The organism is Rivibacter subsaxonicus (assembly GCF_004217215.1).
GTDB classification, from domain to species: Bacteria; Pseudomonadota; Gammaproteobacteria; order Burkholderiales; family Burkholderiaceae_C; genus Rivibacter; species Rivibacter subsaxonicus.
Genome location: NZ_SHKP01000004.1, coordinates 1,167,993 through 1,223,033, shown reverse-complemented (window position 1 = coordinate 1,223,033; position 55,041 = coordinate 1,167,993). Strand labels below are relative to the sequence as shown.

Genomic DNA, 55,041 nt, shown 5'->3' with positions numbered 1-55,041 from the left:
CCGCCGCCAGCAGCACTAGGGGAAACGGGGTCTCCAGTGCCACCGCCAGCAGCGAGCCGAGTGCAATCGCGCGGTGCAAGCGAGTCTTGAGCGTGCGGCTCCCAAGCCGCCAGCCGGCTTGCGCGACCAGCGCCACCACCGCCGGCTGCACGCCGTACAGCAGGTCCCGCGCCAGCGGGTGGCCGCCGAACACCATGTAGGCCCAACCGAGGCCGATCATCAGCAGCAAGGCGGGCAGGATGAACAGCAGCCCGGCCGCGATGCCGCCGCGCGTGCCGTGCATCAGCCAGCCGGTGTAGGTGGCGAGCTGCTGCGCCTCCGGTCCCGGCAGCAGCATGCAGTAGTTCAACGCATGCAGGAAGCGGCCTTCGGAGAGCCAGCGCCGGCGCTCCACCAGTTCGGCATGCATCAGCGCGATCTGGCCGGCCGGGCCGCCGAAGCTGATGAAGCCCAGCTTCCCCCAGAAGCCCAGCGCCTCGCGCAGCGTGGGCGCCACGGGTGGCGTGGCGGTCGGGGCTACAGGGTCGATGGGCATGCGGGCGGCATCATGCCAGCGCCGCCGGGCGATGCGGCAGCACGGCTGGATGTGCTTCCACGCGCCCATGAAAAGGGCCGCCCGCAGGCGGCCCTCGTGTCGCGCAGCGCGGTGCTCAGGCCCCGGCGCGCACCAGCTTGGCGTCGAGCGCCTGGACGAGCGAATCGGCACTGTCGCGCAGATGGGCGCGCGCCTCGGCCGACAGCCCCGGCCGGCCCGAGGCCGACTGCAGCTTGCCGCGCAGCTGCTGCGCCTCGGCGCGCAGCAGGCTGCGGGCATCGGCGCGGCTCATCGCGGTGGGCCTGAGCAGCATCGCGGAGACGCGGTTGACGTATTCACGCTGCAACTCGCGGCGGGCACCGGGAATGTCGCCACTGGCGCCGAGCTCGCTCCAGACCTCGCGCGTCAGCCGCCCGTAGAGCTCGCTGAGGTGGAACACCTGCGAAGGCTTGTCGACCTTGGCCTCGCTGTCGAGGATGCGCGCGGCCACGCCGTCGCTCATCAGCTGGCCGAGCACGGCGCGCTGGTTCTGCAGCAGCAGCTGGGTCAGCGAGAAGTCGCTGCCGACCGGCCCGCCGGGCTCGCCGAGCGAGTCGCCGCGCTCGTGGAAGTCGGGCGCCATGCGCCGCTGCAGCGATGGCGAGAGCTTGAAGGCGTCGGCCGCCAGCACGCGCGTGGCGAGCAGGTCGAGCGCCTCGCGCTGCTTGGCGGCGTTGGTCGGCTCCAGCGGGTCGCGGCCGCTACCGGGGAAGTCGCGCAGCGTGCGCACGCCGCCGATCTGGCGGGACAGCACGCTCGAGGCGCGGCCGACGTCGCGCAGCGCGTAGCCCACCGAGCGACGCAGCACGGCGAAGTCGGCGTTGGCCTTGAGCTGGCGCGTCTCCTGGCGCGCGAACAGGTCGCGGGCGATGTCGAAGCGCTTGCGAGCAAAGCCGATCGGGTCCTCGCCGAGGTCCATCTGCAGCGACTCGGGGTCGATGCCGAGGTAGTTGTCCTCGTCGGTCGCGTAGGCCAGCAGCGGCTCGGCGCTGCGCGCGGCGATGCGCTGCAGCTCGGCCGCCTCGTCCTTGGCGTCGATCGGCTTGTAGCCGTACTCGATGACCCAGTAGTCGTAGGGGCCGAGCGTGGGCGTGAAAGCGGTCAACGGCCGCTGGCCGGGTCCGGCCAGGTTGACCGGCGAGTACTCCATCACCGAGCCGGTCAGCCCGTTGCTGGCGACGAATGCCGGGTCGTTGATCTGCGCTTGAGTGAACACGCGCGAGGCACGGAAGTTGTGGCGCAGCCCGAGCGTGTGGCCGACCTCGTGCATCGACACGTCCTTCAGGTAGGCCAACACGTGGGCCTCGGCCTCGGGGCTGTCGGGATCGAGATCGCCGCGCGCCTCGAGCACGTCGAGCGCGTAGCCGAGCTGCTCGGTCGCGTGGTCGGCGTAGCTGCAACGCATCATCTCGCCGAGCGATGCATGCGGCCCCGCCTCGAAGTGCGAGTGCTCGCCGGCCGAGGCGGCCAGGATCTGGGTCCGCTCGTTGCGACGCGCACGCGAAGACAGGCTCTCGAAGCCGATGTCGGCGTCGAGGATCTCGCCGCTGCGCGGGTCGACGTGGCTGGGCCCGATCGCACCGAAGGCTGGCGCCGAGTTGGTCATCCAGCGGATCGAGGCACGGTTGACGTCGAGGGTGTCGAAGTCGGCGTCGGCCGGCTGCTGGATGACAACGATCGCGTTCTTGAAGCCGATCTTCTCGAAGGCCTTGTTCCACTCGAGCGCACCGGCGGCGATCGGTGCGCGGTAGTTCTCGGGGATGTTGCGGTCGAGCCAGAAGGTGATCGGCTTGACCGGCTCCGACAGCGCGGCCGCCGGGTCCTTCTTTTCGAGCCGCCAGCGGTTGATCAGGCGCTGCCTGGGGCTGCGCGCGAGATCGTCGCTGAAGTCGCTGACCACGGTCTGGAAGTAGCCCAGGCGCGGGTCGGCCTTGCGCGCCGCCATCGGCTGCTCGGGCAGCACCGACAGCGAGTAGTGCATCGTCATGAACAGGCTGCGCACGTCGGGCAGCGACTTCGGCACGGTCGGCACCGGCGTGCCGGGCGGCGTGTTCGGCTGCGCGACCGCGATGCCGGCGCTGGCGTAGTGGTTGAGCGTTTCCAGCACCAGCAGCTCGGCGCTGTTGCGCACCGTGGTCAGTGCCGAGTTGCCGCGGTCGAGCGCGTAGTTCTGGCGATAGAGCCGCTGCAGCGCGATGCCGATGCCCGGCAGGTCGCTGACGAACAGCGCGCTGGCGTCGACCAGCACCGAGCCGCGCTCCGGATGCGCGGCGCTGGCCACCGGTGCGCTGCCGAGCAGGCTCGGCGAGAACGCGCTCTTGACCGCCAGTGCGGCCGGCGAGCCGTCCTTGGCGACGAAATCGGTGTTGACCGCGATCATCTGCACCTGGTTGCCGACGCGGCGGAACTGCAACGCCTGCGGCGTGCTGACCGGCCCCGCCCAGCTGCCGGCCATCAGGCCGCCGAACAGCATGTTCTCGCCGATGCCGGTCGCGAACTTGGGGCTCAGGAAGTAGGTCTTCTTGAAGTCCTCGGGCCGCAGCTCGAGCCAGGTCTTCTCATCCTTGCGCCAGACCGCGATCAGGCCGGCGCTCTCCTTGGCGTCCTTGGCCACGGTGGCGAAGGGCGGCGGCGCGCCGGCGGCGGGCGCCGCGGCCGGTCGAGCCGCCGTCGGTGCCGAGGCACCGGCGTTCGGTGCCGCAGCAGCGGCAACCGGCGTCGCCGGCGCGGCGGAGGTCGCGGCCGACGCCACGGCGGCGTCGGCCTTGGCCGGTTCGGCGGTCGGCGCGGTGGTCGCGCAGCCGGCCAGCGCCAGCAGGGCCGCCAGCGCCAGCGGCGTGACGCGAATCGAGGAGATCGGGGATAGGCTCATCGGGAAACGGAGTTCATGCAAGAACCCGCATCTTGCGTGAGCCGCGCCCAGCTGCCCATTCGGGCAGACGCCACGTCGCATGCCCGCGACGTGGCGTCGACTCAGGCGTGCAGCGCCTTGAAACGCAGGCGATGCGGGCGGGCGCCCTCCTCGCCAAGGCGCTTCTTCTTGTCGGCCTCGTACTCCTGGTAGTTGCCGTTGAAGAAGACCCACTTGGAATCGTCCTCGCTGGCCAGGATGTGGGTGCAGATGCGGTCGAGGAACCAGCGATCGTGCGAGATCACCATCGCGCTGCCGGCAAATTCGAGCAGCGCGTCTTCGAGCGCGCGCAGCGTTTCGACGTCGAGGTCGTTCGAGGGTTCGTCGAGCATCAGCACGTTGCCGCCCTTGGCCAGGGTCTTGGCCAGATGCAGCCGGCCGCGTTCGCCGCCCGACAGGCTCTTGACCAGCTTCTGCTGGTCGTTGCCCTTGAAGTTGAAGCGGCCGAGGTAGGCACGCGAGGGCATCACGAACTTGCCGACCACGATGTTGTCGAGGCCGCCGGAGACGTCCTGCCAGACGGTCTTTTCACCGTCGAGCGACTCGCGGCTCTGGTCGACGAAGGCCAGCTTCGCGGTCGGGCCGATCTTGACCTCGCCGCTGTCGGGCTTCTCGATGCCCTGGATCATGCGGAACAACGTCGACTTGCCGGCGCCGTTGGGACCGATGATGCCGACGATCGCGCCGGCCGGCACCTTGAAGCTGAGGTCGTCGATCAGCACCCGCTCGCCGAAGCTCTTGGTGACATTGACGAACTCGAGCACTTCGTTGCCGAGCCGGTCCGAGACCGGGATGAAGATCTCGTTGGTCTCGTTGCGCTTCTGGTAGTCGACGTCGCTGAGTTCCTCGAAGCGCGCCATCCGCGCCTTGCTCTTGGCCTGGCGCCCCTTGGGATTGGAGCGCACCCACTCGAGCTCCTTCTTCATCGCCTTGGTGCGCGCGTCCTCGGTCTTCTGCTCGAGTTCGAGCCGCTCCTCCTTCTGCTCGAGCCAGGTGCTGTAGTTGCCCTTGTACGGAATGCCGCGGCCGCGGTCGAGTTCGAGGATCCACTCGGCGGCGTTGTCGAGGAAATAGCGATCGTGGGTGATCGCGACCACGGTGCCGCCGAAACGCTTGAGGAAGACTTCCAGCCACTCGACCGACTCGGCATCGAGGTGGTTGGTCGGCTCGTCGAGCAGCAGCATGTCGGGCTGGCTCAGCAGCAGGCGGCAGAGCGCAACGCGACGCTTCTCGCCGCCCGAGAGGTTGCCGATCAGCGCGTCCCACGGCGGCAGGCGCAGCGCGTCGGCGGCGATCTCGAGCTGCAGGTCGGTGTTGGCGCTGCCGGCGGCGGCGATGATGGCCTCCAACTCGGCCTGCTCGGCGGCCAGCTTGTCGAAGTCGGCGTCGGGTTCGGCGTACTCGGCGTAGACCTCGTCGAGCCGCTTCTGCGCGGCCAGCACGCCGCCGATGCCCTCTTCGACCGCCTGGCGCACGGTCTGCGTGGCGTCCATCTGCGGCTCCTGCGGCAGGTAGCCGATCTTGATGCCGGGCATTGGCACCGCTTCGCCCTCGATCTCGCTGTCGATGCCGGCCATGATCTTCAGCAGCGTCGACTTACCCGAGCCGTTGAGGCCGAGCACGCCGATCTTGGCGCCGGGGAAGAAGGACAGCGAGATGTCCTTGAGGATCTGACGCTTCGGGGGAACGATCTTCCCCACGCGGTTCATCGTGTAGACGTACTGGGCCATGGTGTGCAGCAGCTCTTTCCTGGAAACGGGGTGGCCCGCGGTGGCGGCGCGGACGGCGCCGGAGGCGGGCAATGCCGCTATTGTCGCCGCCCGGCAAGGCTGATGCTTTGCTGCTAGGTTCACGCGACGTTCTAGGAGAGTCATGCCGCGCCTGCTGATCCTGTTTTCGCTGGTCAACCTGGTGATCGGCTCCGGCGCCTTCGTCGTCGCCGGCATCCTGCAGCCGATCGCCACGGATCTCGGCGTCGGCATTCCCGCCGCCGGCCAGGCCATGACGGCCTACGCGCTGGCCACCGCGCTGCTGGCGCCGCCGATGCTGGTCGCCACCGGACGCTGGCCGCGCAAGCATGCGCTGCTGCTGGCGCTGGCGCTGTTCACGCTCGGCAACCTCGTCTGCGCGCTGGCGCCGAGCCTGGCGGTGCTGCTCGCGGGCCGCGTGCTGATGGGCCTGGGCGCGATGTTCACGCCGATCGCCGCCGGCATCGCGGTCGCGCTGGTCGAGCCGGCGCGGCGCGGCAAGGCACTGGCCTTCGTCTTCCTCGGCATCAGCCTGAGCTACGTGGTCGGGCTCCCGCTCGGTTCCTGGCTCGGGCTGCGCTTCGGCTGGCACGCGCCGATCGCGCTGATCGCCGCGCTCGGTGCGGCCGCGCTGGTGCTGGTCGCGCTCAAGGTTCCGGCCTCGTTGCAGGTGCCGGGCGCGAGCTTCGAGGGGCTCGGCGGACTGCTGCGGCGGGGCGAGATCCTTCGCACCCTGTTGCTGACCCTGCTCTACTTCACCGCGATCTTCTGCGTCTTCGCCTACATCGGACCGGTGCTGCAGAGCCTGCGGCCGATGAGCCCGGGCCTGCAGAGCTTCACGCTGATGCTGTTCGGGCTGTCGGGGGTGGCCGGCACGCTGGTCGGCGGCTGGGCCAACGACCACTTCGGTACCCGCCGCACGCTGGTGGTCCAGCTCAGCCTGCTCGGCACGATGATGGCGCTGGTACCGCTGACGGCAGGCTCGCTGACTGCCATCGTCACGGTGCTTTTGGTCTGGGGCGTCTGCGGCTTCGGGATGATGGCGCCACAGCAGGCGCGCCTGGTCTCGGGCGCACCCGCGCAGGCGCCGCTGCTGCTGTCGCTGAACACCTCGATGCTCTACATCGGCACCGCGCTCGGGGCCGCGCTCGGCGGGCTGTTCGCTGCCCCGCTCGGCTTTGACCGGCTGGCCTGGATCGGCGTGCCGCTGGCGCTGCTCGGGCTGCTGACGCTGGTCGTCGGCCGGCGCCGGCCGTCACCGGCCATGTCATGATTTGGTGATGGACTCCATCACCTCCAACTCCCCGGCAGCCGGCGCCGTGCCCGACTCGCTGCTGCGCATCACCCATATCGTCTACGCGCTGCACGCGCTCGGGCTGGCGATCGGCGCCTTCGGCGCGGCCAGCGTGGTCGGCTCCTTCCTGTTCGGCTGGCCGTCGATCATCGCGGTGATCATCAACTACGTGAAGCGCGGCGAGGCGCGCGGCACCTGGCTCGAGTCGCACTTCTCCTGGCAGATCCGCACCTTCTGGTACGCGCTGCTGTGGTCGGTGCTGGCGGTGCTGGTCGCGTTCACGATCATCGGCCTGCCGATCACCGTGGTGATGTTCGTCGTGCTCGGCATATGGGCCATCTACCGCATCGCGCGCGGCTGGCTGCGGCTCAAGGACAAGCAGCCGATGCCGGTCTGAGTTACCCCTGCACAGCGGCCCTGGGCCGCTGCCAGTTAGAATGCAGGTTCGCGCAGCGTTACCAGTCACGCTGCCGCAGTCGATTCCGACGCCTCCCAACTCTTCGTGCCCGCCGACTGGGGCGCTCTTCACGAGCCGCCGCAGGCCGAGCCGGTCCGCCCTTGTGCGGACACTCAAACCCACATGACCTTCGACGACCTGGGCCTGGCCCAGCCGATTCTTCGTGCCGTGCACGAATCCGGCTACACGACTCCCACCCCGATCCAGAGCCAGGCCATTCCGGCCGTGATGGCCGGCGGTGACCTGCTCGCCGGCGCCCAGACCGGCACCGGCAAGACCGCCGGCTTCACGCTGCCGATCCTGCACAAGCTGGCTGCGGTCGATGCCAAGCGCGACCACCACGGCCGCGTGCCGGTGCGCTGCCTGATCCTCACGCCGACCCGCGAACTCGCGGCGCAGGTGGAGGAAAGCGTGCGCACCTACGGCCGCTTCCTCAAGCTCAGCAGCATGGCGATGTTCGGCGGCGTCGGCATGCAGCCGCAGATCGACAAGCTGCGCCGTGGCGTCGACATCCTCGTTGCCACCCCCGGCCGCCTGCTCGACCACCACCAGCAGCGCACGCTCGACCTCAGCAAGGTCGAGATCCTGGTGCTCGACGAAGCCGACCGCATGCTCGACATGGGCTTCATCCACGACATCAAGAAGGTGCTGGCGGTAGTGCCCAAGGACAAGCAGAGCCTGCTGTTCTCGGCCACCTTCAGCGACGAGATCAAGGCCCTGGCCGACAAGCTGCTGAACAAGCCGCAGGTGATCGAGGTCGCGCGCCGCAACACCACCGCCGAGCGCATCGAGCAGAAGGTGATCACGGTTGGCCGTGAGCGCAAGAAGGAACTGCTGGCGCACCTGGTCAAGAGCAACGACTGGCACCAGGTGCTGGTCTTCACGCGCATGAAGCATGGTGCCAACCGCCTGGTCGAGTATCTCGAGCAGCAGGGCATCAGCGCGATGGCGATCCACGGCAACAAGAGCCAGGGTGCGCGCACCAAGGCGCTGTCGGAGTTCAAGGCCGGCTCGCTGCAGGTGCTGGTGGCGACCGACATCGCCGCACGCGGCATCGACATCGATCAGCTGCCGCATGTCGTGAACTACGAGCTGCCCAACGTGCCGGAAGACTACGTGCACCGCATCGGCCGCACCGGCCGCGCCGGCGCCGAGGGCGAGGCGCTGAGCCTGGTCTGCATGGACGAGGAAGGCTTCCTCGCCGACATCGAGCGCCTGATCAAGCAGCGCATCCCGCGCGAGGCGGTGGCAGGCTTCGAGGCCCCGGCCAGCGAGCGTCCGGAGCCGATCCAGATCGGCCGTCGCACGCTCGGCGGTGGTGGTGGCGGCGGGCGCGGCCAGGGCCGTCCCGGCGGGGCTCGTCCCGGCGCAGGTTCTGGATCGCGCAGCGGCGCTCCGGCCGGCGCTCCGCGCGGCAATGGGGCACGGTCGGGCCACGGCGGCGGCCGCAGCGGTGGTGGCAACGGCGGCGGCTACCGCAGCGGCCGTTAAGAATTGACGATGCGGCGCGGGCACCGACTCGCGCACGCAACGCTTTAGGCCCAACCCACGAGCTTTGGGCTGACGCTGGCGGCCCTCTGTGGCACGCTGGCCTGCATGCGGGTTGTGTCGATGTTGTCGGCGACGTCCCCCGTGCAGGATGTGCAAGGGGCGGCGCCGCGCCGTGCCCTGCTGGCCGGGGCCACCGGACTGGTCGGACGCGAGTTGCTGCGCCTGCTGGCGGCCGACTCGCGCTACGCCGAGGTGCACGTTCTCGCGCGGCGACCGCTGACGGATCAGCCCGTGGTTCGCAAGATGAGCGTCGAGATCGGCCCGCTGGCCGGCGCCAGCAGCGTGCCAGCCGCCGACGATGTCTACCTCGCGTTGGGCACCACGATCCGCGCAGCCGGTTCGCAGGAGGCTTTTCGCCGCGTCGATCTCGACCTCGTCGTGCACCTCGCCCGACTAGCACGCATAGCCGGCGCCACGCGGCTGGCCGTGGTCTCGGCGCTGGGAGCCGACCCCGCTTCGCGCGTGTTCTACAACCGCGTCAAGGGCGAGATGGAAGCCGCGGTGCAGACGCTCGGCTACCGAAGCGTCGTGATCGCCCGCCCCTCGCTGCTCAGCGGCGACCGCGCAACGCTCGAGCAGAAGCCACGCCCTGGCGAGCGCGCCGCCCTGGCCCTGCTCGCCCCGCTCGGGCAATGGCTGCCCTCGGTCTGGCGGCCGGTGCCGGCACGCGCGGTGGCGCGCGCGATGATCGAGAGCCTGCGCAAGCCGGCGCCGGGATCGACCCTGCTCGACTCGCGCGCCCTCGGCCAGTTCGATCTCTAGGTCACACTCTGTAGTCGCTGCTCACAGCATGGGATCCGCACGCGTCCTAGAGTGCGTGCATGTTCAAGCGTCCCGCTCAGCAGGCGGTGCCGGGTCCGGTCGCCCGGCGCCGTGGTGAAGACTGGTCGAGCGCATGGCAGGGCCACGAGATCCTTGTCTGCCATGGCGACGAGGTGGTCGACCGTATCGACACCGAAGCGATCGAGCGCGTGATCTTCGTCCACGCTGGCGAAACGTTGAGCGCCGGTGCGCTGCCCTTCGCGGTGGTGGTGTTGCCCGACGACTGCATCGTGCTGCCGGCTGCCACCGGCTTTGCCGGTCGCGTGCACTTCGAGCGCCAGAGCTTCTGGGATGCGCGCAACTGCATCTACTGGGTGCACCTGCGCCAGGCCACGCTGCCGCCGAAGTGCAAGACGCGCAGCGCGCGACATCTGCTGCGCGCCGAGGTCCGCTTCCTGCGCCTGCCGCGCGCCGAGCTTCAGCCCTGGCTCGAGCGCTGGCCGGTCGAGGGACCACAAAGCTGGGATCAGCGGCGCTGGAGCCGCATCGAGGGCGCCAGGGCGTTCGGCGGGGGAACGCCGTCGACGCCCGGCGGGCTGCGCTAGCCCCCGCCGACAGCACTCAATCGAAGCGTCCGGCTCGCAGCCACTTGGTGGCGACCCATTTCTCGCCCTCGAGCACCGGTGCGCCGCCGTGCAGTGTGCGGGTCGCGGGCAGCGGCCGGTCGTAGCTGAAGAAGACGGCGTGTCCGCGCTGTGGCGCCACTTCGAGCTGAACGTCGGGGAAGGTGGTGCCACCGCCCTTGAGCGGCGTGTTGAGGTACATCACGATCGTTGCCAGCCGCTGGCCGCCGCGCTTGAGGATGGTCGGCGTACCGGGCTGCGCCGGGTCGAAATAGTCGTAGTGCGGCTTGTATTCGGCGCCCGGGCGGTAGCGCAGCACCTGCAGGCCTTCGCCGTTCTCGACCGGCCAGTTCAGCAGCGCCGCCAGTCGCGCCTCGAGGCGGGCGCAGACCGGGTGCTCGGCGCGCACGAAGAACATGCCCTCGCTGGTGCGTGCAGCGTTGACCTCGCTGTCGCCGGTGCTCATGTCGACCGTGTGCGAGCGCTCCAGGCGCTGTCGCGCGAGCTGGATGATCTCCTCGCATTCGTTCTCGCCAAGCAGGTTGGCGAAGACGACGACGCGCGGGTCGTGCATCGCCATCACCACCCGCACCTCGCGATCGTGGGCCCAGATCGATGGCGGCGTGCCGCGCAGGTCGGGCTCGGGCAGCGCCACGGCCGCCGGCATGACCGGCTCCGTCGCACCGGCACTGCGCTCGGCCAGTCGCTCGCTGAGCACCATCTCGAGCGCCTCGATCGCGACCGGCTCCTGCCAGCCGCTGGACTTCATGGCCTCGAGTACCGCCTCGGGTCGGTGGCCGGCCTCGGCCTGCTCGACGATCCAGCGGCGCAGTTCGGGAGTGACGATCTGGTTCATGGCGATTCAGAGACGACGACGGAATACCAGGCGATCCGCTTCGCTGGCTTCGGCGGCCAAAGCATAGCCTTCGGCATCGAAGCCTTGAAGCGCCGCGAGGCCGCGGGCACGGTGGCGAATCGCATGGCGCGCCATCATTCCGCGCGCCCGCTTGGCGTGGAAGCTGATGATCTTGTAGCGGCCACCATGCCAGTCCTCGAACACGCAGTGCACGACGCGCGCGCGCAGGGTCTTGCGGTCCACCGCCTTGAAGTACTCCTCCGACGCAAGGTTGACGACCAGCGGGGCCTTCTCGCTCGCGAGCCGGTCATTGAGGTGTTCGGCGATCGAGTTGCCCCAGAAGGCGTAGAGATCCTTGCCGCGCGCATTGGCCAGGCGCGTGCCCATCTCGAGCCGGTAGGGCTGCAGGCGATCGAGCGGGCGCAGCACGCCATAGAGGCCGGAGAGGATCGCCACATGCTGCTGGGCCCAGGCGAGATCGGCGCTGCTCAGCTGGCCGGCCTGCAGCCCCTCGTAGACATCGCCATCGAAGGCCAGCACCGCCTGCTTGCTGTTGGCGGCCGTGAAGCGCGGCGACCAGGCGGCATAGCGGGCCACATTGAGGCTGGCGAGCGACTCGCTCAGGTTCATCAGCGCGGCAATGTCGTCCACGCTCCTGGTGCGCAGCATCCCGATCAGCTGCTGGGCCTCGGCGGCGAACAGCGGGCGCGTGTGGGTGAGCCCGGGCGGGGCCGGGGTCTGGTAGTCGAGGGACTTGGCGGGCGACAGGAGCAACAGCATTCGATGAACGGTTCGGGCAAAACGCAAAGCCTAGCAGCCGCGAGCCGGGATCGCGCGCGTGGCATGCTCGCGCCCGCCATGAAGCCGAGCATCGCGCCCGAGGATCTGCCCTGCCCCTGCGGCCTGCCGGCGCGCTATGGCCGTTGCTGCGGGCGCTGGCACGCCGGCGAGCCGGCGCCGAGCGCGGAGTTGCTGATGCGATCGCGCTACAGCGCCTTCGTGCTCGATCGCCTCGACTACCTGCTCGCGAGCTGGCACCCGTCGACCCGCCCGCCACGGCTCGAACCCAACGAAGCCGGGCTGCGCTGGCTCGGGCTCGAACTGCGGGCACAGCGGCAGATCGACGCGGACCACGCCGAGGTCGAGTTCGTGGCGCGCAGCAAGTGGGGCGGCCGCGCGCATCGGCTGCACGAGCGCAGCCGCTTCGTGCGCGATCAGGGTCGCTGGTACTACGTCGACGGCGACGTGGCGCAGCCGTGAGTCCGCCACGGCCGATCCCGGTGCTGCACGACGACGGCAGCGTGCTCTCGGTGCACAAGCCGGCCGGCCTGCTGGTGCATCGCAGCGCGCTCGACGCACACGAGACCGACACGCTGATGCGCCGGCTCCTGCACCAGACCGGGCATGCGTGGCACGCGGTGCACCGGCTCGACAAGGGCACCTCCGGCGTGCTGCTGCTGGCGCGCGATGCCGTGACCGCTCGCGCCCTCGGAGCCGCATTTGCCAGCGAGGGCGCGGTGCGCAAGCACTATCTCGCCTTCGTGCGCGGCTGGCCGCCGCAGGCGGTCGGCGTGGACCATGCGTTGCGACCGGACGACGCGCCGAAGGATGCGCCGGCGCAGGAGGCGCGCACGCTGTTCGAGGCGCTGGCGCAGATGGCCGTCGGCAACGGCCTCGACCGCTTCGCGACGAGCCGCTACGGCCTGGTGCGCGCGCAGCCGCTGAGCGGCCGCCGGCACCAGATCCGCCGCCACCTGAAGCACCTGGCGCATCCGGTGATCGGCGACGCGACCCACGGCAAGGGCGTCCACAACCGCTGGTGGGCTGCCGAACTGGGCATCACGCGGCTGTGGCTGCATGCGCTCGAACTGGAACTCGCGCACCCCGACGGCGGCACGCTGCACGTGGTCTCGCCGATCGGGGCCGCGTGGAACGCCGACTGGCAGCGCCTGCTCGCGCACCCGGCGTGGTCGCAACCCGTCCTGCTCAGCCCGCCGCCAGCACCTGGGCCGCCGCGTTGACCACCGCCGCGATGCGGCCGATGTCGCGCAGCTGCTGCGTCGTCAGGCCTTCCTTCTTCAGCAGCTCGAAGTGCGAAGCAACGCAGAAGTGGCACTTGCCGACGATCGAGGCCGAGAGCGCGTAGGCCTCGAACTTCTTCTTCTCGACGCCGCCGCTGGTAGCGTAGGCATTCATGCGCAGCTCGGCGCGCTGCTTCTTGAGCTCCTCATCGCCGGCCATCTCGAGGTACGGGTACCAGACGTTGTTCATGCCCATCAGCGCCGCGGCGGTCAGCGCGGCGTTGGCTTCAGCCTCGGGCATGTTGGCCCTGAAGGCGGCCACCAGCGGCTGGCTGTTGGAGGCAAAGGCCGCGGCCAGCGCCACGCCGAGCGCGTCTTCGGGCGCCAGGCTGGAACGCGCGATCACGCCGTCGAGGTTGAGGCGGATGTCCTTGGCGTAGTCGGGGATCTGCTCTTTGATCGAATTCAGAAAGTCCATTGATCAGCTCTATCGATTGAGTCTGGAAAAGCCCGCCGAAGCGGGCTTGCCGAAGCACGGATCAGAGGGTCGCGCCGCCGACGCCGCGGTTGCACGGGCACAGCTCGTCGGTCTGCAGACCGTCGAGGATGCGCAGGATCTCGTCCGGGTTGCGGCCGACGTTCAGGTTATTGACCGAGACATGCTGGATCACGTTGTCCGGGTCGACGATGAAGGTCGCACGCAGCGCCACGCCCTCGGCCTTGTCGCGCACGCCAAGCTGGTCGACCAGCGAGCCGTTCGAGTCGCCGAAGCTCCAGTGGCCGAGCTTGTTCAGGTCCTTGTGGTCACGGCGCCAGCCGAGCTTGGAGAACTCGTTGTCGGTCGAACCGCCGAGCAGCACCGCGTCGCGCTCCTCGAACTGACCGGCCAGCTTGTTGAAGGCGACGATCTCGGTCGGGCAGACGAAGGTGAAGTCCTTCGGCCAGAAGTAGATGACCTTCCACTTGCCGGCAAAGCTCTTCTCGGTGATGTCCTCGAAGGCCGAGGCGCCGTTTTCCTCATGCTGGTTGAAGCCGGGCTTCACGCCGACGACCTTGAAGGATTCGATCTTGTCACCAATGGTCTTCATCAATTACTCCAGATAGCTCAGTAGGGAACTGCGATGGAGCAATGATACCGGACCCCGGGACAACCCTTGGATTGAGGCTCCCTAAGGCGACGATTGAGCGTGACGGCGCCGCCGGCGCGGGGTCCGGACAGAGGCCGCGGCGGCCCTCAGTCGACCAGCGCGTCGAGCGCTTTCTGGCAGCGGCTGGCGTGCGAGCGCTCGGCCTTGGCCAGTGTCTCGAACCAGTCGGCGATCTCCTCGAAGCCCTCGTCGCGGGCCTGCTTGGCCATACCCGGGTACAGGTCGGCGTACTCGTGGGTCGCGCTGGCGACGGCGGCCTTGAGGTTGTCGCGGGTGGCACCGATCGGCAGCCCGGTGATCGGGTCGCCCGAGCCATGCTCGAGAAACTCGAGGTGGCCTTGGGCATGACCGATCTCGCCCTCGGCGGTGGAGCGGAACAGCGCGGAGACGTCACACTGACCCTCGATGTCGGCCTTGTTCGCGAAGTAGAGGTAGCGCCGACTGGCCTGTGATTCGCGGGCGAAGGCGTTCTTCAGGTTCTGCTCGGTCTTGGAACCCTTGAGCTGCATGGAATGCTCCTTGTGGCTAGGTGTTGCACGACGCGAAACGGATCCGACGGCCGCATGTGGAAACCGCCGTTGCAGGACCGTACGGCAAGCCGGTGTCGGCGTCCAGTTGCCCGCCGTATTGCAGCGGGTCCGCCCTCGGCCGGCTCAATCGCGCGCGAAGGGCGCCGCCAGCGGCTCGCCGATGAACAGGCTCTGTGCCGGCCAGGCCACGCTCTTCCAGTAAGCCTCGATCGCCGTCTCGCCCCGCAGGTAGTGCAACAGCAGCACCTGCGGATGCGGGAACTTCTGCAGGTGGTTGCAGGGCTCGCTGACGGTGCCGTGGGTCGCCGTGGCGCCGGCCTGGATCCACTCGAGCGCGCTGCTCTGCCCGCGCGCGTCGTCGAGCCGGCCACCGTAGGAGGTGAGATGGTCGGCCAGCGCGCCACGCACGAATCGCAGCGACGCCAACGGCGGCAGCCTGGCCATGCCGACCTGTACCAGCAGCACAGGCTCGAGCGGCTCGGCGCCGCCGGCCTCGCTGGCCGGGCCGGCGGCCGGCAGTGCCGCGTCGACCGTCGCCAGGTGGATGTCGACGCCCGTGCCGCGGATCGCGCCGGCGGGCGGATACAGCGCGGCGCGCGCGTTGCGAGCCGCATCGCGCGAAGACAGGAGCAATGCCTCCACCGGTGGCGCACCGCGCCGCCCGAGTCCGCGGTCAGCCGCCACGCCGCGGTCGATCAGCGCCAGCGCCGCGTCGGTGCTGTCGGCCGCCAAGAGCATCGACGGCCACAGGCCGAGTTCGCGCGCCGGGCGCGCGGAGGCACTGTTGAAGTAGGGCGATGCGGTGCTGCGACCGCAGCTGCGCCGGCAGTCCAGCGCGTCGACACCGAGCGCGAGCGCGCCGCCGATCGACATGCATTCCACCGCGTACGGCGTACGCCAGGCCAGCGCGAGCGCCTGCACCCGGCTCTGGCGCGGCGCACCGAACGCGCCCTGAAGCGCGGCCTCGAAGGCCGCGAACTCCTCGCGCGTCAACGCGGCACGCACCGGCAATTCGATGTGCAGCACCTGCTGCGGCGTCAGTCCGCGCGCCCGCGCGTAGTGCTCGCCGACCCGCACCGAGTAGGGATCGGCGGTATTGATGACGAGGCCGATGTCGGCGCCGCTCAAGCGTCCGCCGCGGGTGCCCGCCAACGCGGCGCGGGCTTCGGTTGGCGCTGTGACGGTACTCGTCGTGCCCGTCGCCTGCGCACGCACCGCGTGCGGGACTGCAGACAGGAGCAGCGGCAGCAGCAACAGCCGCCACGCGGTGGCGGCCGCACGCGCCGACGGCCGCCTGCGACGATCAGCCTTCACTCGTCGGCCGACGCTGCGCGTAGAGCTCCTTGAAAGTGCGCCCGGTGGGCGCCATCAGGTCGCGCGTGCCGGTCCAGCCCCCGGCCAGCGGCAGCGAGCTCAAGCGGCCGTTGTGGCCGACGGCGGCGAGCACCCGTACGGCGATACGTGACAGCGCGCGATAGAGCGAGGGCCGCCGCGCGACGAAGCCCCACACCGCGAGCGCGGCGCGTTCGCCGGCCGGCCGCAGACCGCGCTCGAACTGCTGCTCGCGCAGCTTGCGCAGCAACTCCGGCAGCGGAATCTTCATCGGGCACACGACCTCGCATTGCCCGCACAGCGTCGAGGCCTGCGGCAGGTCCAGCGTCTGTTCGAGCCCCATGTAGCTCGGCGTCAGCACCGAGCCCATCGGGCCAGGGTAGACCCAGCCGTAGGAGTGACCACCGATCTTCTGGTAGACCGGACAGTGGTTCATGCAGGCACCGCACTTGATGCAGCGCATCATCTCCTGGAACTCGCCGCCGAGCAGGCCGCTGCGGCCGCCGTCCATCAGGATCACGTAGTTGTGCTCGGGGCCATCGAGTTCGCCCGCGGCGCGCGGCCCGGTCAGCAGCGAGAAGTAGTTGCTGATCGTCTGGCCGGTGGCCGAGCGCGGCAGCAGCCGCATGATGGTGGCCAGGTCATCGAGCGTGGGCAGCACTTTCTCGATGCCGGTGATCGCCACATGCACCCGCGGCACGATGGTGCACATACCCTCGTTGCCCTCGTTGGTGACCAGCGCCACCGAGCCGGTCTCGGCGATCACGAAGTTGCCGCCGGTGATGCCCATCTCGGATTCCAGGAACCTCGCGCGCAGCACCTCGCGCGCCTCGCGCGTCATCTCCGGGATCTCCGGCACATGGCCGGGGATGCGCACCTTGTCGACGTGCGTCTTCTCGAACAGTGCGGAGATCTCGGCCTTGTCCTTGTGGATCACCGGCGCAATGATGTGGCTCGGCGGCTCGTTGTCGTTGATCTGCAGGATGTACTCGCCGAGGTCGGTCTCGGTGACCTGTACGCCAGCGGCCTCGAGCGCGGCGTTGAGCGCCATCTCCTCGCTGACCATGCTCTTGGTCTTGGTGGCGCGTTTCACCGCATGCCGCTGCGCGATCTGCACCACCAGGGCCGAGGCGGCGGCCGGTGTCTCGGCCCACAGCACGGTGGTGCCACGCCGGCTCGCCTCGCGCTCGAAGGCTTCGAGCCAGACGTCGAGCTTCTCGAGTGCCGCGTTGCGCCGGCGTACCGCCTCGTCGCGGATGGTCTCGAAGTCCTCGAGTTCGCGCATCGCGTCGGCGCGCGCCGTGACGAACTTGGTCGCCAGCTTCTTGAGGTTCTGCTGCAGGCGCCGGTCGGCCAGCCGTTCGCCGGCACGGGCCTGGAAGTGCATGGATTGCATCTGCATCTCAGCGCCCCTCTCCGGCCAGCAGTTCGGCGATATGGATCACCCTGGTGCGCTCGTTGCCGCGCCGGCGCAGCCGGCCCTCGATGTTGAGCATGCAGCCGAGATCACCGAGGACCACGGCGTCGGCACCGGTGGCCTCGATGTGGCCGCACTTCTCGTCGACGATCGCGCCGGAGATGTCGCCGTACTTCACCGAGAAGGTGCCGCCGAAGCCGCAGCATTGCTCGCACTGCGCCATCTCCGACAGCGTGACGCCGGGCAACTGGCCGATCAGCGAACGCGGCTGCGCCTTGACGCCGAGTTCGCGCAGCCCGGAGCAACTGTCGTGGTAGGTCACGCGGCCACTGAATCCGGTGCCCGGCACCGACTCGATCTTCACGACATTGACCAGGAAGTCGGTGAGTTCGTGCACCCGAGGCTGCAGCAGCGCATAGCGGCGGCTGAGTTCGGGATCGCCGGCGAACAGGTCGGCGTAGTGCGCCTTGATCATGCCGCCGCAGGAACCCGAGGGCAGGACGACGTGCTCGAAGCGCTCGAATTCGTCGAGCAGTTTCTCGGCCAGCGCGCGCGCCGTGGCGCGATCGCCGGAGTTGTAGGCGGGCTGGCCGCAGCAGGTCTGGGCCATCGGCACCTCGACCTGGCAACCAGCCGACTCGAGCAGCCTGATCGCGGCAAAGCCGATCGACGGCCGCATCGCGTCGACCAGGCAGGTGATGAAGAAGCCTACTTTCATGGGCGTCGATTATTCATGCGAAGGGGCTTCGATGGCTTCATGTTTCGCGATGCAAAATGGCCACAAGCCTGAGTGACAATCGCCATATGAAACGCGAATCCGCGCACACGCCGACGATCCAGGTTATCGACCGCATGTTTTCGCTGCTGGACGTGCTGGCAGCTCATCCCGACCCGGTGCCGCTGAAGGTGCTCAGCGAACAGACCGGCCTGCATCCGTCGACCGCGCACCGGATCCTCAACGACCTGGCGGTCGGCCGCTACGTCGACCGGCCCGAGGCGGGCTGCTATCGCCTGGGCATGCGGCTGCTCGAACTGGGCAACCTGGTCAAGGCGCGGCTCGACGTGCGCGACGCGGCGCTGGCGCCGATGCGCGAGCTGCACAAGCTGACCCACCAACCGGTCAACCTCTCGGTACGCCAGGGCGACGAGATCATCTACATCGAGCGCACTTACAGCGAACGCTCCGGCATGCAGGTGGTGCGTACGGTCGGCGGCCGCGCGCCACTGCACCTGACCTCGGTCGGCAAGCTGTTCCTGGCCCACGACGACGCGGCACGGGTGCGCGCCTACGCCACCCGCACGGGGCTGTCCGGCCATACCCGCAACAGCATCACCCAGTTGCCCTTGCTGGAACGCGAACTGGCCAAGGTGCTGCAGTACGGCAGCGCCCGCGACAACGAGGAACTCGAGCTCGGCGTGCGCTGCATGGCCGCCGGCATTTACGACGACCAGGGCAAGCTGATCGCCGGGCTGTCGATCTCGGCCCCGGCCGACCGCCTCGAAGACGGCTGGCTGGACCGGCTCAAGGAAACCGCGGCGCAGATCTCCAACAAGCTCGGCCACCACTCATGAGAAAGCCCGGTCGAGCCGGGCTTTCTGCAGCGTCCATCCCAACGACGCCGGATGCAAAGGTCCCCGTAGTCCCGCGGGTGTGATCGATCAGGAACTCAGGCCCGGCACCGTTGCGGTGGTGGTCACCGGCGCGGCCTCGATCCACTGGCGAACGCGCTCGGCATCGCCGAGCCGCGAATACTTGCCGGTCGAATCGAGGAACACCATGATCAGCTTGCGGCCGGCCAGGCGCGCCTGCATCACGAGGCACCGTCCGGCCTCGGAGATGTAGCCGGTCTTCTGCAGGCCGATCTCCCAGCTCGGGTTGAGCACCAGCCGGTTGGTCGTGTGGTACTGCAGGGTACGGCGCCCCACCGCCACCTGGTACGAGGGCGAGGTCGAGAGTTCGCTGATCAGCGGGTGCTGCGAAGCGGCGCCCACCAACAGCGCCAAGTCCTTGGCACTGCTCTGGTTGCGGCTCGACAGCCCGGTCGGCTCGACATAGCGCGTGTCGCCCATGCCAAGCAACTGCGCCTTGGCATTCATCGCCTCGACGAAGGCGGCCTGGCCACCCGGGTAGTGGCGCCCGAGCGCGTTGGCGGCCCGGTTCTCGGAGGACATCAGCGCCAGATGCAGCATCTCGCCGCGCGTCAGCTGGGTACCCACGCGCAGCCTGGAGCCGCTGCCCTTCTCGGTGTCCACGTCGTCCTGGCTGATCGTCAGAACCTCGTCGAGCGGAAGACCGGCTTCGACCACCACCACCGAGGTCATCAGCTTGGTCAGCGATGCGATCGGCAGCACCGCCTGGGCGTTCTTGTCGAGCAGGACCTCGTGCGTGTCCTGATCGATCACGAAGGCCACGCTGGAGCGCAGATCGAGCGGATCGGAAGTGCCATGCAGGCCGGCCAGTTCGCCGGCCGAGGGCCGCGATGGGACGATGACGACCCGGCGCGAAGAAGCCACGCGCTTCTTGGCGACTCGATTGGTCTTGGCGACCTTGAGCGTCACCGGTGGCGTGGCGCTCGTGGCGCTCTTGCGCTTGGCCGCCGCTTCGGCCGCGGGCAGGCTCAGCCCCAGCAACAGCAGAGCCGAAGCCAGGGCGGGAATCAACGATGAGAGACGAAGCTGGAGGGTCACAGGCGATCCCAAGAATGCGCCCGAGTCTAGGCGAAAGAAAAAAGGTGCGCAAGATCAAGAACTTGCGAACCTTTTCTCATTTCGAGTCTAGGTTTACCCGTAGGGCTTCATGACTTAGCCCTGGGCCGCGACGCGTTCCTGCTTGCTGTGGAGCTTGTTCAGCGCGGCCAGGTAGGCCTTGGCCGAAGCCACCACGATGTCGGGGTCCGAGCCGACGCCGTTGACCACACGTCCACCGTGCTGCAACCGGACCGTCACCTCACCCTGTGATTCTGTGCTGCCGGAGGTGATTGCGTTCACCGAATAGAGGAGCATCTCCGCTCCACTTTTCACCAGCGACTCGATCGCCTTGAGGCTGGCATCGACCGGTCCGTTGCCCTCGCTCTGGGCCTTGTGCTCGATGCCGTCGGCGACGAACGCCACGGTGGCGCGCGGCCGCTCGCCGGTGGCGGACTGCTGCTCGAGCGACAGCAGGCGGTAGGCCTCATGCTCGGGCGTGACGCTCTCGTCGCCGACCAGGGCGATGATGTCCTCGTCGAAGATCTCGCTCTTGCGATCGGCCAGATCCTTGAAGCGGGCAAAGGCGGCGTTGATCTCGCCCTCGCTTTCGAGCTCGATGCCGAGGTCGGCCAGCCGCTGTTTGAAGGCGTTGCGGCCGCTGAGCTTGCCGAGCACGATCTTGTTGGCGCTCCAGCCCACATCCTCGGCGCGCATGATTTCGTAGGTGTCACGCGCCTTGAGCACGCCGTCCTGATGGATGCCGCTGGCATGGGCAAAGGCGTTGGCGCCGACCACCGCCTTGTTGGGCTGCACCACGAAGCCGGTGGTCTGGCTGACCATGCGCGAGGCCGGCACGATCTGCGTGGTGTCGATGCCGACCTCGAGGCCGAAGTGATCGCGCCGGGTGCGCACCGCCATCACCACCTCCTCGAGCGCGCAGTTGCCGGCGCGCTCGCCGAGGCCGTTGATGGTGCATTCGATCTGGCGCGCCCCGCCGATCTTGACGCCGGCCAGCGAGTTGGCGACCGCCATGCCGAGGTCGTTGTGGCAGTGCACCGACCAGATCACCTTGTCGGAATTCGGCACCCGTTCGCGCAGCATCTTTATGAAGTTGCCGTAGAGCTCCGGAATCGCGTAGCCCACGGTGTCGGGGATGTTGAGCGTGGTCGCCCCCTCCTCGATCACCGCCTCGAGCACGCGACACAGGAAGTCGGGGTCGGAGCGATAGCCGTCCTCGGGCGAGAACTCGACGTCGCCGCACAGGTTGCGCGCGAAACGCACCGACAGCCGCGCCTGCTCGAGCACCTGCTCGCGCGTCATGCGCAGCTTCTTCTCCATGTGGAGTTCGCTGGTGGCGATGAAGGTGTGGATGCGCGCACGCTCGGCGCTCTTGAGCGCCTCGGCGGCGCGCGCGATGTCGCGGTCGTTGGCGCGCGCCAGCGAGCAGACGGTGGATTCGCGGATGTGGTCGGCAATCGACTTCACGGCCTCGAAGTCACCGTTGCTCGAGGCGGCGAAGCCGGCCTCGATCACGTCGACGCGCAGCCGCTCGAGTTGGCGTGCGATGCGCAGTTTCTCCTCGCGCGTCATCGAGGCGCCGGGCGACTGCTCGCCATCGCGCAAGGTGGTGTCAAAGATGATCAGCTTGTCGGACATGGGAAATCTCCGGGGTTCAGCTCGCGTGGGAGAAAAAGCAAACGGCCCGCGGGCTGGTGAGCGCGCGGGCCGTGATGCGGAATTCGGATGGACGAAGTCGATCAGCGCGCGCGAGGCACTCCTAGAAGAAGTAGCAGCGTGGGGCGGAACGACATGGATTCAATGTAGCACAGCGCGGCGGACTCAGCCGTGCAGGCCGCGCTCGTCGGGCTCGTCGATCGAGGTGGCGATCACGCTGACCTGCTTGCCCTTGGCCTTCTTGTAGGCGTACACCACGTAGCCCGAGATGCCATAGATCGCGAACAGCGCGAACAGCACGACAGGCGGATGGATGTTGATGATCGCGATGCCGAGCGCGATGGCCACGATGACGATGAAGGGCACCGTCTTCTTGAAGCTCACGTCCTTGAAGCTGTAGAAGGGAATGTTCAGCACCATCGTCACGCCGGCATAGAGCGTCAGCGCGAGGGCCCACCAGGCCAGCGCCGCGATCTCCGACACGTTCTTCCAGCCGGCGTCGTCCATGACCCAGATGAAGCCGATCACCAGCGCCGCCGCGGCCGGGCTCGGCAGGCCCTGGAAGAAGCGCTTGTCGACCACGCCGATGTTGGTGTTGAAACGTGCCAGCCGCAGCGCGGCGCAGGCGCAGTAGACGAAGGCCACGATCCAGCCGGCCTTGCCCAGGCCCTTGAGCGCCCACTCGTAGACGATCAGCGCCGGCGCGGCGCCGAAGCTCACCATGTCCGACAGCGAGTCCATCTGCTCGCCGAAGGCGCTCTGGGTGTTGGTCATGCGCGCGACGCGGCCGTCGAGGCTGTCGAGCACCATTGCGCAGAAGACGCCGATCGCGGCCTGCTCGAAGCGGCCGTTCATCGCCATCACGATGGCGTAGAAGCCGCCGAACAGCGCCGCCAGCGTGAACAGGTTGGGCAGGATGTAGATGCCCTTGCGGCGCGGACGACGCGCGCTGAGCTCCTCGTCGTCCTCTTCCGGCAGGGCTTCCGGAATCGCGTCCCCGTCATGCATCGGTGTGCTCATGTTGGTTCTTCAGCCTGTCCGCCTGGGCGAGGATCGGACGGGAGCAGTTCAAGGGGCGGAGGATACCGCAGCACCTTGGCGCGACACTGGCAAACGAGGCTTCAACGCGACCGACGCTCGTGGTGTACTCGCGGCGCCATGCTCGAGCTGCGCAACATCGACTGCATCCGCGGCGCCCGCACGCTGTTCTCTGGCCTCGACCTGCGACTGCAGCCGGGCCAGTTGCTGCGCGTGCAGGGCGCCAACGGCGCCGGCAAGACCAGCCTGCTGCGCCTGATCTGCGGCCTGCTGGCACCGGCCCGTGGCGAGGTCCTGTGGCGGGGCGAACGTCTCGCGGATCTGCGCGAGGAGTTTGGCCGGGAACTCGTCTACATCGGCCATGCCGCAGCGCTCAAGGACGACCTCAGCGCACTCGAGAACCTGCGGACCGCCGCCCTCCTCGGCGGTCACGCGGCCACACCGGCTGCGGCGCGCGCGGCCCTCGCCAGCGCCGGCTTGGGCGGGCGGGAGACGACCCCGGCACGCCTGCTCTCGCAGGGGCAGCGCCGGCGCCTCGCGCTGGCCCGGCTGCTGATCGGTGCGCCACCGCTGTGGGTGCTGGACGAGCCCTTCGACGCCCTCGACAGCAGCGCGCTGCAATGGCTGCGCGAGTTGATTGCCGGCCATCTGGGCCGTGGCGGCATCGTCGTGCTCAGCAGCCACCAGGAAGTGGCACTCGACACCGGCCTGGCGCCGATGGTGGTCGCACTGTGAGCGGCATGATCGCCGGCATGCGCGCGCTGGCCGCGCGCGACCTGCGGCTGGCCTTCCGCCGCCGCGCCGACACGCTGGCCACGCTGTTCTTCTTCATCATCGTCGTCAGCTTGTTTCCGCTCGGCGTCGGCCCCGAGCGCGAGCTGCTGCGAACGATGGCGCCCGGCGTGGTCTGGGTCGCGGCGCTGTTGGCCTCGATGCTCTCGCTCGGCCGCCTGTTCGCCGACGACCACCGCGACGGCACCCTGGAGCAGATGCTGCTCGCCGCCACGCCACTGCCGCTGCTGGTGCTGGCGCGCATTGCCGCCCACTGGCTGATCTCGGGCCTGCCACTGGTGCTGATCTCGCCGCTGCTGGCGCTGCAGTTCGATCTCGATGCGCAGGCCACGCTGGTGCTGCTGGCCTCGCTGCTGATCGGTACGCCGCTGCTGAGCCTGATCGGCGCGATTGGCGCCGCGCTGACGGTGGGCCTGCGCGGCGCCGGGGTGCTGCTGTCGCTGCTGGTGCTGCCGCTGGTGGTGCCGGTGCTGATCTTCGGCGCCGGCGCGGTCGAGGCCAGCAGCGCCGGCATCGGCGTCGGCGGTCATTTCTCGCTGCTCGCCGCGATGCTGGTGCTGGCGCTGTTCCTGGCGCCGCTGGCCACCACCGCCGCGCTGCGCATCGCCTTCGATTGAGCTCCTTGCACAATGACAGATCGATCGACGCTCGCCCCCATGCAAGACAGCGGAATCTTCTGGTCCAGGTACGCCGCGCCGCAGCGCTTCTATCCGCTCGCCGGCCGGCTCATTCCGTGGTTTGCGATTGCCGCGGCGCTGCTGTCGCTGGCCGGGCTGGTCGTGGGCCTCGGCATCGCGCCCACCGACGCCCAGCAGGGCGAGGCCTATCGCATCATCTTCGTCCACGTGCCGGCGGCCTGGATGTCGATGTTCATCTACCTGGTGATGGCCTTCTGGGCCGGCGTCGGCCTGGTGTTCAACGCCCGGCTCTCGTCGATGATGGCGCTCGCACTGGCGCCGACCGGTGCGCTGATGACCTTCATCGCGCTGTGGACCGGCGCGCTCTGGGGCAAGCCGACCTGGGGCACCTGGTGGGTCTGGGACGCGCGGCTCACCTCGGAGCTGATCCTGCTGTTCCTCTACATCGGCTTCCTGTCGCTGCATGCGGCGATCGACGACGCGCGCCGCGCCGATCGTGCGGCGGCGCTGCTGGCACTGGTCGGCGTGGTCAACGTGCCGATCATCTATTTCTCGGTCAAGTGGTGGAACACGCTGCACCAGGGCGCCTCGGTCAGCCTCTCGAGCGCGCCGACCATCGCCACGCCGATGCTGCTGGGCATGCTGCTGCTGGCGCTTGGCTTCTGGATGTACTCGATCGCGGTGGCGCTGGCCCGGCTGCGCACCATCATCCTCGAGCGCGAGCAGCACACGGCGTGGGTGCAGCGCGAATTGCGACCGGAAGCGGGATCTGCATGAACTGGAACAGCTGGTCGGACTTCTTCGCGATGGGCGGCTACGGCGTTTACGTCTGGGGCTCGTTCGGCGTGACGGCACTGCTGATGGCCGGCGAGGTCGTCTTGCTCGCGGCGCGACGCCGTGCCTTGCTGCGCACCGCAGCGATCGAACACGAGCACTGAGGCAATGAAAAAGGCCGCCTTCCGGCGGCCTTTGCTACGACGTGGGTCCGATCAGTTGCGGCTCTTGTCGACCAGCTTGTTCTTGGCGATCCACGGCATCATCGCGCGCAGCTTGGCGCCGACGACCTCGATGTCGTGTTCGGCGTTGAGGCGACGGCGCGAGATCAGCGTCGGTGCGCCGGCCCGGTTCTCGAGGATGAAGCTCTTGGCGTACTCGCCGGTCTGGATGTCCTTGAGGCACTGGCGCATCGCGTCCTTGGTCGCATCGGTCACGATCTTCGGCCCGGTCACGTACTCGCCGTACTCGGCGTTGTTCGAGATCGAGTAGTTCATGTTGGCGATGCCACCCTCGTAGATCAGGTCGACGATCAGCTTGAGTTCGTGCAGGCACTCGAAGTAGGCCATCTCGGGCGCGTAGCCGGCCTCGGTCAGCGTCTCGAAGCCGGCCTTGATCAGCTCGACCGCACCGCCGCACAGCACGGCCTGCTCGCCGAACAGGTCGGTCTCGGTTTCCTCGCGGAAGTTGGTCTCGATGATGCCGGCCTTGCCGCCGCCGTTGGCCGCGGCGTAGCTCAGCGCCAGGTCGCGCGCCTTGCCGGACTTGTCGGCATGCACCGCCACCAGGTGCGGCACGCCGCCGCCCTGGGTGTAGGTGTTGCGCACCGTGTGGCCGGGCGCCTTGGGCGCGACCATCCAGACGTCGAGATCGGCGCGCGGCACGACCTGACCGTAGTGCACGTTGAAGCCGTGCGCGAAGGCCAGCGACGCACCCTCGCGGATGTTGGGCTCGACCTCGCTCTGGTAGACGCTGGCGATCTGCTCGTCGGGCAGCAGGATCATCACCACGTCGGCGTTCTTCACCGCCTCGGCGACCTCGGCGACCTTGAGGCCGGCCTTCTCGACCTTGCTCCAGCTCGCGCCGCCCTTGCGCAGGCCGACGGTGACCTTGACGCCGCTGTCGTTGAGGTTCTGCGCGTGGGCGTGGCCCTGCGAACCGTAGCCGATGATGGTGACGTTCTTGCCCTTGATCAGGCTCAGGTCGGTGTCCTTGTCGTAGTAGACCTTCATGGTGCTCTCTCCAGAAAAATTCGGTTGCTGTCGTCGTTGATCGGGTCGCTCAGACCCGCAGGATGCGTTCGCCGCGGCCGATGCCGCTGGCGCCGGTGCGCACGGTCTCGAGGATCGCGCTGCGATCGACCGCCTCGATGAAGGCGTCGAGCTTGCCCGTGTCGCCGGTCAGTTCGACGGTGTAGCTCTTCTCGGTGACGTCGATGATGCGGCCGCGGAAGATGTCGGCCATGCGCTTCATCTCCTCGCGTTCCTTGCCGACCGCGCGCACCTTGATGAGCATCAGTTCGCGCTCGAGGAAGGCGCCTTCGGTCAGGTCGACCACCTTGACCACGTCGATCAGGCGATTGAGGTGCTTGGTGATCTGCTCGATCACCTCGTCGGAGCCGGTGGTGACGATGGTCATGCGCGAGAGCGAGGCATCCTCGGTCGGCGCGACGGTGAGGCTTTCGATGTTGTAGCCGCGCGCCGAGAAGAGCGCGACCACGCGGGAGAGAGCGCCAGGCTCGTTCTCCAGCAACAAGGCAATGATGTGTTTCATGGTTCCCGTTCGGCGCGCTCTTCACGACCGGCGGCGGTAACCGCCGGCCCCTGGCCACGCCTTGCGAAGTTGATCGGAATGCTCTTCGGACCGGATTCCGGTCGCCCTCGACGCGCCTGACGCGGGGCCGGCAAGCCCCGCTTCCTTGCGCCGCCGGCGACCGGCTTCCTAGAGGTCCTCGGAGCCCAGCAGCATCTCCGAGATACCCTGCCCGGCCTTGACCATCGGCCAGACGTTTTCGGTGGGGTCGGTGCGGATGTCGAGGAACACGGTGCGATCCTTGAGCCGGATCGCCTCACGCAGCGCGCCCTCCACGTCGCCCGGCTTCTCGACCAGCAGGCCGACATGCCCGTAGGCCTCGGCCAGTTTCACGAAGTCGGGCAGCGCATCCATGTAGCTGTGCGAGTAGCGGCCGCCGTAGTCGAGCTGCTGCCACTGGCGCACCATGCCCAGGTAGCGGTTGTTGAGCGAGACGATCTTGACCGGCGTCTTGTACTGCTGGCAGGTCGAGAGCTCCTGGATGCACATCTGGATCGAGCCCTCGCCGGTGATGCAGAACACATCACTGTCGGGCTTGGCCAGCTTGATGCCCATCGCATACGGCAGGCCCACGCCCATCGTGCCGAGGCCGCCGGAGTTGATCCAGCGGCGCGGCTCGTCGAAGCGGTAGTACTGCGCTGCCCACATCTGGTGCTGACCAACGTCGGAAGTGATGTAGGCGTCGCTGCCGCGGGTCAGCTCCCACAGCTTCTCGACCACCATCTGCGGCTTGATGACCTCGTCCGAGCCCTTGTACTTGAGGCACTCGCGCTTGCGCCACTCGGCGATCTGGCTCCACCAGGCGCTGAGCGCGACGGCATCGGGCCGCGCCTGCGCCTCGCGCAACTGGCTGATCAGCTCCTGCAGCACTTCCTTGACGTCGCCGACGATCGGGATGTCGACCTTGACGCGCTTGGAGATGCTCGAAGGGTCGATGTCGACGTGGATGATCTTGCGCTCGACCGTCGCAAAGTGCTTCGGGTTGCCGATCACGCGATCGTCGAAGCGCGCGCCCACCGCGATCAGCACGTCGCAGTGCTGCATCGTCATGTTCGCCTCGTAGGTGCCGTGCATGCCGAGCATGCCGAGGAAGCGCGGGTCGGTCGACGGAAACGCACCCAGCCCCATCAACGTGTTGGTGCAGGGGAAGCCGAGCAGGTCGACCAGCTCGCGCAACTCGGCGCTGGCGTTGCCGAGGATCACGCCGCCGCCGGTGTAGATGTAGGGCCGACGCGCCTGCAGCAGCAGCTGCACCGCCTTGCGGATCTGGCCGCTGTGGCCCTTGCGCACCGGGTTGTAGGAGCGCATCTCGACGCGCTCCGGGTAGTGGAAGGGCGCGGTGTGCAGCGACACATCCTTCGGCACATCGACCACCACCGGGCCGGGACGGCCGGTGCGGGCGATGTGGAAGGCCTTCTTGATCGTCGTCGCCAGTTCGCGCACGTCCTTGACCAGGAAGTTGTGCTTGACGATCGGGCGCGTGATGCCGACGGTGTCGCATTCCTGGAAGGCGTCGAGCCCGATCGCCGGCGTCGGCACCTGCCCGGTGATGATCACCATCGGGATCGAGTCCATGTAGGCGGTGGCGATGCCGGTGACGGCATTGGTCACGCCCGGGCCGGAGGTGACGAGCGCCACGCCGACCTCGCCGGTGGCGCGGGCATAGCCGTCGGCGGCGTGGATCGCGGCCTGCTCATGACGCACGAGCACATGCTCGATGCTGTCCTGCTTGTAGAGCGCGTCGTAGATGTAGAGCACCGCGCCGCCGGGGTAACCCCAGAGGTGCTTGACACCTTCGGCCTGCAGGCTGCGAACGAGGATTTCGGAGCCGTTCAGCTCCTTCGGGGGGGATTGCGGCTGTGCCGAGGCGGCACGCTTGATGTCCGCGGCAGACATGTCCATGTAGAACCTCTTGGTTAGTCTCTGACGAAAAACCTTCGGTGCCCCTCTCCGCGCCCTCGTGAGGCGGGTGTGGGACCTGTGCGATCAACTGTTTCGGCCTCCCGGGTCGGAAGGCAGAGGAAGACCCGATACTTTGTGCGAAGCAGCATTATGCATGCAGCAGCGCTCGTTTTCCCTTGGCCGCAGTCGCCGCGAGATGCCGGTGCAATAATCCGCGCCGCCTCGGCCAACCCAGCGCAGCGTCCCTCTTGGCTTCCGACTCCGAACTGAGCGACTTTCTCAAGAGCGTCGAGAAGCGGGCCTTCAAGCGAGCGGTTTTCGCGGTGCGTGACGACGATTCCGCGCTCGACATCGTGCAGGACTCGATGATTCGCCTGGCCGAGAAATACGCCGACCGGCCGGCCGCCGAACTACCGCTGCTGTTCCAGCGCATCCTGTCCAACGCGACGATGGACTGGTTCCGGCGCCAGAAGGTGCGCAACGCGGTCATGCAGAGCCTGTCGGACTTCGATTCCGAAGACGGCGATGGCGACTTCGACCTGCTCGAGTCGCTGGCGGTCGCCGGCGCCGATGGCACCGGCGCCGAGAGTGCAGCCGATGCGGTGCAGCGGGCGCAAATCCTGCTTTCGATCGAATCCGAAGTGTCTGCGTTGCCTGCGCGTCAACGCGAAGCCTTCCTGCTGCGTTACTGGGAAGAATTCGACGTCGCCGAGACGGCCGTGGCCATGGGCTGCTCCGAGGGCAGTGTCAAGACACACTGCTCGCGGGCGGTGCATGCGCTTGCCAAGGCACTGAAGGCGAAGGGAATCACGCTATGAACCAGCTTGTCCGCTCCACGCTACCGAACGAGCGCGAGACGCTCGAGGCGCGCGCCGGCCTGCGCCTGGCCGCGCACCTCAACGCCGGCACGGCCGCGCTGCCGCACGACGTGGGCGAGCGCCTGCGTTTCGCGCGCGAGCAGGCGCTCTCGCGTGCCCGGCTCGGCCGCCAGCCGCAGGCTCAGGCCGCGCCGATGGTCGCGATGGCCGGGCGTTCGACCCTGGCGCTCGGCGGCGGCCCCAGCTGGCAGTGGCGATTGGCCTCCTTGCTGCCGGTGGTGGCGCTGGCCGTCGGGCTGGTGACGATCCAGATGCAGGCCGACGACGACATGGTGTTCGCCGCCGCAGAGGTCGACTCCGCGCTGCTGACCGACGACCTGCCGCCGTCGGCCTACGCCGACGACGGTTTTGCCGAGTTCCTGCGCAGCCCGCATGGCGACTGAACCCAAGCTCCTTGTCCGGCGCGGCCGGCCGACCCTGTATGCCCTGCTCCACCGCTGCGTGCTGCTGCTGGCGCTCGCCCAGCTTGCGCCTGTCGTCACCGCGGCCGAGGCCGGCCCCAGCTGGGCCTCGCTGAGCCCCCAGCAGCGCACCGCGCTGGCGCCCCTGGCGCGCGACTGGGGCAGCATCGATGCCCAGCGCAAGCTGAAGTGGCTCGAGGTCGCGGCGCGCTTCGATCAGTTGAGTCCGGCCGAACGCGAGCGCATCCAGGACCGGATGTCCGAGTGGGCCCGCATGACGCCGGCCGAGCGTGGCCAGGCGCGCCTGAACTACCAGGGCGCCAAGCAACTCAGCGCCGAGGACCGCCAGGCCCGCTGGGAGGCCTACCAGGCGCTGCCCGAGGAGCAACGGCGCAAGCTGGCCAGCCAGTCCGCGCAAAAACCCGCCGCGACCACGGCGCGACCACCCGTCGGCGCCCGCGCCGCAGGCCCGGCCGCGTCGGCTGCGGGCACGGCTACGACGGGGGGAGCGCGCGCCGCCGCGCCGGTGGCAGCGCCCCAGCGCCGGCCCGTCCTGCCCCCGGGCGAGACGCGGCCCAAGGTCAACACCGTGCCGGACCCGCAGCAAGCCGCCAAGCCGCAGACGGTGGCACCGACCGTGGTCCAGGCCAAGCCCGGCGCCAGCACCCGGTTGATCACCCAGACGCCGACGCCCCCCTCGCACCAGCAGGCCGGCATGCCCAAGATCGCGGCGACTTCCGAGTTCGTCGACCGCAAGACGCTGCTGCCGCAGCGCGGGCCGCAGAGTGCAGTTGCCGAGGCGCGCGCCGCCAGCGCGCCCGGAGCGGCCGGCACCACGCAGCGCTGAACCCGCCGCCCGGCCGCCTTCGGCGGCCGACTTGTTGCCGATGTCCTGCGATGAACCAGCACCAGCCCCTGCCCCCCACGCCCAGCCTGCGCCGTCGCATGGCGGCCTTCGTCTACGAGGGCGTGCTGCTGTTCGGCGTGGTCATGATCGCCGGCTACCTGTTCGGCACCCTGACCCAGCAGCGCCACGCCTTGCAGGGACGGCACGAGTTTCAGGCCTTCCTGTTCGTCGTGGTCGGCATCTACTTTGGCTGGTTCTGGTCGCATTCGGGCCAGACGCTGGCGATGAAGACCTGGCAGGTGCGGCTGGTCGCGCGCGACGGCGGGCCTGTCTCGCAGGCGCGTGCCCTGCTGCGCTACGTCGCGGCCTGGATCTGGTTCCTGCCCGCGCTGGCGATCGCCTGGCTCGCCGGCTGGCATGGCGGCGCCCCGCTCTGGCTCACGCTGCTGGGTGGCATCCTGGTGTATGCGTTGGCCTCCTTTGCCCATCCTCAACGCCAGTTCTGGCACGACGAGCTGTGCGGCACCCGGCTGGTGCGCGCGATCCCCACCAATGAACCGCGCTGACGGCGCCGGCCGCGCCGCGCCGTCATCGGCTGCGGCTAGCATCGGCGCCACCATGAGCAAGAACATGCCCGCCGGCAACACGTTCAAGGGCCGCACCGGCATCGATCGCATCCTGCGCGCCACCGGCTATTCGCTCGACGGCCTGCGCCTGGCCTATCGTGGCGAGAGCGCCTTCCGCCAGGAGGTCTGGGCCGCGACGCTGATGCTGCCGGCCGCCGTCTGGCTCGGCCGCGGCTGGGTGGAGGTGGCGCTGCTGGCCGGCTCGGTGATGCTGGTGCTGATCGTCGAACTGCTGAACTCGGGCATCGAGGCCGCGATCGACCGCGTCAGCTTCGACCTGCACGAGCTCTCCAAGCGCGCCAAGGACCTGGCCAGCGCCGCGGTGTTCCTGTCGCTGCTGCTGTGCGCCGCGATCTGGGCCGCGGCGCTGTGGCATCGCTTCATCGGCTGAGCACGATGCAGCACGATCCCGAGCGGCTCTCGATCTGCGTCTACTGCGGCTCGCGCCACGGCGAGCGGCCGGCCTACACGGCGGCGGCTCGGCTGCTCGGCACGACGATCGGCGAGCTCGGCATGCGCCTGGTCTACGGCGGCGGCAACGTCGGCCTGATGGGCGAGGTGGCCGACGCGGCGCTGGCCGCCGGCGCGCCGGTGCTCGGCGTGATCCCGCGCGCGCTGATGGAGCGCGAGGTCGGCCACCGCGGCCTGACCGAGCTGCGCGTCGTCGAGACCATGCACCAGCGCAAGCAGCTGATGGCCGAGCAGGCCGATGCCTTCATTGCGCTGCCGGGCGGCATCGGCACCTTCGAGGAACTATTCGAGGTCTGGACCTGGCGCCAGCTCGGCTACCACGACCAGCCGATCGGCCTGCTCAACATCGGCGGCTACTACGACCCGCTGCTGCAGTTCCTGGATCGCAGCGTGGCCGAGGGTTTCGTCTCGAGTGCCGTGCGCGCGCTGCTGCAGGTCGACACCGATCCGCTGCGACTGCTTGATGCGCTGGCGCAGGCCGCACGCCGGGCCACCGGCGCCGACGACTACCGCGCGATCTGAAACGACGACGGCGGCCCGCGGGCCGCCGTCGTGTTGCTGTCGAAGCCGGAAGTGAAGCTAGACCGCCGCCTCGTCGGTCTCGCCGGTGCGGATCCGCACCACCTGCTCGACCCCGGTGACGAAGATCTTGCCGTCGCCGATCTTGCCGGTCTTGGCAGCCTTGACGATGGCCTCGATGCAGTGGTCGACGTCGGCATCCTTGACCACCACCTCGACCTTGACCTTGGGCAGGAAGTCGACCACGTACTCGGCACCGCGGTAGAGCTCGGTATGGCCCTTCTGGCGCCCGAAGCCCTTGACCTCGGTCACGGTCAGGCCGGAGACGCCGACGTCGGCCAGCGCCTCACGCACCTCCTCGAGCTTGAAGGGTTTGATGATGGCGGTGATCTGCTTCATGGCACGCTCCCGGCGAGGATGGATGGGACTGGTTCGAATTTAAGCACGGAACTTCGAGGTGATCGGATAGCGCCAATCCTTTCCGAAGCTCCGGTGCGTGATGCGGATGCCCACCGGCGCCTGGCGCCGCTTGTACTCGTTGAGACGGATCAGCCGCGCCACGCGCTCCACCGTCGCCCGCTCGAAGCCGGCGCCGACGATCTCGTCGATCGAGCGATCATCCTCCATGTAGAGCGCCAGGATCGCGTCGAGCACCTCATAGGGCGGCAGGCTGTCCTGGTCGGTCTGGTCGGGGCGCAGTTCGGCCGAGGGCGGGCGGGTGATGATGCGCTCGGGGATCGGAGGCTCCTGGCCGACGGCGACGGCCTGCGCGTTGCGCCAGTTGGCGAGCCGGAAGACCAGGGTCTTGGCGACATCCTTGATGACCGCGAAGCCGCCCGCCATGTCGCCGTAGAGCGTGCAGTAGCCGGTCGCCATCTCGCTCTTGTTGCCGGTGGTCAGCACGATGCGGCCGCTCTTGTTGGACAGCGCCATCAGCAGCGTGCCGCGCACGCGGGCCTGGATGTTCTCCTCGGTCGCGTCCTCGGGCAGCCCGGCGAACTCCGCCGCCAGGCTCTGGCGGAAGGCGTCGAACATCGGGCCGATGGCGATCTCGTCGTAGCGCACGCCGAGCCGGCGCGCCATCTCGCGGGCGTCGATCCACGAGATGTCGGCGGTGTAGCGCGAGGGCATCATCACCGCGCGTACCTTGTCGGCGCCGAGCGCGTCGACCGCCACTGCCAGCACCAGGGCCGAGTCGATGCCACCCGATAGGCCGAGGATCGCGCCGGGAAAGCCGTTCTTGCCGAGGTAGTCGCGCACGCCGGTGACGAGCGCACCCCAGGCCTGCGCCTCCTCGCCGGGCAGCGCGGCGACTTCGCCATCGACGCCGCCGTCGGCACCAACCCGAGCCTGCAGCACCGCTTCGTCGAAGCTCGCGGCGCGGGCCCGCACCACGCCCTGCGCGTCGACCACGAACGAGGCGCCGTCGAAGACGATCTCGTCCTGCCCGCCGACCAGATGCGCGTAGCCCAGCGGCAGCGCCAGCGCGCGCGCGCGCTCGGCCATGCGCGCCTCGCGCTCCTGCGCCTTGCCCAGGTGGAACGGCGAGGCGTTGAGCACCACCAGCGCCTGCGCGCCGGCGGCCTTGGCGGCGGCGCCGGGCTCGTCGAACCAGGCGTCCTCGCACACCAGCAGGCCGGCGCGCACGCCCTGCACCTCGATCACCAGCGGGCCCAGGCCGGCATCGCGGCCGCTGACGAAATAGCGCCGCTCGTCGAACACCTGATAGTTCGGCAGCTCGCGCTTGGCATAGCTGCCGAGCAGCTCGCCGCGGTGGATCACCGTGGCCGCATTGACCCGCCGCTGCACCGCCAGCGAACGCGTGCGAACATCCTCCGCCAGCGATTGCGGATGGCCGAGCACGAGGTGCAGGTCGCCGAGATCGGCCAATGCCGCCGCGATGCGGTCGACCGCCGCCTCGCAGGCGCGCATGAAGGCCGGGCGCAGCAACAGGTCCTCGGGCGGGTAGCCGGTCAGCGCGAGTTCGGGCGTGACGACGAGCCTTGCACCCTCGGCGTGGGCCTGGCGGGCGAGTTCGACGATGCGGGCGGCGTTGCCGTCCACGTCGCCGACGGTGGCGTTGAATTGCAGCAGTGCCAGCGGCAGCACCGGAGAGGCGGACATGAGCGGAGCGAATGAAGAAGTTGCGGTCGATGGTAGCGCCTGAGGCACGGCGCGAGGCCGCATGGTCGCTGCAGCTGCATGACAGCCCGCACGCGATCGACGCCGGTGCCTGGGACGCGTTGCTGGCTTCGAGTCCGGAGCCGACGCCCTTCCTGCGCCATGCCTTTCTCGCGGCGCTGCACGACTCCGGCAGTGCCGTCGAACGCAGCGGCTGGACGCCGCGCTTCGCGACGCTGCACGCCGAGGGCGAAGCGCTGCCGCAAGCCGCCTGCGCGCTCTACCTCAAGACCCACAGCTACGGCGAGTACGTCTTCGACTGGGCCTGGGCCGAGGCCTACGAACGAGCCGGCCAGCCCTACTACCCGAAGCTGCTCGGTGCGGTGCCGTTCACGCCGGTGCCCGGCAGCCGCCTGCTGGCCACGAGCGAGTCCGCGCGGCATGCGCTGGCGCTCGGCATCACGCAGCTGGCGCGGCAGATGGAGCTGTCTTCGGCCCATCTGCTGTTCACCGACGCGGCCGACCGCGACGCGCTGCTGGCGGCCGGCTGGCTCGAACGCAGCAGCGTGCAGTTCCACTGGCAGAACCGTGTGCCGGCGCCCTACGCCGACTTCAACGAGTTCCTTGCGGGCCTGTCGCGCGACAAGCGTCGCAAGATCGCCCAGGAGCGCCGCCACGTCAGCAGCGCCGGCGTGGTCTTCGAGACGTTGGCGGGCGCTTCGATCGACAAGGCGGACTGGGACTTCTTTCACCGCTGCTACAGCGCCACCTACCGCGCGCACCACAGCACGCCCTACCTCACGCGCGCCTTCTTCACGCAGGTCGCGACCTCGATGGCCGAGCATCTCGTGCTCTTCGTCGCACGGCGAGACGGCCGGCCGATCGCCTGCTCGCTGATCGTGGTCGACCCGGCCTCACGCGTCGCCTGGGGCCGCTACTGGGGCGCGACCGAGTACGTGAACTGCCTGCACTTCGAGGCCTGCTATTACCAGCCGCTGGCCTGGTGCATCGCGCACGGCTACAGCCGCTTCGAGGGCGGGGCGCAGGGCGAGCACAAGATGGCGCGCGGGCTCATGCCGGTGCGCACCCGCTCGCTGCATTGGCTGGCACAGCCGGCCTTCTTCGATGCCGTGGCGCGCTACCTCGAGCGCGAGGGGGCGGGCATCGAGGCCTACGTCGACGAACTGGAGCAGCGCAGCCCGTTCAGGGCCGCGCCGCCCTGACGAGGGCTACTTGAAGTCGCCGCCGAAGCCCCAGACGAAGGCCTTCGGGTCGATGTACTTGCGCAGCGCCGCGTTGGCCTGCTCCAGCGTCAGCGCCGCCAGCGCCTCGTCCACCTTCTGCGAGGTGGCGTAGGTGCGGCCGAGGTTCAGGTTGTTCGCCAGCGCGCCGGCCAGCACGGAGTCCTGAGCGCGCGACAGGCGGCGCTGGCTCAGCAGGCCCTTCTTCGCCTCGTCGACCTCGGCCGCCGTGAAGCCGGACTTCAGCGCGCGCTCGAGCTCCTGCCGGAACGCCGCCTCGACCTTGGTCCGCACCTGCGGCGCGAAGATGGCATAGCCGTAGAAGGACGAGTTCGGCTCGTGCTGGCTCCACTGCACCTGGCTGCCGACGCCGTAGGACAGGCCCTCGGTCTCGCGGATTCGCTTCCACAGCCGCGAGGTGCCGCCGCCACCGATCACCTGGTTGGCGACCATCAGCGCCGCGTAGTCGGGATGGCCGTCGCTGACTGGCAGCGCGGCCTGGCGCAGCAGCATGAAGGCGTTCTGCTTGTCGGGTGCCGGCAGCATCAGCGTGGTCGGCGGCACGGCGTGCGGCGGCTGCGGCACGCGGGTGTAGGGCTCGCTGCCGACCCAGCCGCCGAAGCCGGCCTGCAGCGCCTGGCGCACCGCGGCTGGGTCGAAGTCGCCGACCGCGCTGAACTCGGCGCGGCCCGCGCCGTAGAAGCGCTGGTGGAAGCGACGCATCGCCTCGACCGTCACCGCGCGCGTGTCCTCGACCTGCTCGTCGAAGTTCGCGGCGTGCCGAACGTCGCCGCGCGGGTAGGGGTTGCCATGGCGCTCGACCGCGTTGCTGACCATCGCCTCGGGCTCGCGCCGCTGCTCCTCGATCGCGGCCAGGCTCTGGGCGCGCAGTTCCTCCAGCGCCTCGGGCGGCAGGCTGGGGTTGCGCAGCAGGTCGGCCACCAGCGCGATCGCCTGCGGCAGCGTGTCGCGCTCGGCGTTCAGCGACACCGTCACGACGCCGTCTTCACCGCCGATGCGCATCTGCGTGCGCAGCGCGTCGAGCCGGTCGGCAACCTGCTGGCGGCTCAGCGTGGCGCTGCCCTTGTCGAGCATCGCCGCCAGCATCGACGGCACCGCGCCCTGCCCCTTCAGGCTCTGCTCGTTGCCGAAGCGCAGCGTCAGCTGGGCGCTGGCCACCTTGCCACGCGTGGGCTTGGGCAGCAACGCGAGTTCCAGCCCGGGCTCGATGCGCGCGCGCTGGGTGCGGGCGTCGATGTTGGCCGGGCTCGGATCGAAGGCCTCGACCGCCGCCAACTCGGCCGCCGGCGTCCAGCCCTTGAACTGGGCCGCGATGTCGAGCGCCGGCTGGGCCGGCGCGCGCTGCGGCGCCTCGGTCGGCAGGTAGCTCACCAGGCTGCGGTTGGATGCCAGCAGGTAGGCCTTCGCGACGCGGTTGACATCGTCGAGCGTCAGCTTGGCGACCCGGTCGCGGTCGAGGAAGAAGAAGCGCCAGTCGCCGGCCGCGATCGCCTCCGACAGCGCGACGCCGACCCCTTCCGGGTTGGCGAAGGCCTTGTCCCAGGCGTTGCGCGCCTTGGTCTTGGCGCGCGCCAGTTCCTCGGCCGTGATCGGTTCGGTGGCCAGTGTCTCGAGCGTGCGGATCAGTTCCTCGCGCGCCGGCTCGAGCTTCTGTTCCGGCGCCAGTTGCACCAGGAAGCCGAACCAGCCCGGGTCGTGCAACGAGAAGGCCACCGGCGCCACCGAGGCCGCCAGCTTGGCCTCGACCAACCGCTTGTGCAGCCGCCCCGAGGGCGCGTCGGCCAGCAATTCGGCCAGCGTGGCGACCGCCGCGAAGTCCGGGTTCGAGCCCGCCACCGCGTGGTAGCCGACGAACAGCAGCGGCGTACCGCCGACCCGTCGCACCTGCACCGAGCGCTCGCCATCCTGCACCGGCTCGACCGTGTAGAGCCGCGGCAACGCGCGCTTGGGTCGCGCGATCTTGCCGAAGCTCTCGCCGATCCAGCGCAGCGTCCTGGCGGGATCGAACTTGCCGGTGACGATCAGCGTGGCGTTGTCCGGCTGGTAGTACAGCCTGTAGAAGGCCTGCAGCCGGCGGATGTCGACGTTCTCGACGTCGCTGCGGTTGCCGATCGTGTCGTTGCCGTAGTTGTGCCAGTCGTACAGCGAGGACAGCAGGCGCTGGTAGCTCACCTGGGTCGGGTTGTTCTCGCCCATCTCCATCTCGTTGCGCACCACCGTCATCTCGGAGTCGAGATCCTTCTGCGCGATGAAGCTGTTGACCATCGCGTCGGCATGCCAGGCCAGGAACCAGCGCAGGTTGTCGTCGCCGGCGGCGAAGCTGGCGAAGTAGTTGGTGCGATCGAACCAGGTGCTGCCGTTGGCGCGGAAGCCGCGCTTGTCGAACTCGGCCCAGACGTTGGGATGCTTCGGCGTGCCCTTGAAGATCAGGTGCTCGAGCAGGTGCGCCATGCCGGTCTCGCCGTAGTTCTCGTGGCGCGAGCCGACCCTGTAGGTCAGGTTGACGGTGGTCGTGGGCTTGGAGTCGTCGGGCGCGACCAGCACCTGCAGTCCGTTGTCGAGCCGGTACTCGCGGATGCCCTCGACCGAGCCGACGAGTCGCAGGCCCGGCGGCAGCGGCGTGGCGCCCTGGGCCTGGGCCTGGGCCTGGGTCTGAGCCTGGGCAACCGCGAGGCCGAGCAAGGCAGCAACGAAAACGGCCGCCCGGATGAGGCGGCCGCAGGGATCGATTCGGGTCATGACGGCAACGGGCCCGAAGGCCGAAACGACGACCCGGCGCAGTGTAGCGGCGGCCCGGCCGCCGCGCCGGCTCAGCCCTTGTCGGCGCTCTCGAGGTAGGCGGCCAGGCCGTTGACGATCTCGGTGCGCGCCGCATCCGGACCTTCCCAGCCCTTGACCTTGACCCACTTGCCGGCCTCGAGGTCCTTGTAGTGCTCGAAGAAGTGCTGGATCGCCTTGAGCCGCATCGGATTGATGTCCTCGGGCTTCTTCCAGTGGTCGTAGATCGGCAGGATCTTGGAGGTCGGCACCGCGAGCAGCTTGGCGTCGCCGCCGGCCTCGTCGTCCATCTGCAGCACGCCGATCGGGCGGCAGGTCACGACCACGCCCGGCGTCAGCGCGAAGGGCGTGATCACCAGCACGTCGACCGGATCGCCGTCGTCGGCCAGCGTGCGCGGGATGTAGCCGTAGTTGCACGGGTAGTGCATCGCGGTGGTCATGAAGCGATCGACGAACAGCGCGCCGGAGGCCTTGTCGACCTCGTACTTGATCGGATCGGCATTCATCGGGATCTCGATGACGACGTTGAACTCGTCGGGCGCCTTGGCGCCGGGGGTCACGTTGTGCAGGCTCATGGCTTGATTCTTTGCTTGCGTTGCGAAAGACCGCGGGGAAACCCGGATTCTAAGGGTGCCGGCGGCCCGATCGGCCATTGCACAAGCGCGTTGCCACGCGGCCGTCACCGCAGGAAAACACCATGGACCGGTGCGTTGCGTCGCAGCAAAGGCGCCCGTAGCATCGACCCGCCAAAACTGTGACCCGACCGGAGCCCACCGCTCCGACCCAAGAAGCCGGGCGCGCCGTTCAATCGAGGTCCTCAATTCCGAGGCGAAGGAGAACCCCCCCATGTCGAGTTCCCTGGCGCTTGTCATTGCGCTGTTGTGCGGCCTCGCGGCCGTGGTCTACGGCTTCGTGCAGCGAAGCTGGATCCTCAGTCAGGACGCGGGCAATGCCCGCATGCAGGAAATCGCGGCGGCCATCCAGCAGGGTGCTGCGGCCTATCTGGCACGCCAGTACCGCACGATCGCGATGGTCGGCGTGGTACTGGCACTGCTGATCGGCATCTTCATCGGGCTGCCGACCGCGGTCGCCTTCGTCATCGGCGCGCTGCTCTCGGGTGCCTGCGGCTTCATCGGCATGAACGTCTCGGTGCGCGCCAACGTGCGCACCGCGCAGGCCGCCACGCGCGGCATCGGCCCGGCGCTCGACGTTGCCTTCAAGGGCGGCGCGATCACCGGCATGCTGGTGGTGGGCCTTGGCCTGCTCGGCGTGAGCATCATGTTCTGGTTCCTGACCGCCAACGGCCAGGTCACGCCGGTCAACTCGCTGTCGGCCGCGATCAAGCCGCTGATGGGCTTTGCCTTCGGTGCCAGCCTGATCTCGATCTTCGCGCGGCTTGGCGGCGGCATCTTTACCAAGGGCGCCGACGTCGGCGCCGACCTGGTCGGCAAGGTCGAGGCCGGCATCCCCGAAGACGATCCGCGCAACCCGGCAGTGATTGCCGACAACGTGGGCGACAACGTCGGCGACTGCGCCGGCATGGCGGCCGACCTCTTCGAGACCTACGCCGTCACGCTGATCGCCACGATGGTGCTCGGTGCGCTGGTCGTGACCACCGCGCCGATGCAGGCGGTGATCTACCCGCTGCTGCTGGGCGGCGTCTCGATCATCGCGTCGATCATCGGTTGCTCGGTGGTCAAGGCCAAGCCCGGCATGACCAACGTGATGCCGGCCCTCTACAAGGGTCTGGCGGCGGCCGGCATGCTGTCGATGCTGGCCTTCTGCGTCATCACCGTGCTCTACATGCCGGCCGACGCGATGGGCAGCCAGACCCACCTGCGACTGATCGGATCCTGTGCCGTCGGCCTCGCGCTGACCGCGGCACTGGTCTGGATCACCGAGTTCTACACCGGCACCCAGTACTCGCCGGTCAAGCACATCGCCAAGGCCTCGACCACCGGTCATGGCACCAACATCATCGCCGGCCTCGGCGTGTCGATGCGCTCCACCGCCTGGCCGGTGATCTTCGTCTGCATGGCGATCCTGGCCTCGTTCAGCCTCGGCGGCCTCTACGGCGTCGCGATCGCCGCCACCGCCATGCTGAGCATGGCCGGCGTCGTGGTCGCGCTCGACGCCTACGGTCCGATCACCGACAACGCCGGCGGCATCGCCGAGATGGCCGAGATGCCGGAATCGGTGCGCAACATCACCGACCCGCTCGACGCGGTGGGCAACACCACCAAGGCCGTGACCAAGGGCTACGCGATCGGCTCGGCCGGCCTTGCGGCGCTGGTGCTGTTTGCCGACTACACCCACTCGCTCGAAGGCCGCGGCATGCACGTGAGCTTCGACCTGAGCGACCCCAAGGTGATCGTCGGCCTCTTCATCGGCGGCCTGATCCCCTACCTCTTCGGCGCGATGGCGATGGAAGCGGTCGGCCGCGCCGCCGGTGCGGTGGTCGAGGAAGTGCGCCGCCAGTTCCGCGACATCAAGGGCATCATGGACGGCAGCGGCAAGCCCGAGTACGGCCGCGCTGTCGACATGCTGACCAGCGCCGCGATCAAGGAAATGATGATCCCGTCGCTGCTGCCGGTGGTGGTGCCGGTGCTGGTGGGCATGCTGCTCGGCCCGGCCGCGCTCGGCGGCCTGCTGATGGGCACCATCGTGACCGGCCTGTTCGTCGCGATCTCGATGTGCACCGGCGGCGGTGCCTGGGACAACGCCAAGAAGTACATCGAGGAAGGCAACCACGGCGGCAAGGGCAGCGAGGCCCACAAGGCGGCCGTCACCGGCGATACCGTCGGCGACCCCTACAAGGACACCGCCGGCCCGGCGATCAACCCACTGATCAAGATCATCAACATCGTGGCGCTGCTGCTGGTGCCGTTGCTGCCGATGACCGGCACTGCGCACAAGGCCGAGGCGCCGACCCCGGCGCCGGTCGTGGCCAGCGCGACGACCACCGCGCCGGTCGCCGCCATCGCGACCCCGGTGGCGCAGCGCTGATCACGCGCGAACGCATCTTCGATGCCCGGGCCCGCTTCGGCGGGCCTTTTTCATGGGCGCTTCAGCGGCTCAGCATCAGGTGCAAATCTGCGGCGCGCTCCGACTTGTTGCTCCACATCCAGCAGTAGTCCTGGTCGAGCCCGGCCTCGAGCCGACCCTCGAGTTCGGCGACCGCATCGCGGCGGGCCGGGTACTCGACCTTGTCGCCCTCGTGATAGTGGATGTTGAAGTTCAACGGGCCGTCGCTCTTGAAGGACCAGGCAATCGCCTGCCCCCTGGACAGCTTCCCGCAGACCTCGAGGAACTTTCCCGGAGCCAGCGTCGCGCGGCGCTCGAAGCGGCCTTGGCCGTCCCAGGCGATGTTCACCAGTTCGGCGTGCGCCAGCGGGCTGGCGCCGGCCAGGACGAGCACGAGGCCGAGCACGCGGAGCTTGTCGCGGCAGATCAATGATCTCGGGCTGCCGCAGTTCATCGAGCCACCTCGATCTCGGTCACGACGAAGCCGCCGGCGCTCTTCTCGGCCCTGAAGCGGATCTTGTCGCCGGCCTTCACGCCGTCGAGCAGCGCGGCGTCCCGGACCTGGAACACCATCGTCATCGGCGGCATCTCGAGGTTCCTGATCTCGCCATGCCGGATGGTGAGCTTGAGCGCCTCCTTGTCGACCTTGCGGATCTCACCGTCGCTCAGATGGCTCGCGGCGGAAGCGATCAGCGTCCAGAACGAGGTGGCCAGCGCCACCAGCAACAACTTCATCATGATGGATTCCTTGCCTGGGTCGCGGACACGCTGATCCGGCCCACCATGCCGGCCTGGTAGTGGCCGGCGATCAGGCAGGCGAAGTCGAACTCGCCCGCGCGGTTGAAGTGCCAGACGATCTCGCCGGCCTGGCCCGGTGGCACGTGGGCCATCCAGGGCTCGTCGTGCTCCATGTCGGGGAACCTGATCATCAGCGCGGCGTGGGCGTCGTTCTCCGCCCGGGTGCCGATCACGAACTCGTGGAGCATCCTGCCCTCGTTGCGGATCACGAAGCGGATCGTCTCGCCCTGCTTCACCGAGACCTTGTCGGGCGCGAAGCGCATGGTGTCGAGCATGCGGATCCGCACCGTGCGCCGGACCGCCTTCGCGTCACCCGCGATGCCCCATTCCTTCTGTTCCCTGACCACCGGCGCCGACTTGGCGGGGTGCGCCGCGTCGCCATGCGCATGCGCGCCCGACGCGAGGCAGCAGGCACCGACGGCGAGCGCCGCGGCGAGGTGTCTGACGTCGAGTTTCATCGATGCTCCTCGCTGCGATCAGTGACCGGCATGGCCGCCCGGCTTGCGCACATTGACCTCGATCTCGCCGGACGGTGCCTGCCGCCCCGGCATCGCGCGTCCGCCCTCGGCCTTGAACCGCGCCGGCTCGGCCAGCGCGCCGGCCCACTCGAAGGCCTGCGTGCCCGTCGGCTGCCTGAACCAGCCGGGGTTGCCGTAGTCGCCCGGCTTCTGGTTCCGGCGCACCTTGAGCATGCTGAACATGCCACCCATCTCGACCGAGCCGAACGGACCGGCGCCAGTCATCATCGGGATCGTGTTGTCGGGCAGCGGCATCTCCATCTCGGCCATGTCGGCCATGCCGCGCTCGCCCATCACCATGTAGTCGGGAATCAGCTTGGTGATCTGCCTGGCGAGGCCGCGGTGGTCGACGCCGATCATCGTCGGCACCGCGTGTCCCATCGCGTTCATCGTGTGATGACTCTTGTGGCAGTGAAAAGCCCAGTCGCCCTCCTCGTCGGCGATGAACTCGATCTGGCGCATCTGGCCGACCGCTATGTCGGTCGTCACCTCGGGCCAGCGCGCGGCTTTGGGCACCGGGCCGCCGTCGGTGCCACTGACCTCGAACTCGTGGCCGTGCAGGTGGATCGGGTGGTTGGTCATCGTCAGGTTGCCGATGCGCACGCGCACGCGGTCGCCCCGGCGCACGTTGAGCGTGTCGATGCCGGGAAAGATGCGGCTGTTCCAGGTCCAGAGATTGAAGTCGAGCATCGTCATGATCTTCGGCGTGGCGGTACCCGGCTCGATGTCGTAGGCATTGAGCAGGAAGCAGAAGTCGCGGTCGACCTCGGCGATCAGCGGGTGCTTCTGCCGCGGGTGCGTGACCCAGAAGCCCATCATCCCCATCGCCATCTGCACCATCTCGTCGGCATGCGGGTGGTACATGAAGGTGCCGGGCCGGCGCGCGACGAATTCATAGACGAAGGTCTTGCCGGGCTGGATCGAGGGCTGGGTCAGGCCCGAGACGCCGTCCATGCCGTTGGGCAGGCGCTGCCCGTGCCAGTGCATGCTGGTGTGCTCGGGCAGCTTGTTGGTGAGGAAGATGCGCACCCGGTCGCCCTCGACCACCTCGATCGTCGGCCCCGGGCTCTGGCCGTTGTAGCCCCACAGGTGGGCCTTCATGCCGGGTGCGAGCTCGCGCAGCACCGGCTCGGCCACCAGGTGGAACTCCTTGACGCCGGCATTCATGCGCCAGGGCAGCGTCCAGCCGTTGAGCGTGACCACGGGGTTGTAGGGCCGACCGCTGCTCGGCACCAGTGGCGGCATCGTGTCGGGCCGGGTTTGCATGACCGGCTCGGGCAGCGCGGCCAGGGCGACCTTGCTGACGGCGGCAGCGCCGGCAATGCCGGTGGCGCGCAGCAGATTGCGTCGGGAGAAAAGCATCGTGTGGACTCCGGGATTCAGTGGGCCGAGGCGCCGGCGGCAGCCATCGACGAATCGCGCACGGCCGGCAGGCTCGGCGGGCCGATCAGCGCCATCTCGAGGTCGGCCTGCGCGATCCAGTAGTCGCGTTGCGCCTCGATCGCGCCGTTGACCGCGGCGATCTGCGCGCGCGTGTCGGCCAGCAGTTCGAACACGCCGATCAGCATGCCGTTGTAGCGAAGCAGGTTCTCGTCGGAGATGCGCCGGGCGGCCGGCACGATGTCGTCGCGGTAGTGACGCGCGATGTCCCAGGCCGAGCGGTAGCCCAGGTAGGCCTCGCGCACCTGCGAGCGCGCGTCCACCGCCACCTGCGCGGTGCGGTGCACGCTCTGCATGTAGAGCGCCTCGGCCCTGGCCACGCGCGCGCCGCTCCAGTCGAACAGCGGGATCTCGAGCGTGATCTCGTAGCCGGTCTGGCGCGGCAGCTCGTTGGAGGTGTTGTGCTGGTAGCCCAGTTCGAGCACGTTGAGGAAGCGCGTGACCTTGCTCAGGCCCAGGTTCTTCGCCATCGCCTCCGATTGCAGCTTCGCCGCCTGCACGTCGAGCCGCTGCGCCATCGCCGCCTGCTCGATGTCGGGCCGGTCGGCCGGCTCCGGCGGCAGTTCGGGCAGGCGCGCGGGTAGCGCGAACTGCGTCTGCGTCCCCCACAGTCCGAGCTGGCGGATCAGGCGTTCTCGCGCGGCCACCTGGGCCCGCTGGGCGCGCGCCAGGTTCAGCGCCGCATCGGCGAAGAAGGCGTGCTCGCGCGCCTGCTGCAGCTTGTTCCAGTTGCCGGCCTCGGCCATGCGGCGCGCCAGCTCGGCGCCGGCATCGGCGGCCGCCTTGACGTCGCGCATGTAGCGCAGCGTCTGCTCGGCAGCGACCGCGCCGTAGTACGCCTTGCGGGCCTCGAAGGCCGCCGACAGCATCTGCATCGACACGCTGCGCTGCACGGCGCCAAAGCGCCGCTGCTCCATCGGCATGCTCAGCGGCAGCGCGATCAGGTGCGCCAGGTCGAAGGAGAAGCTTCGCTCGATCTCGCGCTCGCTGCCGCGCTTGAGGCGCGTGAAGTTGAAGCCGGGGTTGGGCAGGCGACTGGCCTGCACCAGCTCGGCCTCGGCGATGCCGAGTTCCTGCAGGCTGGCCTGCAGGCCGCGGTTGTTGAGCAGCGCAATCTGGACCGCGCTATCCGCCGTCAGCGGCTTGGCGAGCAGCTCGGCGACGCGCTGCTCGATGGTGACCAGGTCCGCGTCGCTGCGGGCCGGCAGCAGGTCCTTGCCGAGTTGTTCGCGCGCCGCCTGCTGCACCGGGGCGAGGCCGCCGTCCTCGCTCAGCGAGGCGCAGCCCGCCAGCAGCAGCACCGCCGATGCGAGCGCCACGTGGTGCCAGCGGCGCCGGGCGCCGAAACTCAATCTGCTCATGGCACCCTCCTCAACGCTTGTCGGTGGTCGCCGGAGCCGAGGCCGCCGCTTCGGGCGGTGCCGTCGACTGCGCCTCCCGCGCGTAGCTGCGCCAGCCGCCGATGCGCCCGACCTGGTCGTTGAGCTCGCGCCACGCGCCGACCGGCTGCTCGACGTTGGGCCGGTAACCGGTGAAGGCCGAGCGGTGGTTCAGCACCGGCACGCTGGCGGCGGGATCGGCCGGGTCGGCGCGCCGCGGCGCCGATGCGGGTGCGGCCACGCTTGCCGGCTGGGCCAGTGCGCCCGCGGCGACCAGCAACAGGGTCATGGCAGCCGCCGACGGAGCCACCCCCAATGGGATTCGGAACATGAAGAACCTCGCACGATGTCGATCGACCACCGCACCGATTGGCGCGGGACGACGGAAAGCACCGATCCGCGCGTGCGGATCGGCCGTTCAGGCGAGTTCGCTTCGGGGAGGTCGTTCGAGGCCGTCGATGGCCACGCGGGCATGCAGCCGAGGTGTCAGCGGCGCGTAGTCCGGAGCGACCCGCACCACCGGCATGAGCAGCGGCGCCTGCACCAGCGCCGCGCCGGTGCAGCAGGCGGCGCAGACGCTGCACTTGCCACCGGCCGGCTTGGCATCGGCCGCCTCGCCGTGATGGTGAGCCGCGTGCTCGTCGGCCACCGCCGGCGCGGACGGCTGGGCATCGTGCCGATGCGCCTGCGTCGTCGGCGGCGCCATGCCCCCGCACCACAGCATGGTGCGTGCGGCATGGCCCTGGACCGGCAGGGCCAGCGCCAACAGCAAACTCAACAGGATCCGGTGCCAACGGCTCATGGCCGCAGTGTAGGTCCGAGCGGCCCCCTAGGGCGTCGACCCGGGGGGGCGTGCGGCAGCCGACGCGCATAGAGTCGATGCCGGCCGCCATGGCCCATGACCCACAAGAAGGAGACAGCATGAGCATTACTGGCTTCGGGCGCTGGCGCCCGCTCCTCGCCCTCGCGCTGGCGGCGGTCGCCGGCGGCGCGTCGGCCCAGTCGCTGGCCGACCTGCGCAACGACGCCGCCACCCCGGGCGACGTGACGACCTACGGCATGGGCTGGGGCCAGCAGCGCCACTCCACGCTCACGCAGATCACGCCGGCCAACGTCAAGCGCCTGGTGCCGGTCTGGAACCTGAGTCTCGACAACTCGGCCAACGCCTCGAGCCAGCCGCTGCTGATCGACGGCGTGATGTACGTGGCCTCGCACACGCACACGATGGCGGTCGATCCGGTGAGCGGCCGGGTGAAGTGGAAGACCCCGATCGAGCTGCCGGCCGACATCAACGGCTATCTCTGCTGCGGAATCCACAGCCGCGGTCTCGCGGCGCTGGGCGGCATGCTCTACCGCACCACGATCGACGCGCACGTGGTGGCGATCAACATGGCCGACGGCAAGCAGGTCTGGAAGGTCAAGGCTGCCGACTACAAGGAAGGCTACACGCTGACCCAGGCGCCGCTGCTGGCCGGCGGCATGCTGCTGACCGGCATCTCCGGCGGCGAATACGGCACGCGCGGCTTCATAGCCGGCTGGGATCCGAAGACCGGCGAGCGCAAGTGGACCCGCCACACCACCGCGATGCCCGGCGAGCGCGGCGGCGACACCTGGAAGCCCGGCATGGCCGACAAGGGCGGCGCACCGACCTGGCTGACCGGCACCTACGACCCCGAGCTCGACCTCGTCTACTGGGGCACCGGCAACGGCAGTCCGTGGAACCCGGCCACGCGCGGCGGCGACTCGCTCTACATCAGTTCGGCGCTGGCGATCCGGCCCTCGAGCGGCGAGTTGGTCTGGCACTACCAGTTCTCGCCCGGCGACCCCTACGACTACGACGGCACCAACGAACTGGTGCTGGCCGAGCTGCCGATCAACGGCCAGCCGACCAAGGTGCTGATGCAGGCCAACCGCAACGGCTTCTTCTACGTGCTCGACCGCAGCAACGGCAAGCTGATCTCGGCCAAGCCCTTCGCTCGCAAGATCAACTGGGCCACGGGCATCGACCCGGCCAGCGGCCGCCCGATCGACACGCCGATGACGCAGAAGGTGCGCGTCACCGAGCAGGCGACCGAGATGATCGAGGTCTGGCCGAGCGCCTTCGGCGGCAAGAACTGGATGCCGATGAGCTACGACCCGGCGCGGCGGCTGGTGTTCATGAACACCATCGACGTCGGCATGAACATCAAGTACGTGCAGCAGGCGCGGCCGGGCGGCCCCAACTGGTGGCTCGGCCTCGAGCTCGGCGGCTTCGTCGCGCCGACCGACGGCATGCGCGGCACCTTGACCGCCTGGGATCCGGTGGCCGGCAAGAAGGTCTGGGAGCACCCGAACAAGAGCCCGTTCTGGGCCGGCGTGCTGTCGACCGCCAGCGGCCTGGTCTTCACCGGCGCGCAGACCGGCGCCTTCATGGCCTTCGACTCCAAGACCGGCAAGCAGCTCTGGCAGTTCCAGACCGGCTCCGGCATCAGCGGCCTGCCGATCACCTGGGAGCGCGACGGTCGCCAGTACATCACCGTGCTCAGCGGCTCGGCCACGGTCTATGCCGCGCTGGCCGGCGACCCCGACCTGGTCAACGTGCCGGCCGGCGGCTCGGTATGGACCTTCGCGCTGCAGCCCTGACGCTGCTGCTGGGCGCGGCGCTGCCAGGCGGCGCCGTGGCCCAGCAGGCACCGGCGGCCGACGCCGCGGCCCGCGTCGAGCTCGGCCGCCGCACCTACACCGGCACCTGCGCCCGCTGCCACGGCCTCAACCTCGTGACCAGCGGCATCGGCTTCGACCTGCGCACCTTTCCGCAGAACGACCGCGAACGCTTCGAGCGCTCGGTGACGCAGGGCCTGCGCGCGATGCCGGCGCTGGGCGGTGCACTCACGCCCGAACAACTCGACGCGCTCTGGGCCTACATCGGCGCGGTCAACGGCTGGAAGCCGTAGCCCGTGCGGCGATCTGATCGATCGGATGCTGATCGGCACCGCGTGTGTCGAAGGCTCTGTGCTGGTGACGTGTGACCGCAACATCCTCGAACTGGCCTGGCCCATCCTCGGCGACCTGTTGCTCAAGGCCTGAAACGATGCGCCTTTTGGCGAGTTGGGCATAGCTCATGGCGACCACTGCCGACACACTCAATGACCGCGTTGTAGCCTGGCTAGTGCCGCTTATCGGCCACGAGTTCGATCTCGAAGATCTGCCGCATTGGCTGAACGGCCGGGATGTGCATGCGGTGAAGCGGGATGACGGCTACTACCTCGTCATTCCCGCATCGTTGGCTGGGGTCGCTACCAAGCAGGTTCGCGCAATCGCAGCGTCGCACCTCGAACTGATCAACGGCGCTGGTCGCTTGCTGAACACTTCATACCGTGAGCTGGCGATAGACGACAAGTTCTTCGGCATCGATACCGATGGCCACATAGTCAGCACCGTACTTGCAGTCGGAGCTGCGGAGTACAGAACCAAGGCAGGCGCTGCGACCGTTGTCGTCAACGGCATCGCTCAGGCGGATCCGCGCACCGGTGCAGCCGATCCGCTGCTGCGTGCGGCCTCTCTCTCAACGCGTGCCAGCGACGCTCTGATCATCGTCGGACGATCGAATCTCACGTGGTCCGAGCTCTACCTGGTGTTCGAGTTGGTCGAATCAGAGTGCGGCAGCCGAATGTTCGACCTCGGATGGATCAAACGATCGGACGCGAATCTGCTCTCGCGAACGGCCAATAGCTACTCGGTACTCCGAAGCCGGGGCCGCCACGGTAAGGATCGCAACGATCCGCCGTCTGCGCCAATGGCGCTCCGAAACGCAGGTGACCTCATTCGCGCACTGGTCTGCTCATGGCTGCGAGATCTGTCCGAGCACCCGGATGGCGCAAGCCGCGATGAATCGAAGTCCCGCGGCCGACACCGCGCTCGCGCCTAGGCCCGGCACCCGTCTGTCTGGCGCCAGACATCGAAAGCAAACCGGCGTCGCTTTGCTCAACGCCGCGCCGGCGGCAGGTCGGTGCAACTGCCGTGCGCCACCTCGGCTGCCATGCCGAGGCTTTCGCCCAGCGTCGGGTGCGGGTGGATGGTCTTGCCGATGTCGACCATGTCGGCGCCCATCTCGACGGCCAGCGCGACCTCGCCGATCATGTCGCCGGCATGGGTGCCGACGATGGCGCCGCCGAGGATGCGATGCGACTCCGCATCGAAGATCAGCTTGGTGAAGCCCTCGTCGCGGCCATTGGCGATGGCGCGGCCCGAGGCCGTCCACGGGAACAGGCCCTTGGTGATCTTGATGCCCTGGGCCTTGGCCTCGTCTTCCGTCAGCCCGACCCAGGCCACCTCTGGGTCGGTGTAGGCCACGCTCGGGATCACACGGGCGTCGAAGGCGCTGCGCGCGAGCTTGTCGTCGCCCTTGAGTTCGCCGGCGATCACCTCGGCCGCCACATGACCCTCGTGCACCGCCTTGTGCGCCAGCATGGGCTGGCCGACGATGTCGCCGATCGCGAAGATCGTCGGTACGTTGGTGCGCATCTGCAGGTCGACCGGAATGAAGCCGCGTTCGCCGACCGCCACGCCGGCCGCCTCGGCGCCGATGCGCTTGCCGTTGGGCGTGCGACCCACCGCCTGCAGCACCAGGTCGTAGGTCTGCGGCGCCGGAGCGCCCTCGCCCTCGAACGAGACCTCGATGCCATCGGCCTTGGCGATCGCGCCGACCGTCTTGGTCTTCAGCATCACATGGTCGAAGCGCTTCTTGTTGAACTTCTCCCAGACCTTCACCAGGTCGCGGTCGGCACCCAGCATCAGGCTGTCCATCATCTCGACCACGTCCAGGCGCGCGCCGAGCGTGGAGTACACCGTACCCATCTCGAGGCCGATGATGCCGCCGCCGATCACCAGCATGCGCTTCGGGCTCTGGCGCAGTTGCAGCGCGCCGGTCGAGGTGACGATGCGCGGATCGTCCTTGGGCAGGAACGGCAGCTTCACCGCTTCGGAGCCGGCGGCGATGATCGCGCGCTTGAACTTCACCGTCTTCGCACCGCCGTCGGCGGCCGTCACGCGCAGGTGCTGCGGATCGACGAAGACACCGTCGCCGGTCAGCACCGTGACCTTGCGCATCTTGGCCATCGCGGCCAGGCCGCCGGTCAGCTTGCCGACCACCTTGTCCTTGTGCGCGCGCAGCTTGTCGAGGTCGATCGCCGGCTTGTCGAACTTCACGCCGAGCGCCTCGAAATGCGAGGTCTCGTCGATCACCGCCGCCACGTGCAGCAGCGCCTTGCTCGGGATGCAGCCGACGTTGAGGCAGACGCCACCGAGCGTCAGGTAGCGCTCGACCAGCGCGACCTTGAGGCCGAGGTCGGCGGCGCGGAAGGCCGCCGAGTAGCCGCCCGGGCCGGCGCCGAGCACCAGCACGTCGAACTCGCCTTCGACCGCGCCGGCGAAGGCCGCTGCGGCCACCGGGGCGGGCGCGGGGGCGACTGCCGCCGCGGCCGGTGCCGCCGCGGGCGCGGGGGCCGGCGTAGCAGCGGCCGACTCGGCCGTCTCCAGCACCAGCACCACCGAACCCTGCTTGACCTTGTCGCCCAGCGCGACGCGCAGTTCCTTCACCGTGCCGGCGTGCGAGCTCGGAATCTCCATCGAGGCCTTGTCGCTCTCGACCGTGATCAGGCTCTGTTCGGCCTTGACCACGTCGCCCGCCTTGACCAGCAGTTCGATCACCGCGACCTCGTCGAAATCGCCGATGTCAGGGACTTTCACTTCAACGCTTGCCATGCCGCGCTCCTTACAGCATCACGCGGCGGAAGTCCGCCAGCACCGCGCCCAGGTAGGCGTTGAAGCGCGCCGCGGCGGCGCCGTCGATGACGCGGTGGTCCCAGCTCAGCGACAGCGGCAGCATCAGCCGCGGCTGGAAGGCCTTGCCGTCCCAGACCGGCTCGGTGCCGCTCTTGCAGACGCCGAGGATGGCGACCTCGGGTGCGTTGATGATCGGCGTGAAGTAGCGCCCGCCGATGCCGCCCAGCGAGCTGATGCTGAAGCAGCCGCCGCTCATCTCGGCCGGGCTCAGCTTGCCGTCGCGCGCCTTCTTGGCGAGTTCGTTCATCTCCGTGCTGATCTGCAGGATGCCCTTCTGGTCGCAGTCGCGGATCACCGGCACCATCAGGCCGTTCGGCGTATCGGCCGCGAAGCCGATGTGGAAGTACTTCTTGAGAACGATCTGCTCGCCGTCGAGGCTGGCGTTGAACTCGGGGAACTTCTTCAGCGCCGCGACGCTGGCCTTGATCAGGAAGGCGAGCATCGTGACCTTGACGCCGCTCTTCTCGCTTTCCTTGTTGAGCTGGACGCGGAAGGCCTCGAGCTCGGTGATGTCGGCATCGTCATGGTTGGTGACATGCGGGATCACGACCCAGTTGCGGTGCAGGTTGGCGCCGCTGATCTTCTTGATGCGTCCCAGGTCCTTGCGTTCGACCGCGCCGAACTTCGTGAAGTCGACCTTGGGCCAGGCCAGCAGCTCGAGCCCCGCACCGCCACCACTTGCGGCGGCCGGCGCCGGCCCCTTCGCGGCCTGGGCCTGCGTGCGCAGCTCGCCCGCGATCACGCCCTTGACGAAGCCCTGCACGTCCTCCTGCGTGATGCGGCCCTTGGGCCCGCTGCCCCTGACCTCGGCCAGCGGCACGCCGAGTTCGCGCGCGAACTTGCGGATCGAGGGCGAGGCATGCGGCAAGGCGCCGCTCGGCGCCTGCGGCTCGGGCGGCAGCGCGGCGGTCGGCACGGTGCGCTCGACCGGGGCACTGCTCAGCGCGGCCGGAGCCGACGCTGCCGCCGCGGGCGCCGGTGCTGCGCTCGCTGCCGGTGCCGCACCGGCGGCCGCCTTCAGCACTACCACCGGCGTGCCCTTGCCGACCTTGTCGCCGATCTTCACCAGCAGCGACTCGACCACGCCGGCATGCGAGGACGGGATCTCCATCGAGGCCTTGTCGCTCTCGACAGTGATCAGGCTCTGCTCCACCTTGACGGCATCGCCCGGCTTGACCAGCAGCTCGATCACCGCGACCTCGTCGAAGTCGCCAATGTCGGGCACCTCGACCGTGACGCTGGCACCGGCCGGCGCAGCCGCTGCTGCCACAGGCGCGACAGCGGCAAGCACCGGCGCCGCGACCGGTGCGGCAGCAGCCGGCGCCGGCGCGGCCGGCGTTGCCGCCGCCTCGCCCGCCGTCTCCAGGAGCAGCACCAGCGCGCCCTCGGCGACCTTGTCGCCGAGCTTGACCTTGAGCTCCTTCACGACGCCGGCATGGCTCGACGGAATCTCCATCGATGCCTTGTCGCTCTCGACCGTGATCAGGCTCTGCTCGGCCTTGATGCTGTCGCCGGGCTTGACCAGCACCTCGATGATTTCAACGCTTTCGAAGTCGCCGATGTCGGGGACTTTGACTTCAACCAGGGCCATACCTTGTCTCCGTTTTCTTCACCCGGCCGCGCTCAGGCGTACAGCGGATTGATCTTGTCGGCGTCGAGACCGTACTTCTTGATCGCCTCTGCCACCTTGGCCATCGGCAACGTGCCCTCGTCGGCCAGCGACTTCAGCGCCGCGACCACGATGTAGTGGCGGTTGACCTCGAAGTGCGCGCGCAGCTTGGAGCGGAAGTCGCTGCGGCCGAAGCCGTCGGTGCCGAGCACCTTGTACGTGCGACCCTTGGGCATGAAGGCGCGGATCTGCTCGGCGTAGTTCTTCATGTAGTCGGTGCTGGCGATCACCGGGCCGGCGTGCTTCTCGAGCTGCTGGGTCACGAAGGCGACGCGCGGCTTGTCGGTGGGATGCAGAAGGTTCCAGCGCTCGCAGTCCTGGCCATCACGCGTGAGTTCGTTGAAGCTCGGGCAGCTCCAGACGTTGGCGGCCACGCCCCAGTCCTGCTCCAGTAGGAGCTTGGCGGCCTGGCTCTCGCGCAGGATGGTGCCGCTGCCGAGCAGGTTGACGCGCGGCGTCTTCTTGGCACCCTCCTCCAGCAGGTACATGCCCTTGACGATCTGCTCCTCGGTGCCGGGCTTGAGGCCGGGCATCGGGTAGTTCTCGTTGAGCAGCGTGATGTAGAAGTAGACGTTCTCCTGCTTCTCGACCATGCGCTGCAGGCCGTTGTGCAGGATGACCGCAACCTCGTGGGCGAAGGTGGGGTCGTAGGAGATGCAGTTGGGGATCGTGCCGGCCAGGATGTGGCTGTGGCCGTCCTCGTGCTGCAGGCCCTCGCCGTTGAGCGTGGTGCGGCCCGAGGTGCCGCCGAGCAGGAAGCCCCGCGCCTGCATGTCGCCGGCGGCCCAAGCCAGGTCGCCGATGCGCTGGAAGCCGAACATCGAGTAGTAGACGAAGAACGGGACCATGACCCGGTTGTTCGTCGAGTAGCTGGTGGCCGCCGCGATCCAGCTGCTCATGCCGCCGGCCTCGTTGATGCCTTCCTGCAGGATCTGGCCGTCCTTGCTCTCGCGGTAGTACATGACCTGGTCGCGATCCTGCGGCGTGTACTTCTGGCCCTCGGGCGAGTAGATGCCGATCTGGCGGAACAGCCCCTCCATGCCGAAGGTGCGTGCTTCATCCACCAGGATCGGCACCGTGCGCGGACCGAGCTTCTCGTCGCGCAGCAACTGCGTGAGGAAGCGCACGTAGGCCTGCGTCGTGCTGATCTCGCGGCCTTCGACGGTGGGCTCGAGCACGGCCTTGAAGGTCTCGAGCTTCGGCACCGGCAGCTTCTCCTCGGCCTGCGTCCGGCGCTGCGGCAGGTAGCCGCCGAGAGCCTGGCGGCGCTCGTGCAGGTAGCGCATCTCGGGCGTGTCGTCGGCCGGCTTCAGGAAGGGGATGCCCTTGCTCAACTGCTCGTCGGAGATCGGGATGTTGAAGCGGTCGCGGAAGGCGCGCACATCGTCGTCGCCGAGCTTCTTGGCCTGGTGGGCGATGTTCTTGCCCTCGCCCGACTTGCCCATGCCGAAGCCCTTGACGGTCTTGATCAGCAGCACCGTCGGCTGGTCCTTGGTGTTGACCGCTCGGTGGTAGGCCGCGTAGACCTTCTGCGGGTCGTGGCCACCACGCTGCAGGCGCCAGATGTCGTCGTCGCTCATCTTGGCGACCATCTCCAGCGTCTTCGGATGGCGACCGAAGAAATGCTTGCGCACGAAGGCGCCGTCGTTCGCCTTGCAGGCCTGGTAATCGCCGTCGACCATCTCCATCATGATCTGGCGCAGGATGCCGTCCTTGTCGCGCGCCAGCAGCGGATCCCAGTAGTTGCCCCAGAGCAGCTTGATCACGTTCCAGCCGGCACCGCGGAACTCGCCTTCGAGCTCCTGCACGATCTTGCCGTTGCCGCGCACCGGGCCATCGAGGCGCTGCAGGTTGCAGTTGACGACGAAGATCAGGTTGTCGAGCTTCTCGCGCGCGGCCAGGCCGATGGCGCCGAGCGACTCAGGCTCGTCCATCTCGCCGTCGC

The 55,041-nt window shown here is 68.8% G+C and carries 54 protein-coding genes (2 of these 54 running past the window's edge); 23 read left to right on the top strand and 31 right to left on the bottom strand.

The window, feature by feature from the left end; translation table 11 throughout:
- From chrA to ettA, 3 genes are all read right to left on the bottom strand, one after another.
- Positions 1–535 carry the beginning of a chromate efflux transporter gene (gene chrA / locus EV670_RS05745; RefSeq protein WP_130430813.1) on the bottom strand. 809 nt of this gene lie to the left of the window's left edge, so 535 of the gene's 1,344 nt are visible here — the first part of the coding sequence; its start codon is at positions 533–535; its stop codon lies off the left edge, out of view.
- Positions 536–650: 115 nt separating this feature from the next.
- On the bottom strand, positions 651–3,446 hold the full coding sequence (locus EV670_RS05740) for a zinc-dependent metalloprotease (protein ID WP_165393248.1): 2,796 nt from the start codon (positions 3,444–3,446) through the stop codon (positions 651–653).
- 101 nt (positions 3,447–3,547) lie between these two features.
- Positions 3,548–5,215 carry an energy-dependent translational throttle protein EttA gene (gene ettA / locus EV670_RS05735; RefSeq protein WP_130430812.1) on the bottom strand — a complete coding sequence of 556 codons (1,668 nt, stop codon included), beginning with the start codon at positions 5,213–5,215 and terminating at the stop codon, positions 3,548–3,550.
- A 142-nt stretch (positions 5,216–5,357) separates the two neighbouring features.
- On the opposite strand from ettA, the gene EV670_RS05730 reads away from it, so the two are divergent.
- The 5 genes from EV670_RS05730 (at position 5,358) to EV670_RS05710 (ending at position 9,902) form a co-directional block, all read left to right on the top strand.
- Complete coding sequence (locus EV670_RS05730; protein ID WP_130430811.1) at positions 5,358–6,506, top strand: MFS transporter; 1,149 nt, start codon at positions 5,358–5,360, stop codon at positions 6,504–6,506.
- Between the two features lie 7 nt (positions 6,507–6,513).
- Positions 6,514–6,924 carry a DUF4870 family protein gene (locus EV670_RS05725; RefSeq protein WP_130430810.1) on the top strand — a complete coding sequence of 137 codons (411 nt, stop codon included), beginning with the start codon at positions 6,514–6,516 and terminating at the stop codon, positions 6,922–6,924.
- Between the two features lie 183 nt (positions 6,925–7,107).
- On the top strand, positions 7,108–8,475 hold the full coding sequence (locus tag EV670_RS05720; protein ID WP_130430809.1) for a DEAD/DEAH box helicase: 1,368 nt from the start codon (positions 7,108–7,110) through the stop codon (positions 8,473–8,475).
- Positions 8,476–8,616: 141 nt separating this feature from the next.
- A complete protein-coding gene (locus EV670_RS05715) occupies positions 8,617–9,297 on the top strand; it encodes an NAD(P)H-binding protein (RefSeq protein WP_242616845.1) in 681 nt (226 codons plus the stop codon).
- 59 nt (positions 9,298–9,356) lie between these two features.
- Positions 9,357–9,902: a hypothetical protein gene (locus EV670_RS05710; RefSeq protein ID WP_130430807.1), complete on the top strand. Its 546-nt coding sequence runs from the start codon at positions 9,357–9,359 to the stop codon at positions 9,900–9,902.
- Between the two features lie 16 nt (positions 9,903–9,918).
- On the opposite strand, the gene EV670_RS05705 is transcribed toward EV670_RS05710, so the two are convergent.
- Both EV670_RS05705 and yaaA read right to left on the bottom strand, forming a co-directional pair.
- Entirely contained in the window at positions 9,919–10,776 is an 858-nt protein-coding gene (locus EV670_RS05705; protein WP_130430806.1) for a 2OG-Fe(II) oxygenase, read from the bottom strand.
- A gap of 6 nt (positions 10,777–10,782) precedes the next feature.
- Positions 10,783–11,556 carry a peroxide stress protein YaaA gene (gene yaaA / locus EV670_RS05700; protein WP_130430805.1) on the bottom strand — a complete coding sequence of 258 codons (774 nt, stop codon included), beginning with the start codon at positions 11,554–11,556 and terminating at the stop codon, positions 10,783–10,785.
- Between the two features lie 78 nt (positions 11,557–11,634).
- Between yaaA and EV670_RS05695 the strand changes: the two genes are divergently transcribed.
- Both EV670_RS05695 and EV670_RS05690 read left to right on the top strand, forming a co-directional pair.
- Positions 11,635–12,036, top strand: coding sequence for a YchJ family protein (locus EV670_RS05695; protein ID WP_130430804.1), 402 nt, complete (start codon positions 11,635–11,637; stop codon positions 12,034–12,036).
- Entirely contained in the window at positions 12,033–12,797 is a 765-nt protein-coding gene (locus tag EV670_RS05690) for a pseudouridine synthase (protein WP_242616844.1), read from the top strand. The genes EV670_RS05695 and EV670_RS05690 overlap by 4 nt, the downstream gene beginning before the upstream one ends.
- Here the strand turns inward: EV670_RS05690 and EV670_RS05685 are convergent.
- From EV670_RS05685 to EV670_RS05660, 6 genes are all read right to left on the bottom strand, one after another.
- Complete coding sequence (locus tag EV670_RS05685) at positions 12,763–13,275, bottom strand: carboxymuconolactone decarboxylase family protein (protein ID WP_130430803.1); 513 nt, start codon at positions 13,273–13,275, stop codon at positions 12,763–12,765. The genes EV670_RS05690 and EV670_RS05685 overlap by 35 nt on opposite strands.
- A 61-nt stretch (positions 13,276–13,336) precedes the next feature.
- Positions 13,337–13,885 (bottom strand): peroxiredoxin, encoded by a 549-nt coding sequence (locus EV670_RS05680; protein ID WP_130430802.1) that lies wholly within the window; start codon positions 13,883–13,885, stop codon positions 13,337–13,339.
- A 146-nt stretch (positions 13,886–14,031) separates the two neighbouring features.
- Positions 14,032–14,454, bottom strand: coding sequence for a rubrerythrin family protein (locus tag EV670_RS05675; RefSeq protein WP_130430801.1), 423 nt, complete (start codon positions 14,452–14,454; stop codon positions 14,032–14,034).
- A gap of 144 nt (positions 14,455–14,598) precedes the next feature.
- Complete coding sequence (locus EV670_RS05670; protein WP_242616843.1) at positions 14,599–15,603, bottom strand: TIGR03790 family protein; 1,005 nt, start codon at positions 15,601–15,603, stop codon at positions 14,599–14,601.
- Between the two features lie 175 nt (positions 15,604–15,778).
- Positions 15,779–17,209, bottom strand: a complete 1,431-nt coding sequence (locus EV670_RS05665) for a LutB/LldF family L-lactate oxidation iron-sulfur protein (protein ID WP_130430800.1) — start codon at positions 17,207–17,209, stop codon at positions 15,779–15,781.
- Between the two features lies 1 nt (position 17,210).
- On the bottom strand, positions 17,211–17,942 hold the full coding sequence (locus EV670_RS05660; protein ID WP_130430799.1) for a (Fe-S)-binding protein: 732 nt from the start codon (positions 17,940–17,942) through the stop codon (positions 17,211–17,213).
- 86 nt (positions 17,943–18,028) lie between these two features.
- Between EV670_RS05660 and EV670_RS05655 the strand changes: the two genes are divergently transcribed.
- A complete protein-coding gene (locus tag EV670_RS05655; protein WP_130430798.1) occupies positions 18,029–18,796 on the top strand; it encodes an IclR family transcriptional regulator in 768 nt (255 codons plus the stop codon).
- A gap of 87 nt (positions 18,797–18,883) precedes the next feature.
- Here EV670_RS05655 and pbpG read toward each other — a convergent pair whose 3' ends face one another.
- The 3 genes from pbpG to pssA all read right to left on the bottom strand — a co-directional run bounded on the left by pbpG (position 18,884) and on the right by pssA (position 22,594).
- Positions 18,884–19,885 carry a D-alanyl-D-alanine endopeptidase gene (pbpG, locus tag EV670_RS05650; RefSeq protein ID WP_242616842.1) on the bottom strand — a complete coding sequence of 334 codons (1,002 nt, stop codon included), beginning with the start codon at positions 19,883–19,885 and terminating at the stop codon, positions 18,884–18,886.
- Positions 19,886–20,026: 141 nt separating this feature from the next.
- A complete protein-coding gene (locus EV670_RS05645) occupies positions 20,027–21,568 on the bottom strand; it encodes a 2-isopropylmalate synthase (RefSeq protein ID WP_130430796.1) in 1,542 nt (513 codons plus the stop codon).
- A gap of 183 nt (positions 21,569–21,751) precedes the next feature.
- The gene (gene pssA / locus EV670_RS05640; RefSeq protein ID WP_130430946.1) at positions 21,752–22,594 is read right to left on the bottom strand and encodes a CDP-diacylglycerol--serine O-phosphatidyltransferase; all 843 of its coding nucleotides are present in this window, start codon (positions 22,592–22,594) and stop codon (positions 21,752–21,754) included.
- A gap of 150 nt (positions 22,595–22,744) precedes the next feature.
- On the opposite strand from pssA, the gene ccmA reads away from it, so the two are divergent.
- The 4 genes from ccmA to ccmD are packed head-to-tail and all read left to right on the top strand — an operon-like array spanning position 22,745 to position 24,992.
- The gene (gene ccmA, locus EV670_RS05635) at positions 22,745–23,359 is read left to right on the top strand and encodes a cytochrome c biogenesis heme-transporting ATPase CcmA (RefSeq protein WP_130430795.1); all 615 of its coding nucleotides are present in this window, start codon (positions 22,745–22,747) and stop codon (positions 23,357–23,359) included.
- Between the two features lie 5 nt (positions 23,360–23,364).
- A complete protein-coding gene (gene ccmB / locus EV670_RS05630; protein ID WP_130430945.1) occupies positions 23,365–24,033 on the top strand; it encodes a heme exporter protein CcmB in 669 nt (222 codons plus the stop codon).
- A 39-nt stretch (positions 24,034–24,072) separates the two neighbouring features.
- Positions 24,073–24,831: a heme ABC transporter permease CcmC gene (gene ccmC / locus EV670_RS05625; RefSeq protein ID WP_130430794.1), complete on the top strand. Its 759-nt coding sequence runs from the start codon at positions 24,073–24,075 to the stop codon at positions 24,829–24,831.
- A complete protein-coding gene (gene ccmD, locus EV670_RS05620; protein WP_130430793.1) occupies positions 24,828–24,992 on the top strand; it encodes a heme exporter protein CcmD in 165 nt (54 codons plus the stop codon). Before ccmC ends, ccmD begins: the two co-directional genes overlap by 4 nt.
- A gap of 51 nt (positions 24,993–25,043) precedes the next feature.
- Here the strand turns inward: ccmD and ilvC are convergent, their stop codons facing one another.
- From ilvC to EV670_RS05605, 3 genes are all read right to left on the bottom strand, one after another.
- Positions 25,044–26,060 (bottom strand): ketol-acid reductoisomerase, encoded by a 1,017-nt coding sequence (gene ilvC, locus EV670_RS05615; RefSeq protein ID WP_130430792.1) that lies wholly within the window; start codon positions 26,058–26,060, stop codon positions 25,044–25,046.
- 49 nt (positions 26,061–26,109) lie between these two features.
- Positions 26,110–26,601: an acetolactate synthase small subunit gene (ilvN, locus tag EV670_RS05610; protein ID WP_130430791.1), complete on the bottom strand. Its 492-nt coding sequence runs from the start codon at positions 26,599–26,601 to the stop codon at positions 26,110–26,112.
- Between the two features lie 168 nt (positions 26,602–26,769).
- The gene (locus EV670_RS05605; RefSeq protein WP_423213569.1) at positions 26,770–28,536 is read right to left on the bottom strand and encodes an acetolactate synthase 3 catalytic subunit; all 1,767 of its coding nucleotides are present in this window, start codon (positions 28,534–28,536) and stop codon (positions 26,770–26,772) included.
- Positions 28,537–28,790: 254 nt separating this feature from the next.
- Between EV670_RS05605 and EV670_RS05600 the strand changes: the two genes are divergently transcribed.
- Genes EV670_RS05600 through EV670_RS05575 form a run of 6 tightly spaced genes read left to right on the top strand, consistent with a single transcriptional unit; the run spans position 28,791 to position 32,287 of the window.
- On the top strand, positions 28,791–29,360 hold the full coding sequence (locus EV670_RS05600) for an RNA polymerase sigma factor (RefSeq protein ID WP_130430944.1): 570 nt from the start codon (positions 28,791–28,793) through the stop codon (positions 29,358–29,360).
- Entirely contained in the window at positions 29,357–29,803 is a 447-nt protein-coding gene (locus tag EV670_RS05595; protein ID WP_130430789.1) for a DUF3619 family protein, read from the top strand. Before EV670_RS05600 ends, EV670_RS05595 begins: the two co-directional genes overlap by 4 nt.
- Entirely contained in the window at positions 29,793–30,668 is an 876-nt protein-coding gene (locus tag EV670_RS05590; protein ID WP_130430788.1) for a DUF3106 domain-containing protein, read from the top strand. The genes EV670_RS05595 and EV670_RS05590 overlap by 11 nt, the downstream gene beginning before the upstream one ends.
- A gap of 50 nt (positions 30,669–30,718) precedes the next feature.
- Positions 30,719–31,234: an RDD family protein gene (locus tag EV670_RS05585; RefSeq protein ID WP_130430787.1), complete on the top strand. Its 516-nt coding sequence runs from the start codon at positions 30,719–30,721 to the stop codon at positions 31,232–31,234.
- A 52-nt stretch (positions 31,235–31,286) separates the two neighbouring features.
- On the top strand, positions 31,287–31,685 hold the full coding sequence (locus EV670_RS05580; protein WP_130430786.1) for a diacylglycerol kinase: 399 nt from the start codon (positions 31,287–31,289) through the stop codon (positions 31,683–31,685).
- A 5-nt stretch (positions 31,686–31,690) separates the two neighbouring features.
- A complete protein-coding gene (locus tag EV670_RS05575) occupies positions 31,691–32,287 on the top strand; it encodes an LOG family protein (RefSeq protein ID WP_130430785.1) in 597 nt (198 codons plus the stop codon).
- A gap of 57 nt (positions 32,288–32,344) precedes the next feature.
- Here EV670_RS05575 and EV670_RS05570 read toward each other — a convergent pair whose 3' ends face one another.
- Together EV670_RS05570 and EV670_RS05565 are read right to left on the bottom strand one after the other, a co-directional pair.
- On the bottom strand, positions 32,345–32,683 hold the full coding sequence (locus EV670_RS05570; RefSeq protein ID WP_130430784.1) for a P-II family nitrogen regulator: 339 nt from the start codon (positions 32,681–32,683) through the stop codon (positions 32,345–32,347).
- Positions 32,684–32,722: 39 nt separating this feature from the next.
- Positions 32,723–34,408, bottom strand: a complete 1,686-nt coding sequence (locus EV670_RS05565; RefSeq protein ID WP_130430783.1) for an NAD+ synthase — start codon at positions 34,406–34,408, stop codon at positions 32,723–32,725.
- A gap of 29 nt (positions 34,409–34,437) precedes the next feature.
- Here EV670_RS05565 and EV670_RS05560 point away from each other — a divergent pair, with 29 nt between their 5' ends.
- Entirely contained in the window at positions 34,438–35,628 is a 1,191-nt protein-coding gene (locus EV670_RS05560) for a GNAT family N-acetyltransferase (protein WP_130430782.1), read from the top strand.
- A 6-nt stretch (positions 35,629–35,634) separates the two neighbouring features.
- Here EV670_RS05560 and EV670_RS05555 read toward each other — a convergent pair whose 3' ends face one another.
- Together EV670_RS05555 and ppa are read right to left on the bottom strand one after the other, a co-directional pair.
- Positions 35,635–38,406: a M16 family metallopeptidase gene (locus EV670_RS05555; protein ID WP_130430781.1), complete on the bottom strand. Its 2,772-nt coding sequence runs from the start codon at positions 38,404–38,406 to the stop codon at positions 35,635–35,637.
- Between the two features lie 71 nt (positions 38,407–38,477).
- Positions 38,478–39,020 (bottom strand): inorganic diphosphatase, encoded by a 543-nt coding sequence (ppa, locus tag EV670_RS05550; protein ID WP_130430780.1) that lies wholly within the window; start codon positions 39,018–39,020, stop codon positions 38,478–38,480.
- A gap of 271 nt (positions 39,021–39,291) precedes the next feature.
- Here ppa and EV670_RS05545 point away from each other — a divergent pair, with 271 nt between their 5' ends.
- The gene (locus EV670_RS05545) at positions 39,292–41,451 is read left to right on the top strand and encodes a sodium-translocating pyrophosphatase (RefSeq protein ID WP_130430779.1); all 2,160 of its coding nucleotides are present in this window, start codon (positions 39,292–39,294) and stop codon (positions 41,449–41,451) included.
- A 61-nt stretch (positions 41,452–41,512) separates the two neighbouring features.
- Here EV670_RS05545 and EV670_RS05540 read toward each other — a convergent pair whose 3' ends face one another.
- The 7 genes from EV670_RS05540 to EV670_RS05510 all read right to left on the bottom strand — a co-directional run bounded on the left by EV670_RS05540 (position 41,513) and on the right by EV670_RS05510 (position 46,406).
- Entirely contained in the window at positions 41,513–41,923 is a 411-nt protein-coding gene (locus tag EV670_RS05540) for a hypothetical protein (RefSeq protein WP_130430778.1), read from the bottom strand.
- Complete coding sequence (locus EV670_RS05535) at positions 41,920–42,207, bottom strand: copper-binding protein (protein WP_130430777.1); 288 nt, start codon at positions 42,205–42,207, stop codon at positions 41,920–41,922. Before EV670_RS05535 ends, EV670_RS05540 begins: the two co-directional genes overlap by 4 nt.
- A complete protein-coding gene (locus EV670_RS05530) occupies positions 42,204–42,725 on the bottom strand; it encodes a cupredoxin domain-containing protein (RefSeq protein WP_130430776.1) in 522 nt (173 codons plus the stop codon). The genes EV670_RS05535 and EV670_RS05530 overlap by 4 nt, the downstream gene beginning before the upstream one ends.
- An 18-nt stretch (positions 42,726–42,743) precedes the next feature.
- On the bottom strand, positions 42,744–44,147 hold the full coding sequence (locus EV670_RS05525; RefSeq protein ID WP_130430775.1) for a multicopper oxidase family protein: 1,404 nt from the start codon (positions 44,145–44,147) through the stop codon (positions 42,744–42,746).
- Between the two features lie 17 nt (positions 44,148–44,164).
- Complete coding sequence (locus tag EV670_RS05520; RefSeq protein ID WP_130430774.1) at positions 44,165–45,586, bottom strand: TolC family protein; 1,422 nt, start codon at positions 45,584–45,586, stop codon at positions 44,165–44,167.
- Positions 45,587–45,596: 10 nt separating this feature from the next.
- Positions 45,597–45,893: a hypothetical protein gene (locus EV670_RS05515; protein WP_130430773.1), complete on the bottom strand. Its 297-nt coding sequence runs from the start codon at positions 45,891–45,893 to the stop codon at positions 45,597–45,599.
- 129 nt (positions 45,894–46,022) lie between these two features.
- The gene (locus EV670_RS05510; RefSeq protein ID WP_130430772.1) at positions 46,023–46,406 is read right to left on the bottom strand and encodes a hypothetical protein; all 384 of its coding nucleotides are present in this window, start codon (positions 46,404–46,406) and stop codon (positions 46,023–46,025) included.
- Positions 46,407–46,525: 119 nt separating this feature from the next.
- On the opposite strand from EV670_RS05510, the gene EV670_RS05505 reads away from it, so the two are divergent.
- From EV670_RS05505 to EV670_RS05495, 3 genes are all read left to right on the top strand, one after another.
- Positions 46,526–48,226, top strand: a complete 1,701-nt coding sequence (locus EV670_RS05505; protein WP_130430771.1) for a PQQ-dependent dehydrogenase, methanol/ethanol family — start codon at positions 46,526–46,528, stop codon at positions 48,224–48,226.
- Entirely contained in the window at positions 48,202–48,537 is a 336-nt protein-coding gene (locus EV670_RS05500) for a c-type cytochrome (protein WP_130430770.1), read from the top strand. Before EV670_RS05505 ends, EV670_RS05500 begins: the two co-directional genes overlap by 25 nt.
- Before the next feature lie 167 nt (positions 48,538–48,704).
- Positions 48,705–49,511, top strand: coding sequence for a hypothetical protein (locus EV670_RS05495; protein ID WP_130430769.1), 807 nt, complete (start codon positions 48,705–48,707; stop codon positions 49,509–49,511).
- Positions 49,512–49,567: 56 nt separating this feature from the next.
- On the opposite strand, the gene lpdA is transcribed toward EV670_RS05495, so the two are convergent.
- The 3 genes in view from lpdA to aceE are tightly spaced (at most 32 nt apart) and all read right to left on the bottom strand, a layout consistent with a single transcriptional unit that may run on beyond the window.
- A complete protein-coding gene (gene lpdA / locus EV670_RS05490; protein WP_130430768.1) occupies positions 49,568–51,346 on the bottom strand; it encodes a dihydrolipoyl dehydrogenase in 1,779 nt (592 codons plus the stop codon).
- Positions 51,347–51,356: 10 nt separating this feature from the next.
- The gene (gene aceF, locus EV670_RS05485) at positions 51,357–53,018 is read right to left on the bottom strand and encodes a dihydrolipoyllysine-residue acetyltransferase (RefSeq protein WP_130430767.1); all 1,662 of its coding nucleotides are present in this window, start codon (positions 53,016–53,018) and stop codon (positions 51,357–51,359) included.
- A gap of 32 nt (positions 53,019–53,050) precedes the next feature.
- Positions 53,051–55,041, bottom strand: partial view of a pyruvate dehydrogenase (acetyl-transferring), homodimeric type gene (gene aceE, locus EV670_RS05480; RefSeq protein WP_130430766.1) — the 3' portion only. Its footprint extends 742 nt past the window's final position; only the last 1,991 of its 2,733 coding nucleotides appear in the window; its start codon lies off the right edge, out of view — the gene reads right to left on this strand; its stop codon occupies positions 53,051–53,053.

What these genes read in the sequence shown, in the direction of transcription:
- EV670_RS05720 (WP_130430809.1), top strand. Translation starts at nt 7,108, where the DNA reads ATGACCTTCGACGACCTGGGCCTGGCCCAGCCGATTCTTCGTGCCGTG.
- EV670_RS05525 (WP_130430775.1), bottom strand. Translation starts at nt 44,147, where the DNA reads ATGCTTTTCTCCCGACGCAATCTGCTGCGCGCCACCGGCATTGCCGGC.
- lpdA (WP_130430768.1), bottom strand. Translation starts at nt 51,346, where the DNA reads ATGGCAAGCGTTGAAGTGAAAGTCCCTGACATCGGCGATTTCGACGAG.
- EV670_RS05515 (WP_130430773.1), bottom strand. Translation starts at nt 45,893, where the DNA reads ATGACCCTGTTGCTGGTCGCCGCGGGCGCACTGGCCCAGCCGGCAAGC.
- EV670_RS05685 (WP_130430803.1), bottom strand. Translation starts at nt 13,275, where the DNA reads ATGGACTTTCTGAATTCGATCAAAGAGCAGATCCCCGACTACGCCAAG.
- EV670_RS05580 (WP_130430786.1), top strand. Translation starts at nt 31,287, where the DNA reads ATGAGCAAGAACATGCCCGCCGGCAACACGTTCAAGGGCCGCACCGGC.
- EV670_RS05575 (WP_130430785.1), top strand. Translation starts at nt 31,691, where the DNA reads ATGCAGCACGATCCCGAGCGGCTCTCGATCTGCGTCTACTGCGGCTCG.
- ppa (WP_130430780.1), bottom strand. Translation starts at nt 39,020, where the DNA reads ATGAGCCTGCACAACGTGACCCCCGGCGCCAAGGCGCCCGACGAGTTC.
- EV670_RS05535 (WP_130430777.1), bottom strand. Translation starts at nt 42,207, where the DNA reads ATGATGAAGTTGTTGCTGGTGGCGCTGGCCACCTCGTTCTGGACGCTG.
- EV670_RS05710 (WP_130430807.1), top strand. Translation starts at nt 9,357, where the DNA reads ATGTTCAAGCGTCCCGCTCAGCAGGCGGTGCCGGGTCCGGTCGCCCGG.
- EV670_RS05500 (WP_130430770.1), top strand. Translation starts at nt 48,202, where the DNA reads ATGGACCTTCGCGCTGCAGCCCTGACGCTGCTGCTGGGCGCGGCGCTG.
- ccmC (WP_130430794.1), top strand. Translation starts at nt 24,073, where the DNA reads ATGCAAGACAGCGGAATCTTCTGGTCCAGGTACGCCGCGCCGCAGCGC.
- EV670_RS05740 (WP_165393248.1), bottom strand. Translation starts at nt 3,446, where the DNA reads ATGAGCCTATCCCCGATCTCCTCGATTCGCGTCACGCCGCTGGCGCTG.
- EV670_RS05705 (WP_130430806.1), bottom strand. Translation starts at nt 10,776, where the DNA reads ATGAACCAGATCGTCACTCCCGAACTGCGCCGCTGGATCGTCGAGCAG.
- EV670_RS05540 (WP_130430778.1), bottom strand. Translation starts at nt 41,923, where the DNA reads ATGAACTGCGGCAGCCCGAGATCATTGATCTGCCGCGACAAGCTCCGC.
- EV670_RS05675 (WP_130430801.1), bottom strand. Translation starts at nt 14,454, where the DNA reads ATGCAGCTCAAGGGTTCCAAGACCGAGCAGAACCTGAAGAACGCCTTC.
- EV670_RS05510 (WP_130430772.1), bottom strand. Translation starts at nt 46,406, where the DNA reads ATGAGCCGTTGGCACCGGATCCTGTTGAGTTTGCTGTTGGCGCTGGCC.
- EV670_RS05655 (WP_130430798.1), top strand. Translation starts at nt 18,029, where the DNA reads ATGAAACGCGAATCCGCGCACACGCCGACGATCCAGGTTATCGACCGC.
- EV670_RS05595 (WP_130430789.1), top strand. Translation starts at nt 29,357, where the DNA reads ATGAACCAGCTTGTCCGCTCCACGCTACCGAACGAGCGCGAGACGCTC.
- EV670_RS05665 (WP_130430800.1), bottom strand. Translation starts at nt 17,209, where the DNA reads ATGCAGATGCAATCCATGCACTTCCAGGCCCGTGCCGGCGAACGGCTG.
- EV670_RS05555 (WP_130430781.1), bottom strand. Translation starts at nt 38,406, where the DNA reads ATGACCCGAATCGATCCCTGCGGCCGCCTCATCCGGGCGGCCGTTTTC.
- EV670_RS05570 (WP_130430784.1), bottom strand. Translation starts at nt 32,683, where the DNA reads ATGAAGCAGATCACCGCCATCATCAAACCCTTCAAGCTCGAGGAGGTG.
- ccmD (WP_130430793.1), top strand. Translation starts at nt 24,828, where the DNA reads ATGAACTGGAACAGCTGGTCGGACTTCTTCGCGATGGGCGGCTACGGC.
- pssA (WP_130430946.1), bottom strand. Translation starts at nt 22,594, where the DNA reads ATGCATGACGGGGACGCGATTCCGGAAGCCCTGCCGGAAGAGGACGAC.
- EV670_RS05565 (WP_130430783.1), bottom strand. Translation starts at nt 34,408, where the DNA reads ATGTCCGCCTCTCCGGTGCTGCCGCTGGCACTGCTGCAATTCAACGCC.
- ettA (WP_130430812.1), bottom strand. Translation starts at nt 5,215, where the DNA reads ATGGCCCAGTACGTCTACACGATGAACCGCGTGGGGAAGATCGTTCCC.
- EV670_RS05695 (WP_130430804.1), top strand. Translation starts at nt 11,635, where the DNA reads ATGAAGCCGAGCATCGCGCCCGAGGATCTGCCCTGCCCCTGCGGCCTG.
- EV670_RS05560 (WP_130430782.1), top strand. Translation starts at nt 34,438, where the DNA reads ATGGTAGCGCCTGAGGCACGGCGCGAGGCCGCATGGTCGCTGCAGCTG.
- EV670_RS05520 (WP_130430774.1), bottom strand. Translation starts at nt 45,586, where the DNA reads ATGAGCAGATTGAGTTTCGGCGCCCGGCGCCGCTGGCACCACGTGGCG.
- EV670_RS05530 (WP_130430776.1), bottom strand. Translation starts at nt 42,725, where the DNA reads ATGAAACTCGACGTCAGACACCTCGCCGCGGCGCTCGCCGTCGGTGCC.
- yaaA (WP_130430805.1), bottom strand. Translation starts at nt 11,556, where the DNA reads ATGCTGTTGCTCCTGTCGCCCGCCAAGTCCCTCGACTACCAGACCCCG.
- EV670_RS05495 (WP_130430769.1), top strand. Translation starts at nt 48,705, where the DNA reads ATGGCGACCACTGCCGACACACTCAATGACCGCGTTGTAGCCTGGCTA.
- EV670_RS05505 (WP_130430771.1), top strand. Translation starts at nt 46,526, where the DNA reads ATGAGCATTACTGGCTTCGGGCGCTGGCGCCCGCTCCTCGCCCTCGCG.
- EV670_RS05545 (WP_130430779.1), top strand. Translation starts at nt 39,292, where the DNA reads ATGTCGAGTTCCCTGGCGCTTGTCATTGCGCTGTTGTGCGGCCTCGCG.
- ccmB (WP_130430945.1), top strand. Translation starts at nt 23,365, where the DNA reads ATGATCGCCGGCATGCGCGCGCTGGCCGCGCGCGACCTGCGGCTGGCC.
- ilvC (WP_130430792.1), bottom strand. Translation starts at nt 26,060, where the DNA reads ATGAAGGTCTACTACGACAAGGACACCGACCTGAGCCTGATCAAGGGC.
- EV670_RS05645 (WP_130430796.1), bottom strand. Translation starts at nt 21,568, where the DNA reads ATGTCCGACAAGCTGATCATCTTTGACACCACCTTGCGCGATGGCGAG.
- EV670_RS05585 (WP_130430787.1), top strand. Translation starts at nt 30,719, where the DNA reads ATGAACCAGCACCAGCCCCTGCCCCCCACGCCCAGCCTGCGCCGTCGC.
- EV670_RS05725 (WP_130430810.1), top strand. Translation starts at nt 6,514, where the DNA reads ATGGACTCCATCACCTCCAACTCCCCGGCAGCCGGCGCCGTGCCCGAC.
- ilvN (WP_130430791.1), bottom strand. Translation starts at nt 26,601, where the DNA reads ATGAAACACATCATTGCCTTGTTGCTGGAGAACGAGCCTGGCGCTCTC.
- EV670_RS05660 (WP_130430799.1), bottom strand. Translation starts at nt 17,942, where the DNA reads ATGAAAGTAGGCTTCTTCATCACCTGCCTGGTCGACGCGATGCGGCCG.
- EV670_RS05730 (WP_130430811.1), top strand. Translation starts at nt 5,358, where the DNA reads ATGCCGCGCCTGCTGATCCTGTTTTCGCTGGTCAACCTGGTGATCGGC.
- EV670_RS05605 (WP_423213569.1), bottom strand. Translation starts at nt 28,536, where the DNA reads ATGTCTGCCGCGGACATCAAGCGTGCCGCCTCGGCACAGCCGCAATCC.
- EV670_RS05680 (WP_130430802.1), bottom strand. Translation starts at nt 13,885, where the DNA reads ATGAAGACCATTGGTGACAAGATCGAATCCTTCAAGGTCGTCGGCGTG.
- ccmA (WP_130430795.1), top strand. Translation starts at nt 22,745, where the DNA reads ATGCTCGAGCTGCGCAACATCGACTGCATCCGCGGCGCCCGCACGCTG.
- EV670_RS05590 (WP_130430788.1), top strand. Translation starts at nt 29,793, where the DNA reads ATGGCGACTGAACCCAAGCTCCTTGTCCGGCGCGGCCGGCCGACCCTG.
- aceF (WP_130430767.1), bottom strand. Translation starts at nt 53,018, where the DNA reads ATGGCCCTGGTTGAAGTCAAAGTCCCCGACATCGGCGACTTCGAAAGC.